34 protein-coding genes and 1 pseudogene (1 of these 35 cut by a window edge) are annotated in these 43611 nt (G+C 75.6%); 19 read left to right on the top strand and 16 right to left on the bottom strand.

The annotated features are described in order from the left end of the window. Window positions 1–355 (bottom strand): MFS transporter (locus ACFV3R_RS24060; RefSeq protein WP_385586759.1); only part of this gene is annotated, 355 nt, incomplete at its 3' end. A gap of 190 nt (window positions 356–545) precedes the next feature. Here ACFV3R_RS24060 and ACFV3R_RS24055 point away from each other — a divergent pair. Next, window positions 546–1013 carry a MarR family winged helix-turn-helix transcriptional regulator gene (locus ACFV3R_RS24055; protein ID WP_385586756.1) on the top strand — a complete coding sequence of 156 codons (468 nt, stop codon included), beginning with the start codon at window positions 546–548 and terminating at the stop codon, window positions 1011–1013. 293 nt (window positions 1014–1306) lie between these two features. Here ACFV3R_RS24055 and ACFV3R_RS24050 read toward each other — a convergent pair whose 3' ends face one another. From ACFV3R_RS24050 to ACFV3R_RS24040, 3 genes are all read right to left on the bottom strand, one after another. After that, window positions 1307–3247 carry an ABC transporter permease gene (locus ACFV3R_RS24050; RefSeq protein ID WP_385586753.1) on the bottom strand — a complete coding sequence of 647 codons (1941 nt, stop codon included), beginning with the start codon at window positions 3245–3247 and terminating at the stop codon, window positions 1307–1309. Between the two features lie 79 nt (window positions 3248–3326). After that, window positions 3327–4139 (bottom strand): molybdate ABC transporter substrate-binding protein, encoded by an 813-nt coding sequence (gene modA, locus ACFV3R_RS24045; RefSeq protein WP_385586750.1) that lies wholly within the window; start codon window positions 4137–4139, stop codon window positions 3327–3329. A 54-nt stretch (window positions 4140–4193) separates the two neighbouring features. Beyond that, window positions 4194–4592 (bottom strand): molybdopterin-binding protein, encoded by a 399-nt coding sequence (locus tag ACFV3R_RS24040; protein ID WP_385586747.1) that lies wholly within the window; start codon window positions 4590–4592, stop codon window positions 4194–4196. A gap of 285 nt (window positions 4593–4877) precedes the next feature. Between ACFV3R_RS24040 and ACFV3R_RS24035 the strand changes: the two genes are divergently transcribed. Both ACFV3R_RS24035 and ACFV3R_RS24030 read left to right on the top strand, forming a co-directional pair. Further along, entirely contained in the window at window positions 4878–5081 is a 204-nt protein-coding gene (locus ACFV3R_RS24035; RefSeq protein ID WP_385586745.1) for a helix-turn-helix domain-containing protein, read from the top strand. 7 nt (window positions 5082–5088) lie between these two features. Next, window positions 5089–5559: a Clp protease N-terminal domain-containing protein gene (locus ACFV3R_RS24030; RefSeq protein ID WP_385586742.1), complete on the top strand. Its 471-nt coding sequence runs from the start codon at window positions 5089–5091 to the stop codon at window positions 5557–5559. Between the two features lie 11 nt (window positions 5560–5570). Here ACFV3R_RS24030 and ACFV3R_RS24025 read toward each other — a convergent pair whose 3' ends face one another. The 4 genes and pseudogenes from ACFV3R_RS24025 to ACFV3R_RS24010 form a co-directional block, all read right to left on the bottom strand. After that, entirely contained in the window at window positions 5571–6341 is a 771-nt protein-coding gene (locus tag ACFV3R_RS24025; protein ID WP_385586739.1) for a hypothetical protein, read from the bottom strand. A gap of 781 nt (window positions 6342–7122) precedes the next feature. Continuing rightward, window positions 7123–8970, bottom strand: a pseudogene (locus tag ACFV3R_RS24020) (glycoside hydrolase family 3 protein); the annotation flags it as partial. A 552-nt stretch (window positions 8971–9522) separates the two neighbouring features. Then, window positions 9523–12723, bottom strand: coding sequence for a S41 family peptidase (locus ACFV3R_RS24015; protein WP_385586736.1), 3201 nt, complete (start codon window positions 12721–12723; stop codon window positions 9523–9525). Between the two features lie 142 nt (window positions 12724–12865). Beyond that, the gene (locus tag ACFV3R_RS24010) at window positions 12866–13627 is read right to left on the bottom strand and encodes a FadR/GntR family transcriptional regulator (protein WP_385586732.1); all 762 of its coding nucleotides are present in this window, start codon (window positions 13625–13627) and stop codon (window positions 12866–12868) included. A 356-nt stretch (window positions 13628–13983) separates the two neighbouring features. On the opposite strand from ACFV3R_RS24010, the gene ACFV3R_RS24005 reads away from it, so the two are divergent. Continuing rightward, window positions 13984–14784: an acyl-CoA thioesterase domain-containing protein gene (locus ACFV3R_RS24005; protein ID WP_385586729.1), complete on the top strand. Its 801-nt coding sequence runs from the start codon at window positions 13984–13986 to the stop codon at window positions 14782–14784. Window positions 14785–14855: 71 nt separating this feature from the next. Here the strand turns inward: ACFV3R_RS24005 and ACFV3R_RS24000 are convergent, their stop codons facing one another. The 5 genes from ACFV3R_RS24000 to ACFV3R_RS23980 all read right to left on the bottom strand — a co-directional run bounded on the left by ACFV3R_RS24000 (window position 14856) and on the right by ACFV3R_RS23980 (window position 22103). Beyond that, window positions 14856–17684: an alpha-mannosidase gene (locus tag ACFV3R_RS24000; RefSeq protein WP_385586726.1), complete on the bottom strand. Its 2829-nt coding sequence runs from the start codon at window positions 17682–17684 to the stop codon at window positions 14856–14858. A gap of 88 nt (window positions 17685–17772) precedes the next feature. Next, window positions 17773–18876: an ABC transporter ATP-binding protein gene (locus ACFV3R_RS23995; protein WP_385586724.1), complete on the bottom strand. Its 1104-nt coding sequence runs from the start codon at window positions 18874–18876 to the stop codon at window positions 17773–17775. Further along, window positions 18876–19727 carry a carbohydrate ABC transporter permease gene (locus tag ACFV3R_RS23990; RefSeq protein WP_385586721.1) on the bottom strand — a complete coding sequence of 284 codons (852 nt, stop codon included), beginning with the start codon at window positions 19725–19727 and terminating at the stop codon, window positions 18876–18878. Before ACFV3R_RS23990 ends, ACFV3R_RS23995 begins: the two co-directional genes overlap by 1 nt. Continuing rightward, entirely contained in the window at window positions 19724–20725 is a 1002-nt protein-coding gene (locus ACFV3R_RS23985) for a carbohydrate ABC transporter permease (protein ID WP_385586718.1), read from the bottom strand. The genes ACFV3R_RS23990 and ACFV3R_RS23985 overlap by 4 nt, the downstream gene beginning before the upstream one ends. Next, window positions 20700–22103, bottom strand: a complete 1404-nt coding sequence (locus ACFV3R_RS23980) for an extracellular solute-binding protein (RefSeq protein WP_385586715.1) — start codon at window positions 22101–22103, stop codon at window positions 20700–20702. The genes ACFV3R_RS23985 and ACFV3R_RS23980 overlap by 26 nt, the downstream gene beginning before the upstream one ends. A 185-nt stretch (window positions 22104–22288) precedes the next feature. On the opposite strand from ACFV3R_RS23980, the gene ACFV3R_RS23975 reads away from it, so the two are divergent. The 8 genes from ACFV3R_RS23975 to ACFV3R_RS23940 all read left to right on the top strand — a co-directional run bounded on the left by ACFV3R_RS23975 (window position 22289) and on the right by ACFV3R_RS23940 (window position 31031). Continuing rightward, window positions 22289–22717: a PPOX class F420-dependent oxidoreductase gene (locus tag ACFV3R_RS23975; RefSeq protein ID WP_385586712.1), complete on the top strand. Its 429-nt coding sequence runs from the start codon at window positions 22289–22291 to the stop codon at window positions 22715–22717. Window positions 22718–22856: 139 nt separating this feature from the next. Beyond that, complete coding sequence (locus tag ACFV3R_RS23970; protein WP_385586709.1) at window positions 22857–23387, top strand: gamma carbonic anhydrase family protein; 531 nt, start codon at window positions 22857–22859, stop codon at window positions 23385–23387. 516 nt (window positions 23388–23903) lie between these two features. Then, a complete protein-coding gene (locus ACFV3R_RS23965; RefSeq protein WP_385586706.1) occupies window positions 23904–24860 on the top strand; it encodes an ADP-ribosylglycohydrolase family protein in 957 nt (318 codons plus the stop codon). Between the two features lie 217 nt (window positions 24861–25077). Further along, on the top strand, window positions 25078–26292 hold the full coding sequence (locus tag ACFV3R_RS23960; RefSeq protein ID WP_385586703.1) for an ADP-ribosylglycohydrolase family protein: 1215 nt from the start codon (window positions 25078–25080) through the stop codon (window positions 26290–26292). After that, window positions 26289–27512: an ADP-ribosylglycohydrolase family protein gene (locus ACFV3R_RS23955; protein ID WP_385586700.1), complete on the top strand. Its 1224-nt coding sequence runs from the start codon at window positions 26289–26291 to the stop codon at window positions 27510–27512. Before ACFV3R_RS23960 ends, ACFV3R_RS23955 begins: the two co-directional genes overlap by 4 nt. After that, on the top strand, window positions 27512–28999 hold the full coding sequence (locus ACFV3R_RS23950) for an ADP-ribosylglycohydrolase family protein (protein ID WP_385586698.1): 1488 nt from the start codon (window positions 27512–27514) through the stop codon (window positions 28997–28999). The genes ACFV3R_RS23955 and ACFV3R_RS23950 overlap by 1 nt, the downstream gene beginning before the upstream one ends. After that, window positions 28996–30189: a CaiB/BaiF CoA transferase family protein gene (locus ACFV3R_RS23945; protein WP_385586695.1), complete on the top strand. Its 1194-nt coding sequence runs from the start codon at window positions 28996–28998 to the stop codon at window positions 30187–30189. The genes ACFV3R_RS23950 and ACFV3R_RS23945 overlap by 4 nt, the downstream gene beginning before the upstream one ends. Next, window positions 30186–31031: an HpcH/HpaI aldolase/citrate lyase family protein gene (locus ACFV3R_RS23940; protein ID WP_385586692.1), complete on the top strand. Its 846-nt coding sequence runs from the start codon at window positions 30186–30188 to the stop codon at window positions 31029–31031. Before ACFV3R_RS23945 ends, ACFV3R_RS23940 begins: the two co-directional genes overlap by 4 nt. Before the next feature lie 43 nt (window positions 31032–31074). Here ACFV3R_RS23940 and ACFV3R_RS23935 read toward each other — a convergent pair whose 3' ends face one another. Further along, window positions 31075–32082, bottom strand: a complete 1008-nt coding sequence (locus tag ACFV3R_RS23935) for a phosphotriesterase (protein ID WP_385586688.1) — start codon at window positions 32080–32082, stop codon at window positions 31075–31077. A 223-nt stretch (window positions 32083–32305) separates the two neighbouring features. Between ACFV3R_RS23935 and ACFV3R_RS23930 the strand changes: the two genes are divergently transcribed. The 3 genes from ACFV3R_RS23930 (at window position 32306) to ACFV3R_RS23920 (ending at window position 35933) form a co-directional block, all read left to right on the top strand. Beyond that, on the top strand, window positions 32306–33337 hold the full coding sequence (locus ACFV3R_RS23930; protein ID WP_385586763.1) for a zinc-binding dehydrogenase: 1032 nt from the start codon (window positions 32306–32308) through the stop codon (window positions 33335–33337). 254 nt (window positions 33338–33591) lie between these two features. Further along, window positions 33592–34863 carry a PP2C family protein-serine/threonine phosphatase gene (locus tag ACFV3R_RS23925; RefSeq protein ID WP_385586686.1) on the top strand — a complete coding sequence of 424 codons (1272 nt, stop codon included), beginning with the start codon at window positions 33592–33594 and terminating at the stop codon, window positions 34861–34863. Beyond that, window positions 34863–35933: a B12-binding domain-containing protein gene (locus ACFV3R_RS23920; protein WP_385586683.1), complete on the top strand. Its 1071-nt coding sequence runs from the start codon at window positions 34863–34865 to the stop codon at window positions 35931–35933. Before ACFV3R_RS23925 ends, ACFV3R_RS23920 begins: the two co-directional genes overlap by 1 nt. A gap of 37 nt (window positions 35934–35970) precedes the next feature. Here ACFV3R_RS23920 and ACFV3R_RS23915 read toward each other — a convergent pair whose 3' ends face one another. Next, complete coding sequence (locus ACFV3R_RS23915) at window positions 35971–36681, bottom strand: sirohydrochlorin chelatase (RefSeq protein ID WP_385586680.1); 711 nt, start codon at window positions 36679–36681, stop codon at window positions 35971–35973. A 41-nt stretch (window positions 36682–36722) separates the two neighbouring features. Beyond that, window positions 36723–37874 carry a uroporphyrinogen-III synthase gene (locus tag ACFV3R_RS23910; RefSeq protein WP_385586677.1) on the bottom strand — a complete coding sequence of 384 codons (1152 nt, stop codon included), beginning with the start codon at window positions 37872–37874 and terminating at the stop codon, window positions 36723–36725. Between the two features lie 455 nt (window positions 37875–38329). On the opposite strand from ACFV3R_RS23910, the gene nirB reads away from it, so the two are divergent. The 4 genes from nirB to ACFV3R_RS23890 all read left to right on the top strand — a co-directional run. Next, window positions 38330–40909 carry a nitrite reductase large subunit NirB gene (gene nirB / locus ACFV3R_RS23905; RefSeq protein WP_385586673.1) on the top strand — a complete coding sequence of 860 codons (2580 nt, stop codon included), beginning with the start codon at window positions 38330–38332 and terminating at the stop codon, window positions 40907–40909. After that, the gene (nirD, locus tag ACFV3R_RS23900) at window positions 40906–41319 is read left to right on the top strand and encodes a nitrite reductase small subunit NirD (RefSeq protein WP_385586670.1); all 414 of its coding nucleotides are present in this window, start codon (window positions 40906–40908) and stop codon (window positions 41317–41319) included. The genes nirB and nirD overlap by 4 nt, the downstream gene beginning before the upstream one ends. Window positions 41320–41408: 89 nt before the next feature. Then, on the top strand, window positions 41409–42761 hold the full coding sequence (locus ACFV3R_RS23895) for an MFS transporter (protein ID WP_385586666.1): 1353 nt from the start codon (window positions 41409–41411) through the stop codon (window positions 42759–42761). Window positions 42762–43493: 732 nt separating this feature from the next. Continuing rightward, window positions 43494–43611, top strand: partial view of an ABC transporter substrate-binding protein gene (locus tag ACFV3R_RS23890; protein ID WP_385586663.1) — the 5' portion only. Its footprint extends 1493 nt past the window's final position; the window shows 118 of its 1611 coding nt (coding positions 1–118); it begins with the start codon at window positions 43494–43496; its stop codon lies beyond the right edge, outside the window.

The following is a 43611-nucleotide window of genomic DNA, read 5'->3' as shown; positions in this document are numbered from 1 at the left end:
GTTCCGCGGCGACCACCGAGCCGATCCCGAAGAACGCGCCGTGCGCGAGTGAGGCGACCACCCGGCCCACGATCATGACGGCGAAGACCGGGGCGACGGCGGAGACCAGGTTGCCGAGCACGAACAGGCCCATGAGCAGCAGCAGCATGCGCTTGCGGGAGATGCGGGTGCCGAGCACGGTCATGATCGGGGCGCCGAGTACGACGCCGAGTGCGTAGCCGGTCACCAGGAATCCGGCCGTGGGGACGGACACCCCGAAGTCCGAGGCGACCTCGGGCAGCAGTCCCATGATCACGAATTCGGTGGTGCCGATCCCGAAGGCCCCGATGGCCAGGGCCAGGAGCGCGAGAGGCATGGGGAGTCCCTTTCGGAGGTGTATGCGACGGCGCTTTGTGAGCGGCAGCGCCTAACAAGCGTAAACAATAATTGCAGACGCGGGTTAAAGGCAACCGCTGTAGAATGGTCTGCGTCACCACCCCGCCCCGGGCCGCCCGGCCCGCGGGCGGCCCGCAGCCCCGTCCCCGCCCTCGTCGCAGGAGGCACCGATGACCGCCACGGATCCGGCACTGACCGCGCTCGCCCAGAGCTGGCACGCGCTCTCGGTGCTGCACGGCCGGATCGAGGCCCACGTGGAGCGGGTGCTCCAGGCGGGGCACGGACTGAGCGTGCGGGAGTACTCACTGCTCGACGTGCTCAGCAGGCAGCACGACGGCGAGGGCGGCCACCTGCAGATGAAGCAGGTCGCCGACGCCGTGGTGCTGAGCCAGTCCGCCACCACCCGCCTGGTCACGCGCCTGGAGGAGCGCGGCCTGCTGGAGCGCTACCTGTGCCCCACCGACCGGCGGGGCATCTACACCAACGTCACCCGGGACGGCTTCGCCCTGCTGGACCAGGCGCGTCCCAGCAACAACGCGGCGCTGCGGGAGGCACTGGACCAGGCGGCGCGCGAGAGCGAACTGGCGCCGTTCGTCCGTGCCGTGGAGGCGGCCCAGAGCGCGGCCCTCACCTCCTGAGGGGTCCTTGCCATATGCCCGCCCGGGCCGCGCGGTCTGGCACCGCACCTCGCGGCGTTGCCGAAAAGCCCTGGTAGCTCCGCTACGAGGACTCTCCGGCGCCTTGCGATGCACGGCACCAGCCCACGCGACCTCATCGGACGCTCATATGGCAAGGACCCCTGAGCCGGCCGCGTCCGCGGGCAGTGGGCGTGGGGCGGTCCGGCCGGGCCGTCGAGGCCCATGAGGGAGGCGACGGCAGGCGGGTCGCCCGGCACCCCCTGGCGGCTCCTCTCCTCAGGACACCGCGCGGGTCAGAGCGGTACCACCGAGATCTCGGTCGCCTTGAGGCTCACCCACACCGGCGCCCCCTCCAGCAGGGCGAGCTCGGCGGCGGCCTCCGGTGTCACCTCGGCGACCACGTCGGGTATCGCCTCGGAGGCGACCAGCACCCGCAGCCGACTGCCGCCGCCGGTCACCTCCCGCACCACCCCCGGCCAGACGTTGCGCGGGCTGCCCCCGGGGCGCTCCCGGTGGACGGCGACCGCCTCCGGTCCCGCCACCGCCAGCGCCGGACCGCCCGCGGACAGCGGCTCGGAGACCACCAGCCGCCCGCCGCCGGCCAGTTCGAGGCCGTCCTCGGTCGCCGTCCCCCGCCACGCGTTGCGTCCCATCATCCGGGCCACCCACACCGAGCGCGGGTGGCGCGCCACCTCGGCCGGGGTCCCGTACTGCAGCGCCTCGCCGTCCTGGAGGACCAGCACCCGGTCGGCCAGCGCCACCGCCTCCACCGGGTCGTGCGTGACGACCAGGCAGACTCCGGGGAAGCCGCTGAGGTGGGTGCGCAGCGCGTGGCGGACGTGTGCGCGGGTCGTCTGGTCCAGCGCGGCCAGGGGCTCGTCGAGCAGCAGCAGGCGCGGCCTGGCCGCCAGCGCACGGGCGAGCGCGACCCGCTGCGCCTGACCGCCGGAGAGCTGGGCCGGCCGGCGGGTGGCGAGGTGGCCGACGCCGAGCCGGTCCAGCCAGTCGCGGGCGGCACGGCGGGCCTGCGCCCGCGGCACACCGCGCGCCCGCAGTCCGTACGCGGTGTTGGACAGCGCCGACAGGTGGGGGAAGAGCGCACCGTCCTGCGGCACCCAGGCGACGTGGCGGCGGTGCGGGGGCAGTCCCGAGACGTCCGTGTCGCCCAGGCGGAGTTCGGCACGGGCACGGGGGGTGAGGCCCAGCAGTGCCCGCAGCAGCGTGGTCTTGCCGGCCCCGTTGGCGCCGACGACGGCGACGGTGGTGCCGGCCTCCGCTGAGAGCTCCAGGCGGTCCTGGCCGCTCACCCGGGCGTGCAGCGGCCACCGCGCCCCGTCCCTCAAGGGCTCGACCGGTTCCGTGACGGGTTGCGGGGGGCCGTCCGCGGGGGACGGCGGGGGGACGTCGGGCGCGGCGGACCGGGCGGCGCGGGTGCGGGGCGCGCCGGTCCACCGGCCCCGCAGCGCCAGCAGCACCACCAGGGCGATGGCCAGGAGCAGCAGGGAGACGGAGGTCGCGGCCTCCGGGTCGTCCTGGAGGAGGAGGTAGACCTGGAGCGGCAGGGTCTGGGTGGTGCCGGGCAGGTTTCCGGCGAAGGTGATGGTGGCGCCGAACTCGCCCAGCGCACGCGCCCAGGTCAGCGCGGCCCCGGCGGCGAGCCCCGGGGCGACCATCGGCACGGTGACGGTGAGGAAGACCCGCAGCGGCGAGGCGCCGAGCGAGGCGGCGGTCTCCTCGTAGCCGGGACGCAGCCCGCCGAGCGCTCCCTCCATGCTGACGACGAGGAAGGGCATGGCCACGAAGGTGGCCGCGACGACGGTGCCGGAGGTGTGGAAGGGCAGCACCAGGCCGAAGGTGCCCTCCAGCCACGGGCCGAGCACACCGCGCCGGCCGAAACCGAGCAGCAGCGCCACACCGCCCACGGTCGGCGGCAGCACCATCGGCAGCAGCACCAGGGACCGTACGAAGGTCTTGCCGGGGAAGGGCACCCGCGCGAGCAGCCAGGCGAGCGGCACACCGAGCACCAGCGACAGTCCCAGCGCCTCGGCGGAGACGGTGAGGGAGAGCGTCAGCGCCTGGGTGACCTCGGGGCTGGTCAGGTGCGTGCCGAGGTCCGGCCAGTCGGTGCGGGCCAGGATGCCGATCAGGGGCGTCAGCAGGAAGGCGACCGCTGCCAGGGCCGGAACCGCGAGGGTGAACGGGGCACGCAGACGCGGTGCGCGGCGGCGTCTCATCAGGAGCGTCCTCGCGGTGGGGCGGGGGTCAGGGGGTGGCGGGCCCGCCGGGACGGGACGGACCCACGCGGGGCCGGGTTCACGGCTTCTGGAAGCCGGCGTCCTGGAGGATCTTCTGGGCCTCGGCGGACCGCAGCCACTTGACGAAGTCCGCCGCGGCCTTCGCGTGCCGGGAGTCCTTGAGGGTGGCTGCCGGGTAGGAGGCCAGGGCGTTCTGCTTGTCCGGGATGTCGATGGCGTCGACCTTCTCGGGGGCCGTTGCGGCGTCGGTGCGGTAGACGACGCCGGCATCCGCCTCGCCGAGTTCCACCTTGCTCAGGACGGACCGGACGTCGGGCTCCTGGGAGACCGGCTTGACCTTCAGCTTCTGGGCGTCGAGCACCTGGCGGCTGTAGCGGCCGACCGGGACGGCGGGCGCGGCGAGCACGACCTTCAGCTTGCTGGAGGTGAGGTCCTTCAGGGCGTGCACGTCCTTGGGGTTGTGCTCGCCGACCGCGATGACCAGGCGGTTCTTCGCGATCACCGCAGGTGTGCCGGTCTCGGAACGGATGCCGTCCATGGTGTGGGTGTCGGCGGTGACCACCGCGTCCGCGGGTGCTCCCTGCTCGACCTGGGCGGCCAGTTGCTGGGAGCCGGCGAAGGAGAAGGAGACCTTCGTCCCCGGGTGCTCCTTCTCGTAGGCCGCTCCGGCCGTCTTGAAGACGTCGGTGAGGGAGGAGGCGGCCAGCACGGTCAGGTGAGCGGCGCTCGCCGAGCCGCTGGGCGAGCTGCTGCCGGCGGACGAGGCGTCCGGGCTGCCGCCGCCGTCGTTGCCGCAGGCGGCCAGCGGCAGCACCAGCGCCGTGGTGAGCAGGGCGAGTGCGGTCCGTCGTCCGGTGGGACTGGCGGGCATGGGTGCGCTCCTAGGGGTGTCTCGTGGTCCGGGGCGGAATGCCGGCGCCGGGGCTCAGCCGCGGTCGATGTGGACGTTGGTCGACTTCACGCGGGCGGTGGCCTCGACGCCGACCTCCAGCCCCAGTTCCTCCACGGCCTCCCGGGTCACCAGCGAGACCAGCCGGTGGGGTCCGGCCTGGATCTCGACCTGGGCGGCGACGTCGCCGAGCTTGACGGCGGTGACGATGCCGGGGAACGCGTTGCGCACCGAGGTGGAGGAGGCAGGCTCCTCGTCGCCCCCGCCGCCCTGGGCCAACTCGGCGGAAAACGCGGCCAGGTCGCGTCCGTCGATGAGGCGTCGACCGCCCTCGTCGCGGTGGGTGGTGACCCGTCCGGCGTCCGCCCAGCGGCGCGCGGTGTCGGGGCTGACGCCGAGCAGCCGCGCCGCCTGGCCGATCGTGTAGGACTGCATGCGCGACAACGTATGCCCGATCGCCTCGCATCTGCAAGCAATAGGAGGAATGGCCATAGCAAGTGCCAGCCAGGCGCTCCTGGTTGGAGGAACTGCCGGAACGAGAGGGACTTTCCGGGCGTCGATGCCGGGTGCCTGGGTCGGGTCCGGCAGTGCGCTCCGGGTGGGTCGCGGTCCGCGGGGGTCGCTGTGCCCGCCGGGATGTCGCGTCGGGGTTCCGCGCCGCCCGGTCGCACGTGTCAGGCTGGGTTGACATCGGCGGCATGTCAGGCCAGGCTGACAGGTGTGGAGAACAGTGAGCTCGAAGAGCGCCTCAGGGCGCACGATCCGGCCGTCGGGCTGCGGGCGGTGGGAGCGCTGCACCGGCTGGCGGAGCAGGTCGAGGCCGCAGCGGTCACCCGCGCGAGGGCCCAGGGCTGGTCCTGGGAGCAGATCGGCGACGCCCTGGGCGTCTCACGGCAGTCCGTGCACAGCAAGTACGGGAAGTGAGAAGAGCATGTTCGAACAGTTCGGGGCGGACGCGCGGGCAACGGTCACCGCGGCACTGGAGGAGGCCCGGCGCCGCGGCGACCGCCGCATCGGAACCGAGCACCTCCTCCTGGGGATACTGCGCGAACCCGGCTCACCGGCCGCGCGGGCCCTGGGAGTGGACGTGGCGACCGGACGGGCCGCACTCGACGCCCTCGACACCGCGGCGCTGGCCGCGATCGGCATCGACGCCCGTGATGTGGAACGGCCCCATGTCCCCGCCTCCCGCAAGCGCACCCCGCTCACCTCCGGCGCCCGCGCCGTCTTCCCCCGCGCCCTCGCCGAGGTGAGGCGGGCCGGCGCCCGGCGCATCACGGCCGAGCACCTGCTGCTCGCCCTCCTCGACCGGCCCCGCCCCGACCCGGCGGCCGAACTCCTGGCGCAGGCCGGCGTCGACCGTCACGCCGCCCGGGAGCGCCTGTCCCGGCCGGTCACCTGAGGGCCCGGCTTTCACTCGTACATCACGTACTCCGGTGTGGGGCGCAGGGCCAGCACCTCCTTCGGCGACATGAGCTCGCCGCCCCCCTCGGTGTCCTCCTGGAAGAACAGCTTGAAACCGGTGTGCGCCCCAGGGGGCGTCCGCTTCACCAGCCGGTCCCAGGTGGCGTGCTTGAGGCGGGCGGAACCGATGCCGTCCGCGCACTGCACCACGGCCACCCCCGGGGCGGGCCGCAGCGCCTTCTCCTCATGTACCACCGACTCGGCGACCTGGTGGAAGACCAGCGGCTTCTCCGGCAGGTCGTGTTGGTCGACGAGGTGGGAGAGGTAGGCGGCCACCCTGCCCAGCTCCCGGCCGTCGGTGTGGCCGTAGGTGTCGCCGGGCACCTGGCCGGGGCCCATCTCCCACTCGGGGTCCACCGCCACGCCGACGTCGGGGTGGACGAGCCAGTCGCGCAGCGCCGCCACCTCCTCCAGCACCGAGGCGCGGCCCGGCTGGATGTTGAGCAGCAGCATCGCCCGGTGCCGCCGGGCCGTCTCGTGGAAGCGGTCTATGGTCTCGCCGGCGGTGCGGGTGCGGTACTTGCCGTCGGGCCCCGGCCCTGCGCTCGCGACGACCGCGAGCAGTTCCAGCACCGGCAGCGGCTCCCGGCCGTCGGCGTAGTCCCGTGCGCGCTTCTCGATCTCGTCGGCCCGCTGGTCAGGGTCCCCGGTCCCCAGGCGTCCCAGCGCCGTGGCTCCCGGGAGGCCGCAGTACCCCACCATCCGGTGACGGGGGAACAACGTCCGTCCGCCGCGTGGCAGTTCGGGGCGACTGCGGGTGCGGTGCGGGCTGGGGGAGGAGGAGCGGTGGCCGGCCGGTCCCCGACCGGACGCCGTCGTGGCGGCGGGCGCCGAGTCCGTCCGCCCCGCGGGACCCGCACAGGCTGCCAGCAGTCCGAGGCCCGCACCGCCCACCGCGGTGAGCAGCGCGCGGCGGCTGGGCGGTGGTGATCCGGCCGCGGGCGCGGCGGGTGGCCGCGGGCTTCCGGGCAACGGGAGCGGTGCGGTCCGGCCGGCCCGCCCTCTCCCTCCGGGCGCGGCCTCCCGGGTCGGCCCCTCGTTCTGTGCCGCGGCCCCTGCGGGCCTCTCGTCAGCCACCTGGCCTCCGTCCGTCGCCGTCCGGCCGGCGGCCGGCGGCGCCTGTCGGTCCACAACTCTCCACCTGCGCTTTTCCTGGGAGGCGCGGGTGAAACGGGACGGCGGCAGACCGGAGGGCGAACCGTGCCGGCGGACCTTCGTGCGGGTGGCCGAGAGGACGGTCACCTCGGTGGCGGAGCGGAACCCGAACGCGGGCAGTGCTCGACGGCCTGGAGGGGGTTCGGGGTGACGGCGTCACCGCGAACCCCGTCAGGGGCGGGCCGGCGCGCGGTCGGAAGGCGTGCCCGGCGCCGGGCCGGTGTGCGCCGCACCGCGGGCGGGCGGCGCACACCGGTCTCAGGGGTCCTTGCCATATGCCCGGGCGGGCGTATGGCAAGGACCCCTCAGTGCCGGCTGACGCGGGTGGTCAGTGCCGGCTGACGCGGGTGGTCAGCCCGTATCCGTAGGGGAACAGCGGGTCGTAGCCGCGGTCACCGACGTTGAGGGGCTCCTGCGCCTCGCTGCGCGGCCAGGACACCGGCAGCTTGCCGGTGAAGGCCCGCTTGCCGAAGAGGACGTCGGAGACGCCCTCGCCCTCACTGCCCGGCAGCCAGGAGGCGACGAAGGCGTCGGTCCTGGGCAGTTCGTCGGTGACGATCTGCGGGCGGCCCGAGACGTCCAGCACGACGCAGGTCCTGATGGCGCCGCAGACCTTGTCGATCGTGGCCCGGTCCTCGGCGGACAGGGCCAGGGTGTGGCCGTTGCCGACGTCGCCCACGCCCTCCGCGTACGGCTTCTCGCCCACGACGACCACCCCGACGTCGCTGCCCGCGGTGGGGGCGGAGGCGTCCTTGCTGTAGGTGACGTGCGAGGCGTTCTGCCGGATGCCGTCGAGGATCGTGGTGCCGGGGATGGTGTCGCCCGAGGCGCCCTGCCAGGTGACCGTCCAGCCGCCCGCCTGGTTGCCGATGTCGTCGGCGTTGGAGCCGGCGACGTAGACCCGCTGGGAGGGCTTGAGCGGCAAGGCCCCGCCGGAGTTCTTCAGCAGCACCTGCGACTCGGCCGCGGCCTTGCGGGCGACCGCCCGGTGGGCCGGGGAGCCGATGGTGCCGATGTTGCGGCGGTCGGTGTAGGGGTGCTCGAAGAGGCCGAGTTCGAACTTGGCGCGCAGGATGCGGCTGACCGCGTCGTCGATGCGGGAGACGGGCACCCTGCCCGCCTGCACCTCCGCGACCAGCGTGGTCTCGAACTGGGGCGCGCTGTAGGGCTCCATGAACATGTCCATACCGGCGTTGACCGAGGTGCGGACCTGTGTGGCGTAGTCACCCGGGAGCTGTTCGATCGCGTTGTAGTCGCTGATGAGGAAGCCGTCGAAGCCGATCTTCTGCTTCAGGACGTCGGTGAGGAGCTCCTTGTTCGCGCTCATCCTCACCGGGTTGCCGACACCGTCCTCCTTCCAGTCGACGCTGGAGTAGGACGGCATGATGCTGCCGACGTGGTGCTTGCGCACGGCCGGGACGTAGGGGGCGAGGTCGGTCTTCGCGAAGTGGGCGCGGTCGGTGATCGTCACGCCCTGGTCGAGGGTGTAGTCACCGTTGGTCGAGGTGCCGTAGGTGGTGTCGCCGTCCCCCGCGAAGTGCTTGGAGGTGGCCAGTACCCGGTCGGGGTGGGACAGGTCGCCCCTGCCGTCGCCCTGGAAGCCGTCGATGGCGGTCTCCATGCGGGAGACCAGCGCCGGGTCCTCGCCGAAGCTCTCGTAGGTGCGTCCCCAGCGGTCGTCCCGGACCACGCAGTTGCACGCGGCGAAGACCCACTGCGGGCCGGTGGCCCGGGTCTCGGTGGCGGTGACGTGCGCCTCCTGCTCGACCAGGGCGGGGTCACGGGTGGCGCCCATGCCGATGTTGTGCGGGAAGACGGTCGCACCGACGAGGTTGTTGTGCCCGTGCACCGAGTCGACGCCGTAGAGCAGCGGGATGTGCAGCCGCGTGGCGAGGGCCCGCTTCTGGTACCCGTCGACCATGTCGGCCCAGGCCTCGGGCGTGTTGGAGGTGGGGGTGGAGCCGCCGCCGGAGAGCAGCGAGCCCAGGGCGAGGTCGGTGATCTGCCCCTGGTCGCCGTCGACCGAGGCCCGCTCGGCCTGGGTCATCTGGCCGACCTTCTCCTGCAGCGTCATGCGGCCGAGGAGGTCCTTCACCCGGGTCTGCACCGGCAGCCGCGGGTTCATGTAGGGCGCCGCACGGCCGGAGTCCGCCGCCGTGGGCACGGGCGTCGCGGAGGCGCCCGGAACGGCGACGGCGGCGAGGGCCGCCGAGGTGAGAAGGGCTCCCATGAGCCGCCGGTGTCCGACGCGCCGGCGAACCCGGTCGCCGAGGGGTCTGTGGTATCGCACGCTGTCCTCCCAGACGGGGCACCTGAGCGGCGCACGACGGCCCCCGCCCCGCCCCCCACCCCTTGGCCGGGGTGGGGCCGCAGTAGCCGCGCACACCACGCCGGGCCGGCGGTGCTCGCCGGCCCGGCGCACATTCGGTCGCGCACGCCACCGTCGTCCCAGGGACCCCGGAGCGTACACAGCAGCGAATTTTCCACCGCCTTCCCCTGCGGTCAAGGTCTGTACCAGAGGAACTGGCATGGGCATCCGGGGAGATGGGGCTCACTCCACCTGATGCGCGGGGCGGGCGCGGCCGGCCGACCACGTCGAGGACGAGAACGAGGCCGTGGTGCCGGCGGGGCGGAGCCGGGCGCTGCCGCCGAAGGTGCGACGTCGTGCACCGGCCGCCGCACCGAGGACGGACGACGGCGCCGCGGCGGCCCGCCAGGGCCACCGCGGCGCCGTCCACCGCACGCCTCAGGGAAGCTGCGGCGGCGTCTTCGCCGGCCTCTCCTGCAGCGCCGCGAGGGCCAGGCGGACCGCCTCGTCCAACTGGGGGTCGCGTCCCGCGGCGTGGTCCTGCGGGGCGATCACCACCTCCACGTCCGGGGTCACCCCGTGGTTCTCCACGCCCCAGCCGTAACCCTCCAGCCAGAAGGCGTACTTGGGCTGGGTCACGCCGGTGCCGTCGACCAGCTCGTAGCGGCTGTCGATGCCGATGACGCCGCCCCAGGTCCGGGTGCCGACCACCGGGCCGATCCCGAGCGCCTGGATCGCCGCGTTGACGATGTCGCCGTCGGAGCCGGAGAACTCGTCCGCCACCGCCACCACCGGGCCGCGCGGGGCGTCCATGGGGTAGCTGGTGGGCTGCATGCCGCGGGCCAGGTCCCAGCCCACGATGCGGCGCGCCAGCTTCTCCACCACCAGCTGCGAGGTGTGGCCGCCGCGGTTGCCCCGCAGGTCGACCACCAGCCCCTCGCGGCCCACCTCCAGGCGCAGGTCGCGGTGGAGCTGTGCCCAGCCGGCCCCCACCATGTCGGGGACGTGGAGGTAGCCCAGGCGCCCCTCGGACACCCGGTGCACCCATTCGCGCCGCCCGGCCACCCACGCGTGGTAGCGCAACGGCTCCTCGTCCGCCAGCGGCACCACGACGACGTGCCGCGGCTCACCGCCGCCGGTGGGCGCCACGGTCAGCTCCACCGGCTTGTCGGCCGCACCCGTCAGCAGCGGCCCGGGACCGGCGAGGGGGTCGACAGGCGTCCCGTCGACCGCCAGGATCACATCCCCGGGGCGCACCGCCACCCCCGGCGCCGCAAGCGGCGAACGGGCCGCCGGGTCGGAGGTCTCCGAGGGCAGGACCCGGTCCACCCGCCACGCACCGTCCTCGCCGCGCGAGAGGTCGGCGCCGAGCCGGCCCACCCGGGCCGAGCCGCCGCCGCCGGCGCGCACGTAGGCGTGCGAGGTGCCCAGTTCGCCCTGCACCTCCCACAACAGGTCGACCAGGTCGTCGTGGGTGGCGACGCGCTCCAGCACCGGCCGGTAGCGCTCCAGGACCTGCTCCCAGTCGACGCCGTTCATGTCGGCCCGCCAGAAGTTGTCGCGCATCAGCCGGCCGGCCTCGTCGAACATCTGCCGCCACTCGGCCGCCGGGTCCAGCCGCTGCCGGACCCGGGAGAGGTCCACGGTGACCGAACCGTCCGAGCCGTCGTCGTCCCCGGTGGCGCTGCGGTCGGAGGGGACCACCCGCAGCTTGCCGTCGGTGTGCAGCACCAGTTTCTTGCCGTCGCCACTCACCGCGAAGTCGTCCACCTCGGAGGCCAGTTCCTCCGAGCGGAGCCGGTCCAGGTCGTACCGCTCCAGGACGGTGTGCGGCCAGGGGGCGTCGGGCGTGGCGCGCGAGGAGCCGAGAACGCCCTGCACCGGGTGGCGCAGCCACAGCAGGCCGTCCTTGGCGGCCCGCAGCGTCGAGTAGTTGGCCGCCGCCACCGGCACGGGGACGATCCGGTCGGCGAGCCCCTCCAGGTCGATGCGGGTGACGGGCGTGCCGGAGGTGTCGCCCTCCTCCTCGTCGCCCTTGCCCCGCTCGGCGGTCCGGCCGTGGAGCTGCGGTCCGAAGGGCGAGGGCGTGGTGGCCGCGAGCGTCAGCAGGTACGGGCGGCAGCTCCCGACGAACGCGAGGTCGAAGACGTGGGCGTCGTAGACCGGGTCGAAGGTGCGCTCGGACAGGAACGCCAGGTGCTTGCCGTCGGCGGTGAACGCCGGCTCGTAGTCGCGGAACCGCAGCGGCGTCGCCTCGGCCACCGACAGGTCGGCGAGGTGGGCCAGCCGCACCTGGCGCAGCGGTTCGGGGCCGGGGTGGGACCAGGCCAGCCACGCGGAGTCGGGCGAGAAGACCAGACCCGAGGCGTCGCCGTGGTCACTGCGGTCCACCTCGTGGACGTCACCGGACTCGCGCTCGACGACCAGCACCCGCCCGTCGTGCGAGGCCACCGCGAACCGGGACCCGTCCGGGGCGACCGCGAGCTGCACCACCCGCCCCAGCCGGCCGGCGGCAAGCCGGCGGGAGGCGACGCCGGGGGCGGTGCCGGTGGCGGGCGCGCACTCCAGCGCGTCCTCGCCCTCGGCGTCGGTGACCCACACGACGTGCGCCGCGCCCTCCACGTGGTAGGTCCGCGGCATCCGGCACCGCACGCCCGGTTCGGCGGCCAGCGCCCGCGCCGGGCCGTCACGGTGGGTCACCCAGTGCACCGCGCCCCGGGTCTCGACGGCGCTGCCGCGCGCCGTGCGGTCGGGGGAGGCCGCGCCCAGGTGGTGGTCGGCGCGGATCAGCCGGGGCTGCAGGTCGGTGCGCTGGCCGCCCAGCCGCACCTGAAGCGGTCGCGGCTCGGCACCGGAGAGGTCGTCGAGGACCCACAGCCGGCCGGCGGAGGTGTAGACGACCCGGGTGCCGTCGGTGGCGGCGTGACGGGCGTAGAAGCCGTCGACGTCGGTGTGCCGGCGCAGGTCGGAGCCGTCCGGCTGGGAGGAGTAGAGCGCCCCGACGCCCTCGTGGTCGGAGAGGAAGGCGATGCGCCCGCCCACCCACATCGGGTACTCGATGTTGCCGTCGAGGTCGGCGTGGACCCGTGCGAACTCCTGCCCGTCGCCGAGCCAGAGCTTGCCCGCGGTGCCGCCCCGGTACCGCTTCCACCAGGCCGCCTCCCGCCCCATCGGCGCGGACAGCAGGAGCACGCCGTCCTCCCCGCCCCAGGCCACCGCGCCCACCGGGCCGTACGGCAGGGTCCGTGCGGGACCGCCGTCGACCGGCACGGCACGCGCCCGGGTCAGCCGGGCGGAGTGGGCGTCGTGGGAGGCGAGGGCCAGCACCTCGCCGTCCGGGGTCCAGCCCCGTACGGAGGTGGCGGCACTGCCCCAGTACGTCAGGCGCCGCGAGGGGCCGCCCTCCACCGGGGCCAGGTGGATCTCGCGGGCACCGTCCCGGGTGGAGGCCCAGGCGACCCACTGGCCGTCCGGCGAGATGCGGGGATGGTCGACGGGGGTGTTGTCGGCGCTGACACGCCAGGCACGGCCGCCGTCTAGCGGGGCCACCCAGACGTCGTCCTCGGCGGTGAAGGCGACCAACTCGCCCTGGACATCGGGAAACCGGAGGTAGGCAGGGAACGTCACGGAGATCACCATAGGACAGCGACGTGGTTGCGCGCCGCCCCCTTTCCGCTGTCCGGCCAGGTGGAGGACGGCCCACCGCCTGCCGCCGCGGCGCGGAACCGGGCACTCCGCAAAGGCCCGGCCGCCCCGCGGCGAGGCGGTCACGGCCCGGCCGTCAGGGGCCGCCGGGCGTGCTGCCGGCGGCCTCGACCCGGTGCAGCACGGCCCGCACGGTCTCGCCGTCGACCGCGAAGTGCCGCCCCGCGACCCGGGCCGCCTCCTCCGCCTCGCCCGCGCAGACCGCGGCGACCAGCGCCTGGTGGTCGGGCGGCGACCGGTGCCCGAGCCGGGCGGCACAGGGCTGCACGGCCCCGCCGAGGACGACCTCCGACAGCAGCCGCCGGTGCAGCGCCACCAACCGGGCGTTGTGGGTGGCCTCGGCGACCGCGAGATGCAGCGCGGCGTCCGCACGCCCGGCGCCGGTCGACGGCGCCCGGGCGGCCTCGCGCAGCAGCTCCCGCAGCGACCGCCGGTCGCCGAGGTCCGCGCGCCCGGCGGCGGTGCGCGCCACCAACTCCTCCACCAGGCAGCGGTAGTCCAGCAGCACCTCCACGGCCGTCCGCCGCTCCACCAGCGTGTGGCGCACCGAGACGGCCGAGGCGTCGGCCCACTCCGCGCTCACGAAGGCGCCCCCGCCCCGGCCCCGCCGGATCTGCAGCAGTCCGTCCGCCACCAGCCGCCGCAACGCGGCACGGACACTGTCGCGGCTCACCTCCAGCCGGGCGGCCAGGTCCCGTTCGCTCGGCAGCCGGTCCCCCCGCCGGTACTGGCCCGTCGCGATGGCCGCGGCCAGTCTGTGAGCGATCCGCTCCGCGGTTCTCGCGGACGGCAGGGTCTCCAGGGCGGGCCCGCCCTCCTGGGGGAAACCGGACGTCACGACCTCACCTCCCGGTGCTCGTTCACCGTCTGCCCCGACGGCACCGGGCCGCCGGCCCGCCGCCGTGTGCGCCCCGGCACCGGCCCCTGCCACCCGCCGGTGACCAGGGAGAACGCGGCGGGGAGCGACCACCTGGGGTGCTCCGCGCCTACCCGCACCACGGCCGGTATAACGTGGTCGGGCCCCGGCCGGACGGGTGGGGAGAGGGGCCGGGAGCCGGTCCGCGGCACCGGAGCGGACCAGGTCCGGCACCGGCCCGCCGCCGGCCGTGCACCCCGTGCCCCGAGGGGCCGGGGGACCTTCCCGGCCCGCACGCACGACGCCCGCCCCCCGGACGGGCGGGAAAGGGGAGTGGCATGGCCGAGACCGAGCAGCAGGAGGCGTTCTTCACCTCCGGTCAGGACGCGCTCCTGCCGGCGGCCCACGCCCGCAGCTGGTGGGTGCCGGACATGCTCCACGGCAGGCTGCTGGGCGGCCTGGCCGCCCGCGCCCTGGAGCGGGAACACGCCACCGAGGGGCTGCACATGTCGCGGCTCACGGTGGACCTCTTCCGCAACGCCCCGTTCGGCCCGGTCCGGGTGGAGACCGCACGGGTCCGCGAGGGCCGGCGCATCCGGGTCGCCGACGCCACCGTCCTGGACGGGCGCGAGGCGGTCGTGGCCCGTGCCTCGCTCGTCCTGCTGCGCCGCGGTGAGCAGCCGACGGGCACCGTCCCCACCACGCCCCCGTGGGACGCGCCGCTCCCCGAGGCGCTGCCGGCGCCGCGCACCGGGGCCTGGACGGCGTGGATGTTCGACGAGGAGAACCGGATGCGGGAGCCCTCCCAGGGCTGGGCGGGCGCCGGGCGGCGCCGTGCCTGGCTGCGCGAGTCCCGCGAACTGGTCGCCGGCGAACCGCTGTCCCCCTTCGTGCGCGCCGTGCTCGCCGCCGACACCGCCAGCCCCCTCGCCCACGCCGACGACACCGGCCTGCCCTTCATCAACGCCGACTACACCCTGTCGCTGAGCCGGCTGCCGCTGAGCGAGGTGATCGGACTGGAGTCCGGCGGCCACCTCAGCGACGACGGGGTGGCCGTCGGCCACTGCACCCTCCATGACACCTCCGGACCCATCGGTTACTGCCTCACCACGGCGATAGCCAACAGCCGGCGCCGCTGACGGGCGCCCGGGCCGGACACCCTTCGCGCCCACCGGCTCCCGTGCCCCGGCCCGGGAGCGGGAGCCCGGCCTCACCCCCGTCCGAGCCGGAACGTGGCGATCTCCCACGGCCGCAGCCCCACCACCACCGCCTCCCCCTCGACGGCCAGGGCCTCGCCGGCCGCGCCCAGCAGGTCGCAACGGTGGGCCCGGCGCAGGCCGGGCAGGCCCAGCGTCGCGGTGGTGGGGGAGGGGGTCTGGGCGCAGACGCGCACCTCCAGCACTCCCTCCCGCTCCCGCACCGAGCTGAGCACCACCCCCGCACCGGTGAGCCGCAGCCCGGTGCCCGCCGCGGGCAGCTGTGCGGCCGTGGCCGCCGACCCCGAGCGGACCAGCAGCGGGAGCCGGAACACCTCGGCCGCCTCGTGCACGCCCGCCTCCTGCCAGTCGCCCGCATACGGCAGTACGGCCAACTCGACGGTGCGCCGCCCCGGGCACTGCGCCGCCGGCGTCGGCACCTGCGGCCCGGCCGGCTCGTCGCGGTGGGCGTGCCGGTTGCGGGAGATCTGCCCGGTGGACCGCAGCAGGGTGAGCGCCAGCTCCCCGCCGTCGGCCACCACCTCGTACTCCGTCACGTGCTCCAGCAGGACCGCGGCGCCGCCCGCCGCGACGAAGGCGGACGCCGGGAAGGTCGGCAGCGGCTCCTCCCCGAAGCCGCCCTCCGCGCACAACCCCCGCTCAACCACCGCGAACTGCCCCTCGGCGTGGGAGTGCGCGGCGCGGCGGGCCAGCGGGACGTGCAGCCGCACCCGGTGGTCCTCGCAGCGGTTGTCGAAGGAGACCGCGACACGTACGAACCGCTCCCCGGCGCGGAGTTCGACGCGGCAGGTCACCGTCGTGGGCTCACGCTCCGCGGTCCGCCCGTCCCCCGCGAAGTCGCCCGCCGCCGGCCACGCGTAGGCCCGCTCCACCTCGAACGCCGCCACCAGCGGCCCGTCCGCGACACACCGCACCGCCACCCGTTCCGGGCGCCCGACCAGCACGTCGTGGCGGGGCGGCGCGTAGTTGTAGGTGTCGCCCAGGTCGCCGCCGTCCACGATGCGGCCGACGCCGCTGAGCACCGTCTTGTCGGGGGTGCGCAGGGTGAGGGTGCCGTCCTGCGCGACCGCCACCTCCAGCAGGCCGTTGGCCATGGTCCGGGCGGCGCCGTCGGCCAGCACGGGGTGCGCCGCCCCCACGTCCGTCCCGCCCGCCGCGGGACGCACCGCCACGTGTCCGAGCGGGGGAACGGTGACGAGAGCCGCCACCCGCTGCCGCGGCTCCGCCTCGATCACCACCCGCCAGTCGCCCGCTCCCTCCCCGGTCGCGCCCGCCGCCGCCAGCGCCTCGGCGACCTCGCGCACGTCGAAGGGGGACTCGGTGCGGCGGGCGACGGTGAAGTGCAGCAGCCGGTGCTCAGGCTCCACCCGCCAGGCCGTGATCTCCTGCCCGTACAGCTCCACGCCGTGCACCCGGGCCAGCACGGTCGGCAGCCGGTGGCCGGGCACCAGGTCGTCTGCCAGGAGGGTGGCCGCGGCGGCGAGGTGCTGCGTCGGGCGGACCGCGCCCTCGGCGGAGACCAGGTGCACCGGCCCCTCGCCCGCGACGTCCAGTTCGACCAGGGCGGTGCGCGCCGCCGGTGTGGGGTTCAGCACCAGGTGGCCGTCGTGGGGGACGGCCGCGGCCAGCCGGTCACCGGTCATGTCGCTGACCGCCAGACCGAGTTGCTCGGCCTCCGCGGTGCGTGCGGCGACCTGGGCCGCCGTCTCGTCGCAGCCGCAGCCGGTGACCGAGTCGTGGCAGGAGACCTCGATCAGACGGTGCCAGGCCATGTCGAGGAACCGCTGCGCGTCCCCGTCGAACCAGAGGGCGGCCAGCGGCTCCCCGTAGCGCTCCACGGCCCGCTCCGCGCGGGCCATCGCCTGCTTGAGGGGCGCGCGCACCGACAGCACGCCGGGCAGGATGTTGGCGCGCGCGTGGCTGCGCAGCTCGCCCTCGACGACCCGCAGCCCCTCGGTGGCGGTGGGCTGTGCGGCGAAGTACTCGCCGAGCGTGGCCAGGCGCAGCCGCACGCCGCCGGCCTCGGCCGCGGTGGCGTTGTGCCGCTCCACGAGGTCGGCCAGGCCGGCGGCAGGTGCGGTGTGGTCGGAGCCGTACAGGGCGAGGATCGGGGAGCCGTCCGGCCGCCAGGGCCGGAGCCTGGCCGCCACCGCGGCGGCGCGCTCCGCCACCCTCGCCGGATCGTCGAGGAGCCCGGCGGCGTTGCCGTACCCGCCGGCCGCGAGGTACTCGGTGCGCACCGCGGTGCCGTCCGGCGCGGTCCAGGCGAAGGCGTGGGCGTCCACGGCCGCCGGGACGCCGCGCCACAGGCAGGCGTGGTCGACCCCGGCCAGCCGCAGGATCTGCGGCATCTGGGCGCAGTGGCCGAACATGTCGGGCAGGTAGCCCACGCGCATGGCGCCGCCGAACCCGTCACCCCGGCGCAGGCCCCACTCCAGGTTCCGCACGATGTTCTCGCCGGAGCACAGGAACTCGTCGAGCAGGATCTGCCAGGGCCCGACTGCCAGCCGGCCCGCCGCCACCAGCGAGGTCAACTGCTCCCGCGCTTCGGGACGCACCTGGAGGTAGTCGTCCACGGCCACGGCCTGCCCGTCGAGGGTGAAGCGCTGCCGGGGGTCGGCGGCCAGCCGCGGCAGCACCTGGTCGAGCAGCCCCACCAGTTGCAGCCGGAAGCGCTGGAAGGGCAGGTACCACTCGCGGTCCCAGTGGGTGTGGGGAACCACGACCAGCTCGTCGGCGTCGGGCGGGCCGGTGGCCGCCGGGGTGTGCGCGGCGGGGCGTGCGGCGGGTGCGGTGGTCCGGTCCTCCGAGGTGGTGCCCATGGCGTCCTCACTAGGTCGTTCGGTCGCCGCCGCTCCCGGGGCTGCCCGCCGGCGGCGGTCTGTCAGGTCCGCCCGGCGGGCGGGCTCCTCAGGCCGGGACGGCCGCCTGGTCGGCGGCCGGGGTCCCGCCCAGCAGTTCGCCGTCCCGGTAGAGCAGCGCGCGGTCGGCGCGCGGCTGCGCCCAGCCCCGGTCGCCGGGGCGAGGCTCGTGCTCCTCGTCCACCACCACCTGTACGGTCCCGTGCGCGCCCGCCAGGGTCACCAGGTGCGCGCTGCCCAGGTTCTCCACGACCGAGACCTCGCCCGCCCAGGCGCCCGCCGTCTCGCGCTGCGACCAGCGCAGGTACTCCGGCCGGATGCCGTAGACGACCTCCTCGCCCTCCCGCACCGCGCCCGCCGCCGACCCGGGCAGCGGCAGCGGGGTCCCGCCCACCGCCACCGCGCCCTCGCGCACCACCGCGTCCAGCAGGTTCATGGGGGTCGAGCCGATGAAGGAGGCCACGAAGGTGTTGGCGGGGCGGCGGTAGACCTCGGTGGGGGTGCCCACCTGGCGGAGCCGGCCGCCCTCCATCACCGCGATCCGGTCCGCGAGGGCCAGCGCCTCCGCCTGGTCGTGGGTGACGAAGACCGTGGTCACGCCCAGTTCGCGCTGGAGCCGCTTGAGGAAGGTGCGGGCCTCCAGCCGCATCCGGGCGTCCAGGTTGGACAGCGGCTCGTCCAGCAGGAAGACCTGCGGGCGGCAGGCCATCGCCCTCGCGAGCGCGGCGCGTTGCTGCTGGCCGCCGGAGAGCTGGGCCGGGCGGCGGTCGGTGAGGTGCGCGAGCCCCAGTTCGGCCGCCACCGCCGAGGCCTTCGCGGCGCGTTCCGCCTTCCCCGCCTTCCGCACCTTCAGGGGGTAGGCGATGTTCTCCGCGACCGTCATGTGCGGGAAGAGAGCGTAGTCCTGGAAGACCATCGCCACGTCCCGCGCGCCCGGCTGCAGCGCCGTCACGTCGCGACCGCCGATGCTGACGGTGCCCGAGGTGACGTCCTCCAGGCCGGCGACGGCCCGCAGCAGCGTCGACTTGCCGCAGCCGGAGGGGCCGAGCAGGGCGAAGAACTCGCCGTCGGCCACGGTCAGGTCGAGGTCGTCGACCGCGCGCACCCCGCCCGGGTACACCTTGGCGAGCCCGCTCAGGGTCACGTCCGACATCAGGCTTTGATCCCTCCGTGGAAGCGGAACCCGTACCGGCGGCTGACGAAGAGGAACATCAGCACCACCGGCAGGGAGTACAGCAGCGAGAAGGTGGAGATGAGGCCCAGGTCCGGCTGGCCGCCCTCGGTGTAGAAGGTGTACATCACCACCGCGGCCGGCGACCGGTCCGGCGAGCGCAGCAGCAGGAAGGGGATGAGGAAGTTCCCCCACACCTGCGCCACGCTCCACACCCCCACCGTCGCCAGGCCCGGCCGGACCACGGGCACCACCACGTCGCGCAGCACCCGCAGCGGCGAGGCGCCGAAGACCCGAGCCGACTCCTCGTAGGACCGCGGTGTCGCGTCCGTGAAGTCCTTCAGGATGAAGATGGCCGCGGGCAGCAGTCCACCGGTGAGGACGAGGATGACGCCCAGGTAGGAGTCGACCAGCCGCAGGTCGGCGGCGAGCAGGAAGATCGGCACCATCGCCGCGGTACCCGTCACGATCGAGGAGAGCAGCAGCAGGGCGTACAGCAGGGTGTCGCGCCCGGGGACGCGGACCCGGCTCAGCGCGTAGGCGGCGAGCGCGGCCAGCACCACCACCAGCACCGCGCAGCCCACCGCCAGGACCACGGAACTGGCCAGGGAGTTGACGGCGTCGGGGGTGTCCAGCAGGCGCCGGAAGTTGTCCAGCGTGAACCGGGGCACCGAGACGTCGACGCCCGGGTGGCGGTCGAAGGGCGCGGTCGCCAGCCACAGCAGCGGCAGCGCGAAGAACGCCAGCACCAGGGCCACCAGCACGTAGGCACCGACGACCCGCAGGAGGCGGACCACCTCCGGCGCCGCCCCGCTCCCGGATGTGCTCCTCATGCGCTCACCTCCTCCTCAGCCCCGGCCCGCCGTTTGCGGGAGGGGCCGTCCAAAGCGCCGCCGCCCTGGGCCCGCCGTCCCGGCAACCGCAGGTAGACCACCGCGACCACCAGGTTGACCAGCAGCATCAGGAAGGAGACGGCCGCGCCGTAACCGAGCCGGCCGCCGCCCAGAGCGGTGTTGTAGATGAAGACCGGCAGTGTCTCGCTGCGGTGGTCCGGGCCGCCGGCCGTGATCAGGAACGGTGTGAAGTCGTTGAAGGTCCACAGGCTGATCAGCAGCAGGTTGGTCACCACGTGGCCGCGCACCCGCGGCAGGACCACGTCCCACAGCTGCCGCAGGCCACCGGCGCCCGCCAGCCGGGCCGTCTCCAGGTGCGAGCGGGGCACGTTCCCGAGCGCGGCGCCGTAGAGCATCATCGAGAACGCGGTGCCGCGCCAGACGTTGAAGACGACGATCGACAGCATCGGGTGGTCGATCAGCCAGGCCGTGCCCGGGGTGTGCAGGAGGGTGTCCAGGGTGCCGCCGTCCCGGTCGAGGAAGGCGATCCACAGGAACGCCACCACCGAACTCGGCAGGATCCACGCCAGCATCACCAGCGCCTCCAGCAGGACCCGCAGCGGCCCCCGGCGGTCCCGCAGCCACCAGGCCAGCGCGAACCCCAGGCCCGACTGCCCGATCACCGCCGAACCGAGCACGAACAGCAGGGTGAGCCGCAGCGAGGACCAGAACCCGCCGTCCCCCAGCGCGTGGGTGAGGTTGCCGGTCCCCACGAAACCGGGGTCGACGGCGGGGACGCCGGTCAGGCGGTAGTCCGTCGCCCCGAGGTAGAGCGTCCACAGGGCCGGCACCACGAGGAAGAGGGCCACCAGCAGCAGCGCCGGGGCGACGAAGAGCAGCGCGCGGCGCCTACCCAGCCCCGCCGCGTCGGTCGCGGGCGGCCCGCCCCCCGGCTCCCTGGCCGGCCGGGGCTCAGTGGACGACGTGGTCACTGCCACCGGCGACCTCCTCCAGGTTCCGGGCGAACTCCGCCGCCGCGCGGCTCGGGCCGGTCCCCGAGACCACCTGCGCGGTGGCCTCCTGCAGCGCGAGGGAGACGTCCGGGTAGGCGGCCAGCGGCGGCCGGAAGGTGGTGACGGGCAGCGCCTGCCGGGCCGCGAAGGACAGCATCGGGTCCTTCTCCAGCACCTCGGCGTTGACGTCGTCGCGCTCGGTGATCTGCGCGGTGTCGCCCAGGCGCGCCCGCAGGGCCTGCGCCGAGTGCATGAAGGTGAGCAGTTCGAACGCCTGCTGCGGGTGGCGGGTGTGCGGGTTGAGCACGTGCACCGCGCCGCCGGAGAGGCTGACGTGGTCGCGGCCCCCGATCCCCTGACCGGGCGCCCGGGCGGGGACCAGGGTGTACCCGACGTCCCGGTCGCGGTGCGCCATGGGGGCGGTGCCGGTCCCGGGGACGAGGACGTCGCGCCACAGGTAGTCGCTCTCCAGCAGGATGCCCAGCCGGCCCGCGGCGAACATCTCGAAGGAGGTGTCGCGCCCCTTGACCTCCATCTGGAGCCGGGGATCGCCCAGCCCCCCGTGGTAGACCTCGCGGTAGAAGCCGAGCACGGCGCGCAGCCCCGGGGTGTCGCCGTACCAGCGGTCCCCCGAGCTCACCTGCTGCCCGGTGCCCGCCAGCAGCGGCAGCACGCCCTGCATCGTGGTGGCCTCACCCATGGCCGTGCCCGCGTCCACCTGGAGGGGGACGACCTTCTCCAGGCGCTGCAACCGCCGCGCGGCGGCCAGCACGTCCTGCCAGCTCCGCGGCCGCCAGTCGGCGGGCAGCCCCGCACGGCGGAAGAGGGGGCGGTGGTAGAAGAGCACCCGGGCGTCGGTGCCGGCCGGGATGCCGTACAGTCGGCCCTGGAACCGGGCCAGGGCGCGCACCTGCTCGTTGACCTGGCGCCAGCCCTCCCAGGCGTCGACAGCCGCGCCCGCCACCTCGTGCAGCGGGCTGATGTAGCGGGCCTGCGCGAACTCCCCGACCCAGGTGCCGTCCAGCGACATCACGTCGGCGCCGGCCCGTGCTTTGAGGTCCAGGGCGAGCCGCGTCTTGTACTGCTCGTCGTCGACGCCGCTGGGCTGGAAGGCCACCCGCACCCGCACCCCCTTGGCGGCCTGCGCCCGGACGAAACGGGGGATGAGCCAGCGGGTGACCCAGTCCGCCTCCTCGGCGTTCTTGCCGCCGGAGACCGCGTTGCTGGTGACGGTCAGTGCCACCTCGCCACCGTCGCCGGTGTCCCGGGTGAGGTCCAGGGCGCTGCCGCACCCGCCGAGCACCAGCGAGCCGGCGCCGAGGACGGCAGCGGCCACCGCGGTGCGTCGTGCGATCACTGCCATCAGCGCCTCCTCGCGCCAAAGATCGTTCGGGCAGGTTGGCACGGCGCCCGGCCGCTGGGAAGACCGCCTGCACGGGTTTTCCCGCACCGGGGCCCCGCCCGCCGTGCCGACCACTGGGGCGTGGCGCGGTCCGCTCTCCGCGCGCCGTCCACCGCCCGCGCCGCGAGACGGCGCACGATGGGCCCATGGCACGCACGATGAGCAGCAGCGAGTGGCAGGCGTTCGTCTCCGAGGGCACCCGCACCGCGAAGGTGGCCACCGTCCGCGCGGACGGCCGGCCGCACGTCGCCCCGGTGTGGTTCGTGCTCGACGGTGACACCGTCGTCCTGATGACCGGCCAGGAGACCGTGAAGGGACGGAACCTGACGCGCGACCCGCGGATGGCGCTCTGCGTCGACGACGAGCGCCCGCCCTTCGCCTTCGTCACCCTGGAGGGCCGGGCCGAACTGAGCGAGGACCTCGACGCGATGCGGCTGTGGGCCACCCGTATCGCCGCCCGCTACGTGGGTGCCGAGGAGGCGGAGACCTTCGGGGCACGCAACGCCGTGCCCGGTGAACTCCTGGTGCGGATCAGGGTCGAGCGGGCCGTGGCGGTGACGGACCTGACCGACTGACCCGCGCCCCGGACCCCTCGCCCGCCCCGCGACCTGCGCAAGGACCCCGGGGGCGGGGGAGCCCCGCCCGCGCACGTCGTCTACGGTGCACACCGGCGGCGAGGTGCGGCCGGTGGACGAGGAGCTGAGGAGCGGGGACATGGCGGACGAGGCACTGGTGCGGCGGATCGGGGACCACACGCCGCGCATCGCCGACGGGGCGTTCCTCGCCCCGACCAGCGTGGTGCTGGGCGACGTCGAGGTGGCCGAGGGGGCCGGCGTCTGGTACCAGAGCGTGCTGCGGGGCGACGGCGGTCCCATCCGGATCGGCGCCGGCAGCAACATCCAGGACAACTGCACCGTGCACGTCGACCCGGGCTTCCCGGTCACCGTGGGGCAGCGGGTCAGCGTCGGTCACAACGCGGTTCTGCACGGCTGTGTGATCGAGGACGACGTCCTGGTGGGCATGGGCGCCACGGTGCTCAACGGCGCCCACGTCGGGGCCGGTTCACTGGTCGCCGCGCAGGCCCTGGTCCCGCAGGGGATGCAGGTGCCGCCGGGTTCGCTGGTGGCCGGAGTGCCGGCGAAGGTCAAGCGCCCCCTCACCGACGAGGAGCGCGAGCACATCCGGCTCAACGCCGAGGTCTACCTCCAGCTGGCCGAACAGCACCGGGCGGACCTGAAGGACTGAGCAGGCCGCCCGCCCGGCCACCGGCCCGCTCCTCCCGGGCGCCGGACCCGCGCCCGCGCCCCGCCCAGGACCCGGTACCCGCCCGCGCGACGGCCACCGGCCCGCCACCCTGCGCCCCGCCCGGGTCGCCCGGCCACCCCGGGTGCGGCGGCCCGGTGGTGGCGGGCCGCCGGGGAAACGGGTGCGCGTCACCATCCTTGAGTGGGAAACCCGGCCGAAACGCCGGTAGACCTCCCCGGCGCAGGGAACCGTCCCCCCGCAGTCGTGCGCGAGCGCGGCAGAGGGGAGAGACGGCATGCCGGACGACAAACCCACCTTCGTGACGGGCCCCCTGCTGTGAGCGCCGGACCTCAGGCCCCGCCGGCACCGGCCTCCGGGACAGCGCCGCGCCCCGGCCACGACACCCCCCGTGCCGCGTCGTGCTCCGGGCGGCGGCCACCGTCCGCGTCGGCCGGGGAGCGGCCCGGGCCGGGGACGGCGCGTGACCGGGCGCGGGGCGCGATGCTCGGCCTTGCCGTGGGCGACGCCCTGGGAGCGCCCGCCGAGAACCTCAAGCCCTCGCAGATCAGGGCACGCTGGGGGCGGATCGAGGGCTTCGTCGCCGACGACCCGGCGGGCACCGACGACACCGAGTACGCGATCTTCTCCGGCCTGCTGCTGGCCCGCCATGGCGCGGCCCTGACGGTGGGACACGTCGAGGCGGCCTGGCACGAGTGGATCGCCGACCGGAACGAGGGACCCTTCCGGGGCGCCGGCTTCAGCGAACGCGGCACCCTGGAGAACCTCCGCAGGGGCCTGGCCGCCCCCATCACCGCGCAGCACCGGCACGCCTGGAGCGACGGACTGGCGATGCGCGCGGCACCCTTCGGGGTCTTCGCCGCCGGGCGCCCCGCGGAGGCCGCACGGCTGGTGGCCGTCGACGGCACCGTCTCCCACGAGGGGGAGGGCGTGCACGGCGGCCGGGCGGTGGCCGCGGGCGTGGCGGCGGCGATGGTGGGCGAGGGACCCGAGCAGGTGGTGGCGGCGGCGCTGTCGGTGGTGCCGGCCGACTCCTGGACCGCCCGCACCCTGCACCGGGCCGTCACCGCCGCCCGCGAGGCCAGGTACCGGCCGGACGCCACCCAGCTTTCGGTGGAGCGGGCGGTGCGCTCCGCGACCGTCGTGGGCGGCTACCCGTGGCCGGATCTCGCGCCGGAGGCCGTCGGCCTGGCCTTCGGCGCGTTCCTCGCCTCCGACGGGGAGTTCGCGCCCTCCGTCCTGACCGCCGTGAACATGGGCCGCGACGCCGACACCACCGCCGCCGTGGCCGGCGCGCTCGCAGGCGCCCTGCGGGGAGAGGCGGCGATCCCCCGGGAGTGGGGCGAGGCCATCCGGCCCGCAAGGGGGAGCTGCCTGCCGTCCATGGCGGGCCGTCACGTGGTGGACATCGCCGACCGGCTCCTGGAGCCCGCCGCCGGTGGAGCGGGCGCGTGACCGCCTCCCCGGCCGGTCGCCCCGCCCCGGTCGTCCGCACCGCCGCCCCGCCCGGGGCCTCGGGCCGGTCCGTCCCACCGCGCCCGCCTGCCACGCCGGGACCGTCCGCCACTCCGCGTCCCCCTGCCCCGCCGCCTCTTCCGGTCCCGCCGTCTCTCCCCGTCACGCCGTCTCTCCCCGTCCCGCCGCGTCTCCCCGTCACGGAAGGGCCCGCCGCATGACGCCGCTCTCCGCCCCCGGGACGGTCACGCCGACCCCGGTCCCCGCACAGCCCTCGCCGGAGGCGGTGGGCCGGGTGACCGGTCTGCTCCTGGGCATCGCCGCCGGAGACGCCGCGGGCTGGCCCGCCGGGCGCCACCGGGCCACCCAACTGCCGGACTGGACCCGGCGGCTGACGCGCGAGCTGGACACCTTCGCCGAGCAGAACGCCACCACCACCCTGCCGGTCCCCATCGCCCTCAACCAACCGCCCGAGCCGCTCCTGCTGGGCCCCTCCGACGACGCCGAGTGGGCCGCGTTCACCGCCCTGGCCGTCCTCGCCGCAACCGGTGGGGAGGGCCGTCCGCCCACCGGCCCGCAGGTGCGTGCCGCCCTGTCGCTGGCCTGGCAGGGACTGGCCGAGGAGGTGGCCGCCGCCGCGCACCACGCCGACGAGATCGAGTCGGCCCGCATCCCGCTGCGGGCCCGGATCTCGGTGCGGGCCGGGCTGGGCAACCTCGCCGCCGGGCTGCTGCCGCCGGCCACCGGACACGACAACCCCCACTACTTCGACGACGCGGCCTGCGTCCGCGGCTGCGTCCTGGCCGTCCTCCACCCCGGCGACCCCGGCGCCGCCGCAGACCTGGCCGAGTTCGACGCCCGCTACACCCAGGACGGCGACGGGGTCCTGGGCGCACGCGCCATGGCCGCCGCGGTGGCTCTGGCGCTCGCCGGCCACGGCGTCGACGCCTGTGTGGACGCGGCGCTCGGACAACTGCCGGCGGGCACCGAGATCCGCCGCAACGCCGAACGCGCGGTGGAGCTGGGCCGGACGGCCGCCGCCGCCCGGCCGGGCGCCGCCGGCAACGCCTTCGCGCTGGTGCCGGTCCTGGAGCACGAGATCGTCGACCACGTCTACAGCTACGGCATCGCCGCCGCCGAGACGGTCCCGGTGGCGCTCGCCGTCGTCACCGCGGCCTCCGGCGCGATCGCCGAGGCGGTGCCCACCACTGCCTGCCTCTCCCGCGTCGCCGACTCCGCGCCCGCCCTCGCCGGTGCCCTGACCGGAGCCCTGCAGGGTGCCGAAGCGCTGCCGGCGACCTGGCGGGAGGCGTGCCGCCGGCTCGCCGGGTGCGCCCTGCCCCAGCTCGCCGGCACCGACCTCGTCGACACCGCCCGCCGCCTCACCCGCACCGCGCCCACCCGCCCCGCCACGGAAGGACCCCGCCCGTGACCACGCCGGCCTCCCCGCCCGCACCACGCCCGACCCCACCGCCCGCCCCCGTCCCGGCGGCCCCGCGCAGCCCGGCGCACGTCTCCCTGGCGGACCGCGCGGCCGGGGTGCTGGTCGGCGCCGCCGTCGGCGACGCGCTGGGCGGCCCCGTGGAGGGATGGACGCCGGAGGCCATCGCCGCCCGCCACGGCGGGCGCGTGAAGGGCATCGTCGGGCCCTTCCACGGGGAGGACTGGCGCACCGCACGCCCCCTCGCGCCCTACCACAAGGGTGACGGGCACGTCACCGACGACACCCTGATGACGCACGCCCTGGTGCGCGTCTACGAGAAGGTCCGCGACCACCTCGACGCCTACTCCGTCGCCGAGCACCTCGTCCCCGACCTGATCACCACCCCCCGCTGGATTCCCGAACTCGAAGCCGAGGCGCTGCCGTTGCAGCGGATCTTCCTCGCCGAGAAGTGGATCGTCGCCCGCATCCACTACGGCCACGTCGACCCGCGCGAGGCCGGCGCGGGGAACATCGTCAACTGCGGTGCCGCGATGTACATGGCGCCCGTCGGCGTGGTCAACGCCGGCAACCCGGCAGGCGCCTACGCCGAGGCGCTGGACATCGCCGGCGCCCACCAGTCCTCCTACGGCAGGGAGGCGGCCGGTGTCCTGGCGGCGGCCGTCGCCGCCGCCTGCACGCCGGGCGCCACCGCCGAGTCCGTCGTCGCAGAAGCCCTCGCGCTGGCCAAGGACGGCACGCGCGCCGCGATCGAGGCCGTCTGCGAGACGGCCCGCCGCTACCAGGACTTCGAGGACGCCCTCGGGCCCCTGCGGGAGGCCGTGGCCCCCTTCGACACCGTCGGGCCCGACTACCGCAACCCCTCGCTGGGCGCCCGCCGTCCGTCCCGGCTGCACGCGATCGAGGAACTGCCCGTCGCGCTCGGCATGCTGCTGGTGGGCGGGGGCGACTACCGGCGCACCGTCCTCGGCTCGGTCAACTACGGCCGGGACTGCGACTCCATCGCCACGATGAGCGGCGCCCTGGTCGGTGCCCTGCACGGCGAGGCCGCGGTGCCCGGCGAGTGGAGCCGGGAGGTGGCCCGCGCAAGTCGCCTGGACCTGACCGGCCCGGCCCGGCGCCTGGCCGCGGTCGCCCGGGGGGTGCACGCCCGTGACGTGCGGCGGCGCCGCCACCACGAGGCGGTGTTCCACGCCCTCGCGGAGTCCTGATGGCCACCGCCACCCTGCGCCTGACCTGGGTGCAACCCGAGGACCTGGTCGGCCACGAACTGCGCCAGGCGGAACTGGACGGCCGGCCCGCGGCACAGCTGCGCGCACGCTGGCTCGCCGCCGGCGGACACCTCGCGCCGCCGCGGGCCGGCGCCTCCGCCGCACCCGCCGACCCGGCCCTGCGCACCCTGGCCGGCCACCTGCTGGACGAACTCGCCGCCCTGCCACACCCCAGGGCGGCCGACGAACCCACCGACCTGGCCGCGATCCGCTCCGCCGCACCCGCCTGGCCATCCCCGACGCGGGACGGCCGGCGCACCCCGGCCGCGCTCACCGAGCCTCTGCACGCGGCCTGGCTGGGCCGCGCCGTCGGCTGTGTCCTGGGTAAACCGGTGGAGAAGATGACCCTCACCGGCATCCGGGCCGTCGCCCGCGCCACCAACAACTGGCCGCTGCACACCTGGTTCACCGAGGTGGGGCTGGACGCCGACACCGCCCGCGCCCACCCCTGGAACCGCCGCTCCCGCCCCACCTGCCTGGCCGAGAACATCGACGGCGCCCCCGAGGACGACGACCTCGACTACCCCCTGCTCGGCCTCCTGCTGCTGCAACGCCACGGCCGCGGCTTCACCACCGCCGACGTCGCCCAAACGTGGCTGGCGGAACTGCCGGCCGGCCGCACCTTCACCGCCGAACGCATCGCCTACCGCAACCTGCTGAGCGGTCTGGAGCCTCCCGCCACCGCCACCCACCGCAACCCCTTCCGCGAATGGATCGGCGCGCAGATCCGGGCCGACGTCTTCGGCTGGACCTCACCCGGCGACCCGGCGACCGCTGCCGAACTCGCCCACCGGGACGCGGTGCTCAGCCACACCGGCAACGGCGTGTACGGCGCGATGTTCACCGCCGCGACCCTCGCCCTCGCCGCCGGTGGCCGGGCGGACGTGCACGACTGCCTCCGCGCCGGCCTCTCCGTCCTGCCCGCGCGCTCCGGCCTGGCCGAGGCCGTCCGCTTCGGCATCGCGACCGCCCGCGCCGAACCCGGCGGCGACGCCGCCTTCGAGCGGGTCGTGGACCGGCTGCACGCCCGCTACCGCCGCCACCACTGGGTGCACGTCCTGCCCAACGCCGCCCTGGTGGCGGCAGCCCTCACGCACGCCGACGGCGACTTCTCCGCCGCCGTGTGCCGCGTGGTCTCCGGCGGCTGGGACACCGACTCCAACGGCGCCACCGTCGGCTCGGTGGCCGGACTGCTGGCGGGCACCCCGGAGGCGATCGGCCGGCGCTGGACCGCCCCGCTGCGCAACCGGCTCGCCACCACCGTCCGCGGGTTCGACGGCGTCGGCTTCGACGTGCTCGCCCGCCTCACCGCGGAAGCGGCCGCACCACCCGGCGGTGAGACGCCGACGCCCCGCACCCGCCCGGCAGACCGGCACCGGCCCTCCCCGCCCGCCCGGCGCCTGACCGACCGCGAAGGAGCCCGATGACCCCGCCCGCCCCGCTGCACGGCCTGCGCGTCCTGGACCTGGCGACGCTCTTCGCCGGGCCGCTGGCCGCCACCCTGCTCGGCGACTTCGGCGCCGAGGTGATCAAGGTCGAGCACCCGGCGAAACCCGACCCCTCCCGCGGGCACGGCCCCGCCAAGGACGGCGTCGGCCTGTGGTGGAAGCACCTCGGCCGCAACAAACGCACTCTCACCCTGGACCTCTCCCGGCCCGCGGGGCGCGAGCTGCTGCTGCGCCTCGCCGCGGACACCGACGTCGTGGTGGAGAACTTCCGTCCCGGCACGCTGGAGAAGTGGGGCCTGGGCTGGGAGGAGCTGTCGGCCGCCAACCCCAGCCTGGTACTCGCCCGCGTCACCGGCTTCGGCCAGTTCGGCCCCTACTCCCGCCGGCCCGGCTTCGGCACCCTCGCCGAGGCCATGAGCGGCTTCGCCGCGGTCACCGGCGAACCCGACGGCCCGCCGACGCTTCCCCCCTTCGGCCTCGCCGACACGGTCGCCGCCCTGGCCACCGCCTACGCCGTCATGACGGCCCTCGCCGGCCGGGACCGCACCGGCCGCGGCCAGGTCGTCGACACCGCCCTCATCGAGACCATGCTCGCCGTCCTCGGACCGCAGATCACCTGGTACGACCAGCTCGGCCACGTCCAGGCCCGCACCGGCAACCGCTCCGCCAACAACGCCCCGCGCAACCTCTACCGCACCCGGGACGGCAGGTGGGTGGCGGTCTCCACCTCCGCCCAGTCCGTCGCCACCCGCGTGGTCACCCTGGTCGGCCGCCCCGACTTCGCCGACCGCGACTGGTTCGCCACCGGCGCCGGCCGCGCCGCGCACGCCGGCGAACTCGACGCGGCCGTGGGCTCCTGGATCGCCGCCCGCGACCAGGCAGAGGTGGTCGCCGCCTTCGAGAAGGCCGAGGCGGCCGTCGCTCCCGTCTACGACATCCGCGACGTCCTCGCCGACGAGCAGTACCGGGCGTTGGGCACCGTGGCCGAGGTACCCGACGAGGAACTGGGCACGGTGAAGATGCAGAACGTCCTCTTCCGCCTCTCCGCCACGCCCGGCGCGATCCGCTGGGCCGGACGCCCGCACGGCGCGGACACCGACGCCGTCCTGCGCGAACTGGGCGTACCCGCCGCACGGATCGGCGAACTCCGGGCGGAGGGCGTCCTGTGAACCACCCCTGCCGCCCCCACGACACCTGGCTGACCTGGCTCTACGCCCCCGGCGACCAGCCGCGCAAGGTGGCCGGCGCCCTGACCGCGGGAGCCGACGTCGTCCTGGTGGACCTGGAGGACGCGGTCCCCGCCGACCGCAAGCGCTACGCCCTGGACGCCACCGCCGAACTCCTCAGCCAGGAGCAGCCCGTCCCGGTGCACGTCCGCATCAACGCCCTCGACGGACCGCTGGCCCGCCGGGAGGCGTGCACCCTCGCCCCGCTCCCCGGCTGCGGCGGGCTGCGGCTGCCCAAGGTGCACGGACCGCGTGAGGTCCACCGGGTCGCGGACTGGGTGGCGCAGGCCGGGGCTCCGCCGCTGTACGCCCTGCTGGAGAGTGCCGCGGGCGTCGAACACGCCTACGCCGTCGCCACCTGTCACCCCGCCCTCGCCGGCATCGCCCTGGGCGAGGCCGACCTCCGCGCCGACCTCGGGGTCACCGAGGAGGCGGCCCTGGCCTGGCCACGCAGCCGGGTCGTGGTGGCGGCCCGTGCCGCCGCGCTGCCACCCCCCGTCCAGTCCGTCCACCCCGACGTCCGCGACACCGAGGGGCTGGCGCGCTCCTGCGCCGCCGGAAGAGCGCTGGGCTTCCTGGGCCGGGCAGCCATCCACCCCCGTCAACTCCCGGTCATCGAGGCCGCGTTCCTGCCCGGGGCCACCGAGATCGCCGCGGCCGAGGAGATCGTGGCGGCGGCCGCCGGCGACGCGGGCGCGCTCGCCCTGCCCGACGGCCGGTTCGTGGACGCGGCCGTCGTGGTCGGGGCCCGCCGCACCCTGGCACTCGCGCGGCGGACGGGGTGAGGAGCACCGCCCGGCAGCGAGGGAGGGCCCGGGGCCGGCCCGCTCACCCGCCAGCCAGCCACCGCTGCGGGTTGGCCACCAGCATGGCGTCGACGTCCCGCTGTGCCACGCCCCGCTCCCGCAGCGCCGGCACCACGTTGCGCAGTACGTGGAGGTAGTGCCAGTTCGGCAGCGCCGCCATCGCCTGCGGCGGCAGCCAGTCGATGTGGCAGGAGGCGTCCTGGGAGAGCACCATGCTGCCGGCCAGGCCGCGCCGGCACAGCTCCACGACCACCCCCACCCGGTCCTCGAAGCTCACCGAGGTCTCCAGCCCGAACCGGTCCATGCCCAGCCAGAACCCCCGCTCCGCGAGGGCGGCCAGATGGTCCGCGTCGGTGCTGTCGCCGCTGTGCGCCAGCAGTACCCGCTCCGGCGCCACCCCCTCCCCGCCCAGGACGCGGGCGACCTCCAGCCCGGTCCGGGAGGCGGGGTGGGTGTGGACCATCACCGGCGCCCCCGTCTCCCGGTGCGCCCCGGCGACGGCCCGCAGGATCCGCTCCACGCCCTCCGTCAGCCCCGGCCGGTCGATCGCGCACTTCAGGAACGCCGCCCGGATGCCGGTGCCCTGCACGCCCTCGCGGAGGTCGCGGACGAACAGCTCCGTCATCGGGTCCGGCCGCCCCGGGCCGGCCAGCCGGTGGGCGAAGTAGTGCGGAACCTCGGTGTAGGTGTAGATGCCCGTAGCCACCAGGATGTTCAGGCCCGGCACCTGCTCGGCGACGCGCCGCACCCGGGCCACGTTCCGGCCCAGTCCGTCGACGGTGGGGTCGGCGACGGTGCTCACGCCGGCGTCCCGCAGCTCCCGAAGCCGCCGCACCGCCTCGGCGACGTGCGCCTCCTCGTCCCAGCCCTCCCACTCCCAGTTGGCCTGGCTGTCGGGGGTGAGGACGAAGAGGTGCTCGTGCGTCAGGGTGGTGCCCAGCGCCGCGACGGGCACCGGTCCGAGCACGGACTCCACCACGGCCCCGGTGTCCTCGGCCCGCCGCGTCCCCGCGCCACCGCTCGCGCTCATCCCGTTCACTCCTCACCTCTCGGACGACGGCCGACCGACCGCCTGGTCTGTACCCTCCATCCCACCATTCGCCCTCGGGCCCAACGCAAGGGACGTGCGCCGTCCGCCGCGACCGGTCCTCGCCCAAGGACCCCGCCCCCGTGTCCCGCCGCGCCACCGTGAGAGGGTCCACGACCAGGGCGGCGACGGCATCGGCCGGCCGGTGAGGAACGAGGAGGCAGCCGTGCGGGCAGTGGTGGTGGAGGAGTTCGGCCGGACACCGGTGGTGCGTGAGGTGCCCGACCCGGTGCCCTCCCGCGGCGGCGTGGTCGTCCGGGTCGAGGCGACCGGGCTGTGCCGCAGCGACTGGCACGGCTGGCAGGGCCACGACGAGGACATCACCCTGCCGCACGTCCCCGGACACGAGCTGGCGGGCCGGATAGCGGCCGTCGGGGAGGACGTCGCCGACTGGCGGGTGGGGGACCGGGTGACGGTGCCCTTCGTCTGTGCCTGCGGCAGGTGCGCGGCCTGCGCCGCCGGCGAGCAGCAGGTGTGCGAGCGGCAGGAGCAGCCGGGCTTCACCCACTGGGGCTCCTTCGCCGAACTGGTCGCCGTCCACCGCGCAGACCTCAACCTGGTGGCGCTGCCCGAGGGCATGGCGCCGGCCACCGCGGCGGCGCTCGGCTGCCGGTTCGCCACCTCCTACCGAGCGGTCCTCGCCCAGGGCGGGGCACGGCCCGGCGAATGGGTGGCGGTCCACGGGTGCGGCGGGGTAGGGCTGTCGGCGGTGATGGTCGCGGTGGCCGCCGGCGCCCGCGTGGTCGCCGTCGACGTCAGCGAGCAGGCGCTGGACCTGGCGCGGGAACTGGGCGCCGCCGCGTGCGTCGAGGCCACCGCGGCCACGGACACCGGGGCCGCAGTCCGCCAGGCCACCGGCGGCGGGGCCCACGTCTCCCTCGACGCGCTCGGTTCGGCGGCGACCTGCCGCGCCTCCGTGGAGAGCCTGCGCCGCGGCGGCCGGCACGTACAGGTGGGGCTCCTGCCCGCGGGCGGCACCGCCGTCCCCATGGACCGGGTGGTCGCCCTCGAACTGCGCCTCCTCGGCAGCCACGGCATGGCCGCCCACGCCTACCCCGAGATGATGCGGCAGGTGGCCGCGGGCACGCTGCGCCCCGACCGCCTGGTGCGCCGGACCCTCACCCTGGACCAGGCCCCCGCGGCGCTCGCCGCCATGGACGACGGCACGGCACCCGGCGTCACCGTCATCACCCCCTGACCCGCCCCCCGCACCCGACGCCGGGGCGGGGGCGAGGGCCGCGCACCACCCCGGCGCACCGCGACGAATATCGCGCCCGGGGCCCCTGACGTAGCGTGGAGGCGGAGCCAGGGAGCCGGACCGCCGGATACCGTGCCCCGCCGTCCGGCCGCCTGGAGGAGGGGAGCAGCCGCTATGACCGGAGGCACGGTGACGCCCCCGGCCGCCGAGGCCCCCTCCCCTGCGGAGGCCCCCCGACGTGCCGCGCACGGGAGGTGAGTCCCACGCCGGACGCAGAGAGCGCCCTGCGGGCCGAACGCCACCGCACGGCCTTCCTGGAGGAGACGGGCCGCAGGATCGGAGCCTCGCTGCACCCCGCCCGCACCGCCCGGGCCGTGGCGCGGGCGGCGCTGCCGCTGCTGGCGGACACCGCGGTCGTCGTCCTCCCGGTGGCGGGCAGGCGCGCCTCGTGGCACCGCGCCGGGCCCGGGGACCGGGAGGAGAGCGGCCAGGTGGGCGCGGAGGAGCTGACAGGCGTCCCGCAGCTCCTCGACGCCCTGTCCGGCGCCGAGGGCCCCGCACATCCCTTCCCCGCCGCCGCCCTGGCCCCCCTCGCGCCGCTGCTGCCGGACGCCGAGGGGCAGGCGCTGGCCCTCCCGCTGGCCGGCAACGGGGTGAGCGCCGGAGCCCTGCTGCTGGTCCGTGCGGGACGGCCGGCGCCCGACGAGGCCGACCTCGCCCTGGCCCGGCGCTTCACCGACCGGGCCGGACCCGCGCTGGCCACGGCCCTCCTCTACGCCCAGCAGGCCCGCACCACGGCTGCCGTACAGGCCCACCTGACGCCCTCACCGCTCCCGGCGGCGGACGGCGTGCGGCTGGGCGCGGCGTACCGGCCGGCCGCCGAGTCGCTGCGGGTCAGCGGCGACTTCTACCACGTCACCGCCGACCCGGCCGGAGTGTCCTTCTTCTTCGGTGACGTGTGCGGCAAGGGCCCGGAGGCGGCCGTGCGGGCCGGCATGGTCCGCCAGAGCCTGCGCGTGCTCACCCTCGCCGACGCCGCCCCCACCGCCCAACTCGACCTCCTCAACCGTGCCCTGCTGGCGGACGAGGCCCCGTTCACCACCCTGGTGACCGGTACCGCACGCCCCGCACGCGGTGGCGGGCTCGCCGTCGCCACGGCCGGCGGCGGTCACCTGCCGCCCCTGGTCCTGCGGGCGGACGGCGGCGTCGAGGAGGTGGGCCTGGAGGGCACGCTGGTGGGCGTCCTGCCCGACGCCGACTTCGACCTGACCCGCACCCACCTGGCCCCCGGGGAGAGCATGGTCCTCTACAGCGACGGCGTCACCGAGGCCCGCGGCGGCCCCACCGGCGAGGAGTTCTACGGCGAGGAGCGGCTGGCCAGGGACCTCGCCGAAGGAGCGGGCATGCCGGCCGCCACCCTCGCCGAACGGGTGGAGATGCTCACCACCCACTGGCTCGCCGGCCGGGACCACGACGACATCGCCGTGCTGGTGCTCCAGGCGCCGGCCGGGCCCGGGGACCACTGATGACCTCCGGCGCGCCCCACGTCACCCCCGCCGACCGGTCGGCGTTCGGCGACTGCCTGGCCCGGGCCGACGAGCGCGCCGCGCTGGCCCTCGTCGACCGGCTGCTGACGGCGGGCGTGGCCGCCCAGGACGTGCTGCTGGACCTCGTGGCACCCGGTCAGACGCAGATCGGCACGCGCTGGGCGGAGAACGAGTGGACCGTCGCCCAGGAGCACGCCGCCACCTCCGTCAGCGAGGCCTGCGTGGTGGCGATCTCCGGCGCACCGCACCCGCCGGCCGACAGCGGCCAGGTCGTGGTGGCGTGCAGCGACGGCGAGTGGCACACCCTCCCGGCCAGGCTGCTCACCGAGGTGCTGCGGCTCAACGGCTTCGACGCCCGGTTCCTGGGCGGCCACGTGCCCGCCGCCCGGCTGGTCTCCGACCTCCACCAGAACGGTCCCGACCTGGTGGCGATCTCCTGCACCCTCTCCGTCCGGCTGCCCCTGGCCCACGCCCTGGTCACCGCCGTCCGCCGCAGCGGCTGCCCCGTTCTGGCGGGCGGCGCCGGGTTCGGACCGGACGGGGTCTGGGCCCGCAGCATCGGCGCGGACCTCTACGCCCGGGACGCCGCCGCGGCCGCGGAACTGCTGCGAAGGCGGTGGCCGCCCCGCCTCGCCGCCCACGACTCCTCGACCGCCCCGGAGGCCGCCGAGGCCTACCACTGGTTCACCCGCAACCGCTCCAGGCTGCTGACGGACCTCGGTGGCGGCGCCGGCGGCCGCTTCCCCGGCACCCGCCTGCCCGGCGGGGAAGGCGAGGCGACGGCACAGAACATCGGTTACCTGGTGGACGCCCTGGCCGCCGCCGTGTACGTCGACGACGACACGATCCTCACCGACTATCTGGTCTTCCTCCACCGGCTGCTGGTCGCCAAGGAGGAGGACACCCGCCGGCTCCACAGCGTCCTCACCCGCCTCGCCGACCTGGTCCGCGAGGTGCCCCGGCTGCACGAGGCGGCGGAGCGGGCGCGCCGCAGGTACCAGGCCGAGCGCGAAGCGGAGGGGGGCGCACCGGGAGGCGGTGGGGCCTGACGCGGCGCCGGGCCGCGGTGCGGGAGCAGGGAGGTGGCTAGCGTCCCGCGGTGGCCACGGCTGCCGGCGGCCCGGCTGCCGGCCGCGTGGCGGCCCGCGCCTGGTCGTAGCGCCGCCACACCAGCCCCGCCACCGCCGGTGACGGCCCCAGCGGCGCCGCCGTCCAGTCGCCGCCGGCCGCCGCCAGCCGGGAGGCGAAGTGGCCGGGGGCCAGCAGGTAGGACGCCACCGCGACCCGGTCGTGGCCCCGGCCCCGCAACGCCGCGACGGCCGCCTGGGGTGTCGGGGTGCCGCCGGAGAGGAACGCCGGGACCACCGGGGCGTCCAGCCGGCGGGCCAGCAACCGCGCCGTGGCCGCCACGTCCGCGTGGGCCCGCGGCTCGCGCGACCCGGCCGACGCCAGCACCACGGGCGTCGGCCCCGCAGGCCGCCCCGCCTGAGCCAACCGGCCCGCCAGCGCCTGCGCCAGAGCGGTGGCCGGCCCCAGCGCGCGCGGCGCCGGGCCGCCGCCCCGCCCCGCCGCGGCCAGCAGCCGCGGCACGTCGATCCGCAGGTGGTTCCCGCCGCCCAGCAGCAGGGGCACCGTCACCACCGGCCCGGACACCGCCGCGAGGACCTCCGCCACCGACGGGTCGACCAGGCCCAGCCAGCCCAGCTCCACCGGCGTCCCCGGGCGCATCGCCCGCACCCGCGCCACCAGGCGCCGCACCACCTCGGCACCGGCGGCGTCCCGCGTCCCGTGCGCCACGGCCAGCAGCGTGGGCGGGCTCCCGGCTCCCGCGGCGCCCCTCACGAGGCACCGCCGCGCAGGGCGTCGGTGTCGATGCGGTAGCCGCGCTTGGGCACGGTGCGCACCAGCGCCGAGTGGGGGCCCAGCGCCGCCCGCAGCCGCGTCACCGCCGCCTCCACGGTGTGCTCGTCGGCGGCCTGCCCCGGCCACACCAGCCGCAGCAGCTCCGCGCGGCTCAGCACCCACCCGGGCCGCTCGGCGAGCGCCCGCAGGAGCGCCGCCGACACCCGCGACAGCCAGATGCCCTCCTCCTCGCCCACCAGCAGGGCGTTGCCCTGCAGCGTCACCGGGAGTCCGGCCACGGTGAAGGTCCGCCGGCCCCGTTCGGGCAGGGTGTCGGTCAGCAGGTGCACCATGGCGCCCAACCGCCCCCGTTGCGGCCAGACGGTCTCCACCCCCACGTCGTGGAGCGGCCTGGCACACACCGGCCCCACGCACAGCGGCAGCACGTGTTCCCGCAACCGGGTCAGGACCGCCCGGTACACCCCGCCCTCCTCGGCCGCGGCCAGGAAGCCGGTGATGGCGGGGGCGCTGGTGAAGGTGAGGGCGTGCACCTCGCCGCGGGCCGTGGCCTCCGCCAACCGCCGCACCGGCTCCGGGTCCTCCGGTGGCGCCCACCGGTACACCGGCACCTCGATCACCTCCGCGCCGCGCTCCCGCAACGCGCCGGCGAAGCCGGGCAGCGGCGCACCGTGCTCCTGCACCGCCACCCGGGCGCCCGCCACCCCCCGGGCCAGCAGCCACTGCAGCAACTCCTCGACGGCCTCGGAGGCGGGGGAGTAGGCCGTCTCCAGCCCGCTGGCCCGTACCGCTCCCGTGGCCTTCGGGCCCCGGGAGAGGACCGCGGCGCCGCGGCAGGCCGCCGCCAGCGCGGACCCGTGCCCCCAGCCCTCGGCGGCGCTCATCCAGGCCCGCCACCCGATGCCGGTGGTCGCCACGACGTAGTCCAGCGGCCCCGCCAGGCAGCGTTCGGTGGCGGCGCGCAACGCCGCGTCGTCCTCCAGCGGCAGGATGCGCAGCGAGGGCGCCTCCAGGACGCGGGCGCCGCGGCGGCGCAGCAGCGCCGTCAGCTCCTCGCGCCGCCGTGCCGCGGTCACCCCCACCGTGAAGCCGAGAAGCGGAGTGGCGGGTGCGGTGCTGCCTGGTCTCATGTCCCTCAGGCTCGTCGGACGCCGTTGCGGGCGTGTTGCGTGGGGGTCACACGGCGGTTAGTGAACGCGGCGGAGATGTTTCGGAAGATGTCGTCCCCCGCACGCCGCCCCCCGCGCGGTGTGCGAGGACCGTACCGGTGCCGCAACATCGGCGAACCCCCGGGGTAACCACGCCGGGCGAGTCTTGGGGCCATGGCGACCACCGACACCCCCCGCCCCTGCCGCGCACCACGGTGCGGCATGCGCCCGTCCCGGGCGGCCGGTGCCCTGCCGGAGGTGTGCGGCGGCGCCCGCCCCGCCCCCCGCGGCGCGCTGCGCGGCCGACGGCAGCACACCGCGGCCCGGCCCGCCCCGGCCGCCGGGTCCACCACCACCCCGCCGGTGCCCCCGGCCCGTCCCGGCGGCGCGGCCGGGGCGCCCCGGCCCGCCCTGCACACCGTCCGAGGAGCCCGAACATGACCGCACCCGCACCCCGCGACCTTCTCCTGGTCGGCCACGGCATGGTCGGCCAGCGCTTCCTGGAGGAGCTCTTCGACCACCCGGAGGCCGCCGCCCGGTGGCGGGTGACGGTGCTGGCCGAGGAGCCCCGCCCCGCCTACGACCGCGTCCATCTGACCTCCTGGTTCTCCGGCACCCCGGCCGAGGAACTCGCGCTGTGCGACGAGGGGTTCCTCAGCCGCAACGGCATCACGCTGCACCTGGCCGACCCGGCGGCCGCGATCGACCGCGCGGCCCGGACCGTCACCACGGCCGGCGGCCGGCAGCTGCCCTACGACACGCTGGTCCTGGCCACCGGTTCCCGGCCGTTCGTGCCGCCCGTCCCCGCGCACGACGCCCCCGGCTGCCACGTCTACCGGACGCTGGAGGACGTCGGCGCGATCCGCGAGGCCGCCGGCACGTCCCGGGTCGGTGTGGTGGTGGGCGGCGGCCTGCTGGGTCTGGAGGCCGCCGGGGCGCTGCGCGAACTCGGCCTGGAGACGCACGTCGTGGAGTTCGCACCGCGGCTGATGGCCCTCCAGGTCGACGACGGCGGCGGCAGAGTCCTGCGCCGCAGGATCGAGGAGCTCGGCGTGGTGGTGCACACCGGCGTCGGCACGCAGAGCGTCCTCACCGACGAGGCGGGCAGGGTGCGGGGCGTGGAGCTCTCCGACGGCTCCGAACTCGCCACCGACCTCGTCGTCTTCTCCGCCGGCGTGCGGGCCCGCGACGAACTGGCCCGGGCGGCCGGGCTGCCGGTCGGCGAGCGCGGCGGCGTCGTCGTCGACGCCGCCTGCCGCACCGAGGACCCCCACGTGTGGGCGATCGGCGAGTGCGCCCGGGCCGTCGACGGCCGCGTCTACGGCCTGGTGGGACCCGGCTACGCCATGGCCCGCACCGCCGCGCGGCGACTGGCCGGCGGCGAGGGCGAGTTCACCGGCGCCGACCTGTCCACCAAGCTCAAGCTGATGGGCGTCGACGTCGCCAGCTTCGGCGAGGACCCGCACGGCCGTACCGAGGGCGCCATGGACGTCCTGTACACCGACAGCCGCGCCGGCGTCTACAAGAAGCTCGTCATCGGCCCCTCGGGCGCGCTGCTCGGCGGCGTCCTGGTGGGCGACACCGAGGCCTACGCCACCCTGACCCCGCTGGCGGTGGCGGGGAAGCCGCTGACCGTCTCCCCCGAACGGCTGGTGCTGCCCGCCGGGGCGGGCGGCGGTGAACTGCCCGAGCTGCCCGACGAGGCGGTGCTGTGCTCCTGCCACCACGTCACCCGTGGCGAGGTCCGGCAGGCCGTGCGGGACGACGGGGCGTGCGACCTGGCCTCCGTCAAGAAGTGCACGAAGGCGGGCACCGGCTGCGGCGGTTGCCTGGGGCAGCTCACCAAGCTGGTCTCCCAGGAGCTGACCGCCGCCGGCGTGGAGGCGCCGCGCGGCCTGTGCGAGCACTTCGCGCACAGCCGCTCCGAGCTCTACGAGATCGTCCGCACCAAGGGCATCACCGACTTCGGCCGCCTGGTGGACGAGCACGGCACCGGCGAGGGCTGCGAGGTCTGCAAGCCCGTGGTCGCCTCGATCCTGGCGAGCCTGGGCGGCGGCCACATCCTCGACGGCGAACAGGCCGGACTGCAGGACACCAACGACCACTTCCTCGCCAACCTCCAGCGCAACGGCTCCTACTCGGTCGTGCCCCGGGTGCCGGGCGGCGAGATCACTCCCGAGGGGCTCATCACCATCGGTGAGATCGCCCGGGACTTCGGCCTCTACACCAAGATCACCGGCGGGCAGCGCATCGACCTGTTCGGCGCCGGCGTCGACCAGCTCCCGCAGATCTGGCAGCGCCTGGTCGACGCCGGCTTCGAGTCCGGCCACGCCTACGGCAAGGCGCTGCGCACCGTGAAGTCCTGCGTGGGCAGCACCTGGTGCCGCTACGGCGTGCAGGACTCGGTGGGCCTCGCCGTCGAACTGGAGCTGCGCTACCGGGGCCTGCGCGCCCCCCACAAGCTCAAGTCCGCCGTCTCCGGGTGCGCCAGGGAGTGCGCGGAGGCGCAGAGCAAGGACTTCGGCGTCATCGCCACCGCCGACGGCTACGACCTCTACGTCGGCGGCAACGGCGGCACCACGCCCCGCCACGCCGACCTGCTGGCCTCGGGACTGGACCGCGAGACGCTGATCCGCACCGTCGACCGCTTCCTGATGTTCTACATCCGCACCGCCGAGCGCCTGGAGCGCACCGCCCCCTGGCTGGAGCGGCTGGAGGGCGGCACGGCCCACCTCAGGGAGGTCCTGATGGAGGACTCCCTCGGCGTCTGCGAGGACCTCGACGAGATGATGGCCCGCCACGTCGCCGGCTACCAGGACGAGTGGGCCGCCACCCTCGCCGACCCCGACCGCCTGCGGCGCTTCGTCTCCTTCGCCAACGCGCCCGGCACGCCCGACCCGACCGTCACCTTCGTCCGGGAGCGGGGCCAGATCCGCCCGGCCCGCCCCGACGAGGCCCTCACCGACCGCCGCGAACCCGCCCTGGTCGCCGGACCCGTCCTGGAGGTAAGGCCATGACCCTCACCCACCCCGACCGCCCCGCCGTCGCCACCGCTCCCGCACCGCCCCCCGCCACCCACGTGCAGCTCCACGACGGCGAGGACTGGACCACCGTCCTGCCCGGTGAACACCTCACCCCGGGCCGCGGCGTGACCGTGCTGCTCGACGGCCGCCAGGTGGCGGTGTTCCTCGACCGCAACGGCGCCCTGCACGCCCTGGAGAACCGGGACCCCTTCAGCGGTGCCCACGTCATCTCCCGCGGCATCCTCGGCAGTTGCCAGGGCGCCCCGGTGGTCGTGTCACCCATGTACAAGCAGCGCTTCGACCTGCGCACCGGCGCCTGCCTGGACGAGCCGACCGCCCCCGACGGCAGCCCGGCCGACCTCACCGTCTGGCCGGTGCGCTGGGGCGCCCCCACCACCTCCTGACCGCAACCGGCACCCGTACCACGGCACCCGCACCCGGCCGGACACGGACCGAACCACTCACCGTCCCCGAACCGGAGGCAGGCAACCCCATGACCACCACCGCGGCCGAAGTCGCCGCCCACGAACGCAGCGCTGCGCCCCGGAGGGGCGCGCTGAGCGACTGGCGGCCCGAGGACCCGGTCTTCTGGGAGCAGACCGGCGCCCGCACCGCCCGCCGCAACCTGGCCTGTTCCGTCCTCGTCGAGCACGTCGGGTTCTCGGTCTGGAGCCTGTGGTCGGTGCTGGTGCTCTTCCTGGGCCCCGGGTACGGCATCAGCCCGGAGCAGAAGTTCCTGCTCACCGCCGTCCCCACGGCTCTGGGGGCGGCGCTGCGGCTGCCTTACGCCTTCGCGGTGACCCGCCTGGGCGGGCGGCGCTGGACGGTGGTCAGCGCCGCCCTGCTCCTGGTTCCCACCACCGCGGCGGCCTTCGTGCTCACCCCCGGCACGCCGTTCGGGCAACTCCTGGCGGTCGCGTGCCTCGCCGGCGTGGGCGGCGGCAGCTTCGCCTCCTCGATGGCCAACGTCAACGCCTTCTACCCGCGGCGGCTGAGCGGTTGGGCCCTCGGTGTCAACGCGGGCGGCGGCAACCTCGGCGTGGCCTCCGTACAACTCGTCGGCCTGCTGGTCCTGGGCACGGCCGGGGCCGGCCACCCCCGCGTCATGCTGCTGGTGTACCTGCCGCTGGTGGTCCTCGCCGCGGTGTGCGCCCTGTTCACCATGGACGACCTGCCCGTCGAGGCCTTCGGCGGTGCCGACCTGCGAGCCCTGCTGCGGGCCCGGCACACCTGGCTCGTCTCCGCCCTGTACGTCGGCTCCTTCGGTTCGTTCATCGGCTTCGGGTTCGCCTTCGGCCAGGTGCTCCAGGTGCAGTTCGCCGACCGGTTCGCCACCCCGGTGAGCGCCGCTGGCCTCACCTTCCTCGGGCCGCTGCTCGGCTCCCTGCTGCGGCCCGTCGGCGGCCGGCTCGCCGACGCCCGCGGGGGAGCCCGCGTCACCTTCCTGGCCTTCCTCGGCATGGCCCTGGCGGCCGCCTCGGTCCTCACCGCCTCGCGGGTCCACTCGCTGCCGCTCTTCCTGACCGGCTTCGTCGCCCTGTTCGTGCTGAGCGGCGTGGGCAACGGCTCGACCTACAAGATGATCCCCGGCGTCAGCCGCCTCGCCGGCCCCGCGACGGCCGGCGGCGGGCCGGAGCAGGAACGGGCCGCGCAGCGCCGGAGCTCGGCGCTCATCGGCGTGGCCGGGGCGCTCGGCGCCTTCGGCGGGGTACTGGTCAACATCGCCTTCCGCCAGTCCTTCCTGACCGTCGGCAACGCGGACGCCGCCTACGCCGCCTTCCTCCTCGCCTACCTGGTCTGCGCGCTGATCACCTGGCGCGCCTACGTCCGCGGGGCGACGGTCTGAGAGGCCGGGGGACCGGTGTTCCGTTGCGGGCGCGCTCCGCCTCCAGCCGGTGCTGGGGGCGGAGCGCCCCGCGTTTACCGGTCGTCGCCCTCGAACGACGCCAGGACGGGCGTCCTCGTGCGGCTCGGCACGAGGGTGGCCAGTGTGTTCCGTGCTTCCCGCCTCAACGCTTCACGTCGCCCGAAGGTCGCGGTGAGCGCAAGAACGGAGACTGTGGCCGTGTAGAGGACCCCACTCATCGCAGACAGAAGCCCGAAGATCATCGGGCACGCACCTTTCTCCCCCTGCTGGTAGTGCCCGGCCTCAAGACGGCCGGGGTGCGTGCTGCTCCGTCAGCATACAGAAGCCGGCACCCCCTGGTGGGGTGTCCGACTCAGGTGAAGCCCAGGCGTCCCGTGCGTCCGAGCTCGTTCCGGACGTCCTCCTCGTCCGGCCGCGTGGCCCCGTCCGCGTCGCAGTGGCCTGCCGCAGGGAAGGGGGGCGGATGCCGGAGAAAGGGTGGGCGCCGTCACGTGCCGGAGGTGACGGGGCGTTCGCGGGGTGGACGAGTCGGGCGGCACCTTCCACCCGAGCGCCCCCTTATGTCCGGCTGAGTTACCGGATTTTGATCAACTGCCTGTCCGTCATGTGGATGAACCCCTTGTCGCGCAGATCGTATGCGAAATACGTTCTGCGGTATTCAGCGCTCAGATCCCGCCGTGCGCTTCGTCCCCCCTGGCGGAGGTAACCCCCGTGCGCCCAACAGCGCTCCGTGTCGCCGCACTCGTACTCGCGGCGACCACCCTGGTGGGCTGCAGCTCCCTGCAGTCCCAGGTCACCGAGGTCGGCGCGGTGCGCATGACCGACGACC

This window comes from Streptomyces sp. NPDC059740 (assembly GCF_042733155.1).
Taxonomy (GTDB): Bacteria; Actinomycetota; Actinomycetes; order Streptomycetales; family Streptomycetaceae; genus Streptomyces.
Note: the sequence above shows the minus strand (reverse complement) of the source record. Positions and strands in the feature narration are given on the sequence as shown.

What these genes read in the sequence shown, in the direction of transcription:
- ACFV3R_RS24055 (WP_385586756.1), top strand. Translation starts at nt 546, where the DNA reads ATGACCGCCACGGATCCGGCACTGACCGCGCTCGCCCAGAGCTGGCAC.
- ACFV3R_RS24050 (WP_385586753.1), bottom strand. Translation starts at nt 3,247, where the DNA reads ATGAGACGCCGCCGCGCACCGCGTCTGCGTGCCCCGTTCACCCTCGCG.
- modA (WP_385586750.1), bottom strand. Translation starts at nt 4,139, where the DNA reads ATGCCCGCCAGTCCCACCGGACGACGGACCGCACTCGCCCTGCTCACC.
- ACFV3R_RS24040 (WP_385586747.1), bottom strand. Translation starts at nt 4,592, where the DNA reads ATGCAGTCCTACACGATCGGCCAGGCGGCGCGGCTGCTCGGCGTCAGC.
- ACFV3R_RS24030 (WP_385586742.1), top strand. Translation starts at nt 5,089, where the DNA reads ATGTTCGAACAGTTCGGGGCGGACGCGCGGGCAACGGTCACCGCGGCA.
- ACFV3R_RS24015 (WP_385586736.1), bottom strand. Translation starts at nt 12,723, where the DNA reads ATGGTGATCTCCGTGACGTTCCCTGCCTACCTCCGGTTTCCCGATGTC.
- ACFV3R_RS24005 (WP_385586729.1), top strand. Translation starts at nt 13,984, where the DNA reads ATGGCCGAGACCGAGCAGCAGGAGGCGTTCTTCACCTCCGGTCAGGAC.
- ACFV3R_RS24000 (WP_385586726.1), bottom strand. Translation starts at nt 17,684, where the DNA reads ATGGGCACCACCTCGGAGGACCGGACCACCGCACCCGCCGCACGCCCC.
- ACFV3R_RS23995 (WP_385586724.1), bottom strand. Translation starts at nt 18,876, where the DNA reads ATGTCGGACGTGACCCTGAGCGGGCTCGCCAAGGTGTACCCGGGCGGG.
- ACFV3R_RS23990 (WP_385586721.1), bottom strand. Translation starts at nt 19,727, where the DNA reads ATGAGGAGCACATCCGGGAGCGGGGCGGCGCCGGAGGTGGTCCGCCTC.
- ACFV3R_RS23980 (WP_385586715.1), bottom strand. Translation starts at nt 22,103, where the DNA reads ATGGCAGTGATCGCACGACGCACCGCGGTGGCCGCTGCCGTCCTCGGC.
- ACFV3R_RS23975 (WP_385586712.1), top strand. Translation starts at nt 22,289, where the DNA reads ATGGCACGCACGATGAGCAGCAGCGAGTGGCAGGCGTTCGTCTCCGAG.
- ACFV3R_RS23970 (WP_385586709.1), top strand. Translation starts at nt 22,857, where the DNA reads ATGGCGGACGAGGCACTGGTGCGGCGGATCGGGGACCACACGCCGCGC.
- ACFV3R_RS23960 (WP_385586703.1), top strand. Translation starts at nt 25,078, where the DNA reads ATGACGCCGCTCTCCGCCCCCGGGACGGTCACGCCGACCCCGGTCCCC.
- ACFV3R_RS23950 (WP_385586698.1), top strand. Translation starts at nt 27,512, where the DNA reads ATGGCCACCGCCACCCTGCGCCTGACCTGGGTGCAACCCGAGGACCTG.
- ACFV3R_RS23945 (WP_385586695.1), top strand. Translation starts at nt 28,996, where the DNA reads ATGACCCCGCCCGCCCCGCTGCACGGCCTGCGCGTCCTGGACCTGGCG.
- ACFV3R_RS23935 (WP_385586688.1), bottom strand. Translation starts at nt 32,082, where the DNA reads ATGAGCGCGAGCGGTGGCGCGGGGACGCGGCGGGCCGAGGACACCGGG.
- ACFV3R_RS23920 (WP_385586683.1), top strand. Translation starts at nt 34,863, where the DNA reads ATGACCTCCGGCGCGCCCCACGTCACCCCCGCCGACCGGTCGGCGTTC.
- ACFV3R_RS23910 (WP_385586677.1), bottom strand. Translation starts at nt 37,874, where the DNA reads ATGAGACCAGGCAGCACCGCACCCGCCACTCCGCTTCTCGGCTTCACG.
- nirB (WP_385586673.1), top strand. Translation starts at nt 38,330, where the DNA reads ATGACCGCACCCGCACCCCGCGACCTTCTCCTGGTCGGCCACGGCATG.
- nirD (WP_385586670.1), top strand. Translation starts at nt 40,906, where the DNA reads ATGACCCTCACCCACCCCGACCGCCCCGCCGTCGCCACCGCTCCCGCA.
- ACFV3R_RS23895 (WP_385586666.1), top strand. Translation starts at nt 41,409, where the DNA reads ATGACCACCACCGCGGCCGAAGTCGCCGCCCACGAACGCAGCGCTGCG.